Consider the following 52,518-nt stretch of genomic DNA (forward strand, 5'->3'; position numbering starts at 1 on the left):
GCCGCCGGACTCGGGGTGGCCTCCGTGGTGGCCGATGGCCCCAAGGCCGGCACCATTTTGGACGTGTGGTACCCCAACCCCGTGCTGGCCCAGGAGCCAGATACCTCCTTGGACGCTGACCTGCGCGGAGCTGCTGTTCCGGATGCCGAGCGCAATGTGACGGCCGAACTTGTGGAGCGCGTGATTGATCTTGATGCCGCTCCTGTGGATGCCGCAGATGCCTACCTGCGCCTGCACCTGCTCTCCCACCGACTGGTGCAGCCCAACACTTTGAACCTGGACGGCATTTTTGGCCTGTTGGCCAATGTGGCGTGGACCTCGCGCGGGCCGGTGCTGGCGGAAGAACTGCAGTTTGCGCTGCTGCGGATGCGCTCCACGGGCAATGTCACGGTGCTCTCCGTGGACAAGTTCCCGCGCATGGTGGATTACGTGGTGCCCACGGGTGTGCGCATTGGCAATGCGGATCGAATCCGTTTGGGTGCCCACCTGGCCGAAGGCACCACGGTCATGCACGAAGGCTTTGTGAACTTCAACGCGGGAACCTTGGGTACCGCCATGGTGGAGGGCCGAATTTCTGCCGGAGTGGTCATTGGCGATCACACGGATGTTGGCGGCGGTGCCTCCATCATGGGCACTCTCTCCGGCGGCGGTAAGCAGCGCATCCAGCTCGGTGAGCGCGTGCTGCTGGGCGCCAACGCTGGTGTGGGCATCTCACTGGGCGATGACTGCGTGGTGGAAGCCGGCCTGTACGTGACCGCGGGAACCCGGGTCAACGTGCTCAGCAACGGTGGAGAACCGCACGTGGTCAAGGCCGTGGACCTGTCAGGTGTGCCCAACCTGCTGTTCCGCCGCAACTCCTTGTCCGGTGCGGTGGAAGCTCTGCCCCGGGCCGGACACACCGTGGAGCTCAACGAGGCTCTGCACAAGAACTGAGCGGTTCGCCGTTGGCCACCGCCGGGATCGCGGAGGCCAGACCCACAACAGAAAGGCATTCCATGCGCATCTTGGTGACCGGTGGCTCCGGTTATATCGGCTCACACACCGTCCTGTCCTTGTTGGAGGCCGGGCACGACGTCGTTGTGCTGGACAATCTTGCCAACTCCTCCCGTGAGTCCTTGACCCGCGTGGAGGAGTTGGCGGGGCGGCCCATTGAAGGATTTGAGCAGGTGGACCTGCTGGATGTTCCCGAACTCAATCGGGTGTTCCAGACCTGGAAGCCGGAGGCCGTGATCCACTTTGCGGGGCTCAAAGCCGTGGGCGAATCAGCGGAAAAACCCCTGTGGTACTACTCCAACAACGTGGGCGGCACCCTGAATCTGCTGCATGCCATGGAGGAGAACGACTGCCGGACCATCGTGTTCTCCTCCTCCGCCACCGTCTACGGAGAGGTGGACACCATGCCGCTGACGGAGAAGGTGGAAAAGGACGCCACCAACCCCTACGGGCGCACCAAGGAGCAGATCGAGGACATTCTCACGGATCTTGCTGCAGCCGATTACCGCTGGAACGTGGCCCTGCTGCGCTACTTCAACCCGGTGGGTGCCCACGAATCGGGGCGCATTGGGGAGGACCCCACGGGCATTCCCAACAACCTGATGCCGTTTGTGGCCCAGGTTGCCGTGGGACGCCGGGAGAAGCTGCGGGTATTCGGTGGGGACTACCCCACTGCCGATGGCACGGGCGTGCGTGACTACATTCACGTGGTGGACCTTGCCGACGGTCACGTGCGCGCCGTGAATTGGCTGGCCGCCAACGGCGGATTGAAAATCTGGAACCTGGGTACGGGCCACGGTTACTCCGTGCTGGAGGTCCGGGATGCTTTCGAGAAGGCCTCCGGCGTGGAAATCCCCTACGAGGTGGTGGATCGCCGCCCCGGGGATGCTGCCACCACCTACGCGGATGCCTCCGCAGCCCTGGCGGACCTGGGCTGGTCTGCTGATCGTGACATGGACACAATGTGCCGCGACCACTGGAACTGGCAGAAGAACAACCCCAACGGTTACGCCGGCTGAGCCGTTCCCGACCCTGCGCCGATCAGTGAGTTGTGCCGCCCATCAGCTTTGATGAGCGGCACAACTCACTGATCAGCAGTCGGTACGACGACGCCGGGGGGCACCTTCCGTACGGAAGGTGCCCCCCGGCGTCGTCGTTACGAAAGTTGAGCCTCAGCGCTGCGGGTAGGGGCGCTCGCCTTCACCCACGTAGAGCTGACGCGGACGGCCGATCTTGGTCTCCGGGTCCTGAATCATCTCCCGCCACTGGGCAATCCAGCCCGGCAGGCGACCGATGGCGAACAGCACGGTGAACATGCGCTCCGGGAAGCCCATGGCCTTGTAGATCAGGCCCGTGTAGAAGTCCACGTTCGGGTAGAGCTTGCGCTCCACAAAGTAGTCATCGGCCAGAGCCTTCTCTTCCAGCTTCATGGCGATGTCCAGCATCTCGTTGTTGCCGCCCAGCTTCTCCAGGATGTCGTGAGCGTAGCCCTTGATGATCTGGGCGCGGGGGTCGTAGCTCTTGTAGACGCGGTGACCAAAGCCCATGAGCTTGACGCCGTCTTCCTTGTTCTTGACCTTCTCCATGAACGTGTCCGGGTCCATGCCCTCGTTCTGAATCTGGCCCAGCATCTTCAGCACAGCCTCATTGGCGCCACCGTGCAGCGGGCCGTACAGGGCATTGATGCCCGCGGAGACCGAGGCAAAGATGTTGGCTTCAGATGAGCCCACCAAACGCACGGTGGACGTGGAGCAGTTCTGCTCATGATCCGCGTGCAGCATGAGCAAGACGTCCAAAACCTTGGCCATGTCCGGGTCCACTTGATAGTTGGCGGCCGGAACGCCAAAGCACATGCGCAGGAAGTTCTCCGCATAATTCAACTCATTGTGGGGGTAAAGCATGGGTTCGCCCACGGACTTCTTGAAGGCGTAGGCAGCCAGGGTGGGCACCTTGGCCAGCAAGCGAATGGTGGAAATTTCAATCTGCTCGGGATCGTGAGGATCCAAGGAATCCGCGTAGAACGTGGACAGAGCCGAGACCGCGGAGGAAAGCACGGGCATGGGGTGCGCCGAGCGCGGGAATCCGTTGAAGAACATTTTGAGGTCTTCATGGACCATGGTGTGCGTGGTGATGCGGTGCTCAAAGTCCTGGTACTGCTCCGGGGTGGGCAGCTCGCCGTAGATCAGCAAGTAAGCCACTTCCACAAAGTTGGACTTCTCCGCCAGCTGCTCAATGGGGTAACCCCGATAGCGCAGGATGCCGTTGGCGCCGTCAATGTAGGTGATCGCCGAACGGGCATTGGCGGTGTTGACAAAGCCGGGGTCGTAGACCACGTTGCCGGTCTCTTTGAGCAGCGCACTGACGCCGTAGCCGTAGTTGCCTTCGGCTGCTTCCAGAACGGGCAGGTCCAGGCTGCCGTTCTCATAATTGAGCTGGACGTTTTTGGCGTCGGTTGCAGACTCGCTCATGGATGTCCTCCGCGGTGGTAGTCCGTGATCGTTGACCCGGTGGGTCTGGCGTAATGCCGGCGCGCCCGCGCGGTGAGGCGGGAGCCGGTGGTGCGAGAGATGGAGCGCACAACGGTGTGCATTCCACGTACGTGTCCCAAGACACAAAATCGCTCGACCCCCAATTTACTCCGTGGGGACCGCAACGTGCCAATTTCCATGCTCCCGTCACGAGTGCTAGAGCCTGTGCGCACCCGGACAGTCAGGCAGCAAGAGCTTGCCAGTGCGCTCAGGCGCCTTGGAGCCGTTCGACGGCGGCGTGGATACGTTCATCCGTGCCCGTCAGCGAAACTCGGACATGGCCGGCACCGGCGTCACCGTAGAAAACACCCGGACCCACCACAATCCCCAGCTGCGCAAAACGTCCCACGGTCTGCCAGGTATCGGCTCCGTCAGAGGGCTTGGCCCACAAATAGAGGCCAGCCTCCGAATGCTCCACCTCCAAGCCAAAGGCCTCAATCGCCGGGAGCAACTGTTCGCGGCGAGCACGATAGAGGGCTTTCTGGGCAACCACGTGGGCGTCGTCGTTGAGGGCGGCCTGCATGGCCGCTTGCACCGGTGCGGGGACAATCATTCCTGCGTGTTTACGCGAGTTGACCAGGTCCTTCATCAGCGCGGCATCCCCGGCCACGAAGGCTGCCCGGTAGCCTGCCAGGTTCGACTGCTTGGACAGGGAGTATGCGCTCAACAGGAGGGAAAAATCTCCCCCGCTGACTGCTGGGTCCAACACGGAGGGGACCGGTGTGCCACCGTTTTCCACGTCCCAGTCGCCCCAGCCCAGTTCCGCGTAGCACTCATCGGAGGCCACCACGGCACCCAGGGCGCGGGCTTGATCCACCAGTTTCTTCAACGACTCGGTGGAACGCACAATGCCCGTGGGATTGCCCGGGGAGTTCACCCACACCAGGCGGACTCGGGCACGAACGTCGTCGTCCAGCTCATCCAAATCATCCGCGGCAACGTGGTCGGCACCGGCAATCTGGGCACCGATGTCGTAGGTGGGATAGGCAACGGTGGGGCGAACCACCACGTCTCCGGCGCGCAGCCCCAGCAGCAACGGCAGCCATGCCACCAGCTCCTTGGAGCCCACCGTGGGCATCACCTGCTCGGGGTCAAGCCCAGGTACGCCGCGGCGTCGTTCAAACCACCGCACAATGGCTTCCCGCAGAGCTGCCGTGCCGTGCGTGGTGGGGTAACCCGGGGCATCGGCGGCAGCCGCCAGAGCGTCCTGGACCACCAGGGGCGTGGGGTCCACCGGGGTGCCGATGGACAGGTCCACCACACCGCCCGGGTGCTGCTGGGCCGTGGCGCGATAAGGCGCCATGGCCTCCCACGGGTATTCGGGTAGGGACAGGCCGAAAGCGCGCGCCGAATCCGTCACCAATCAGTCCTGGTTCTGCGGGGGCAGAGCGGCGATTCCCGGGTGGTCCTTGCCGGTGTTGCCGAGCTTGGCGGCGCCACCGGGAGAGCCCAGATCATCAAAGAACTCGACGTTGAACTTGTAGTACTCCGCCCATTCCTCCGGGGTGTCATCCTCGTAGTAAATGGCCTCCACCGGGCAGACGGGTTCGCAAGCGCCGCAATCCACGCACTCATCCGGGTGGATGTAGAGCGAACGTTCACCCTCGTAAATGCAATCGACGGGGCACTCTTCCACACACGCCTTGTCCTTGACATCAACACAAGGCTGGGCGATCACGTAGGTCATGAAACTCAGCGATCCTCTCTCACGGTCGGTTCCGAACCATCCTACGGCGTCGTGCCATTGGCCCAAGACGGAATGTCATCTAGGAAACATGCGGCTACGGTGATTGCGTGAACACGCCCCGATCCGCCGTCGCTCTCCTCCGTTCCCTGCCACTTGGAACTCGGGTCACCGTGCGCTGGGCGCTTCCTTCCGGTGATGCCTCCGGCAAGCGCTTCACGGACTCCATCGGCACCATTCTTGGCCCTGACCCAACCCTGGACCCCGACGACGACGCCCGCCATGACTCCCGTCAACCCTCTGCCCATGCGGTGGAGGGCACTGCTCATTCGGGTGACATGAATACAGACGGCACAGCCGTGGCTGATGCCGGGGATGTTCTGGTGCTGGAAACCCGCCGCGGGCGCGTGGAAATCCCCTGGTCCGCCATCCACCTGGCCAAGCCGGTTCCCCCACCGCCACCACGCCGAGCCCCGCGCGCATCCACCGAGTAGCTGGCGGGCAGCCAACTGGATAGCCACCCTGCCGCTCTTGCCTGCCATGAGTGCGTATTTTTGCGGCTCCTGATTGACTCAGCAGCCGCAAGAATGCGCACTCGCGGATGGTGCCCCCTCAATCATGAGGACAGCATGAGCAAAGTGGTGCCGATCAGTCGCTGATCAGTCGCTGCTCATTGAGTGAGTAGCCCTGTACCAGGTACTCCTTGAGGCACTGCGTGGCCCAGATACGAAACTGGGTGGCCACTTTGCTCTTGACTCTGTACCCCACCGAGATGATGAAGTCGAGGTTGTAGTGGAGCACCTGCCGTTTGACTTGTCTGCCACCCTCCTGACGAACTTGTAAGAATTCCTTACTAGTTGCCGTTGGATCGAGTTCGCGCTCGTCAAAGATGTTTCGGGCGTGCATGGTCACGTTCTCGCGGGTGGTTTGAAACAGCTCCGCGATCTGCTTCTGCGTCAGCCAGACAGTCTGATCCTCCAGCTTGACCTCGACCCCCGCTGAACCGTCATCCCGTTGGTACAGGAGAACTTGCCCCCGCGCTTCTTCCTGCATCATGTCCCGCCTAGTCCCGCCATCAAAAGATCATCAAGTCATTTGAGGCTAGACCAACGTTGCGCGTCTGCATATGGCAAGCGGCCGAGTGCGCAATTCTGAGTCTCCTGGGGCAATCAGGAGACTCAGAATTGCGCATTCGGCGGGGAAGATGCAGGGAAGGCATCCTGGGAGCGGTGGCGCCGATCAGCTCAGTTGGAGGCAGGCGCTCGGCAGTCAGGCGGTGGTGAACGTGCGGCGGCGCTTGCGCCACCAGCGGCCCACAATCACTACGGAGAGCAACGTGGCCAGCAAGATGCCGCCGAACCAGGCAAGACCCACCCGTCCGATAGCTGAATCAAAGCCCAGCACAATCAGCGGAGAGTCCGGCCGCACAAAGGCCAGCGCAAACGCCACCGCGTAGGCCACCACCCCGGGCACGGCGGCAGCCCAGATACGTCGGGTGGTGGAGCCGGCCCACACAGACGCACTCACCACCAGGACCAAGGCCAACACCACACCCCAGGGCAATGCCACACCAGCCATCCGCAAGATATTGCCGTGCACGCCGGTACCCAAAAGTCCCGCCAGCAGCCCAACAACCACGCCAACAGTCATGCTGACCGGCACAGATGCCTGATCCAGCGGGTCCCTCCCCGTGCGAGCGCCAGCCCCACGGGGCGGCATTCCCTGACTGTGTGGCATTCCTTCACCGTTTACGACGCCGGACGTCGGGGTGGTCTGGTGACCAGCCTGGTGAGCGCCGCGTACCACATCACCCCCAACACCAGCATTGCCCCAGTAATCCATGACCGCCGGAAGCTCCAAACCCGCCACCAACCGAAAGGTCTCCACCCCACTGATTTTCTGCGGCACCCCGTTGGAGAAGGCAAAACTCAACTGGTTGGCATCCGATGGCAAAGTGACCTGCGTGGCGTGGGCCTCCAGTGCCGCGCGCTTGGCGCCAAGATCGGCCGGCGTGGCTTGGACAACCGCTTGTGGGCGCTGATCTTGGGCCGAGAAATCGCCTTCGATCGCCCAGACCATCGGCACGTTCCAGCCCTGGCCGCCAGCACCCGGGCTGGACGCCAGTTCCACCGCCTGCATGGTTGCCTGCGCTGTACGGATGTGATCGGGGTGGCCGTAGCCGCCGTCGTCGTCGTAGGTGATGACCGCCAGCGGACGAATGGTGCGGATGGCTGCGGCAATGTGGGCGGCAGCCTCCTCAACGGGTGCAGCCGTCAGAGCGGCCGGGGAAACGTCCGCCGCACTCACGGCACGGCCGTCCGTACCCCATGACATCCCCGAGTCCAAGTAACGATCACGCCCGTTGAAAAACCCCACGGAAGCATCAAACGCGGGCTGCTGACCGGCAAAAAACTGCCCCGCAACCCCCAAAGCGGCACACGCGGCGTGCAACTCCCCCACGCGGTAGTTGCCCAGCGCCGTGCCGTCATCCGTGCACCCGGGCTGCCCCACCTCCAGGTGGCGCTGTTCAGTAGGGATGACCTCCCCGCGCTCGCCACGGGTCATGGTCAGCAGCGTCACCTCAGCCCCGGCGCGCGCCAGGTGAGCCATGGAAGCACCGGTGACCACGGTTTCGTCGTCGGGGTGAGCGTGCACGTAAAGCACCCGCGCCCCCACCGGAGAGGCACCGGCAGGCAGTACGGAACGCAGCGCATGCGGCAACACCGCCGCACCCTGTTCGGGGTACGACGGCGTTGCTTCAGTCCCGCGCTCAGGCTCAGGCACGTGCCCGCTGACGGGCCGCCCGCACACGCTCATTGACGTCCAGAATGACCTTGCGGATGCGGATGGCCTCCGGGGTGACCTCCACGCATTCGTCCTCGCGGGCGAACTCCAAGGACTCCTCCAGGGTGAGGATCTTGGGCGGGGTCAGGTTCTCAAAGTTGTCCGCAGTGGAGGAGCGCATGTTGGTGAGCTTCTTCTCCTTGGTGATGTTCACGTCCATGTCATCGGCACGGGCGTTCTCACCCACGATCATGCCTTCGTAAACCTCTTGGGTGGGCTTCACAAAGATGGTGCCGCGTTCCTGGAGGTTGATCATGGCAAACGGGGTAGCCACACCGGCACGGTCTGCCACCAGGGAGCCGTTGGTGCGGTACTCGATCTCTCCGGCCCAGGGCTCGTAGCCGTCTGAGTAGGAGGATGCGATGCCTGCGCCGCGGGTTTCGGTCAGGAACCGGGTACGGAAACCGATCAGACCGCGGGAGGGGACCTTGAACTCCATGCGCACCCAGCCGGTGCCGTGGTTGGTCATGCCCTCCATGCGGCCCTTGCGGGCTGCCATGAGCTGCGTGATGGCACCCAGGAACTCCTCCGGGGTGTCAATGGTCATGTGCTCCATGGGCTCATGGACCTTGCCATCCACGTCCTTGGTCACCACCTGGGGCTTACCAGCGGTGATCTCAAAGCCTTCGCGGCGCATCTGCTCCACCAGGATGGCCAGCGCCAACTCACCACGGCCCTGGACCTCCCAGGCATCCGGGCGCTGGGTGGGCAGCACCCGCAGGGAGACGTTGCCGATCAGTTCCTTGTCCAGGCGGTCCTTGACCTGACGGGCCGTGACCTTGGCGCCCTTGACCCGACCGGCCAGCGGGGAGGTGTTGATGCCGATGGTCATGGAGATTGCGGGATCATCCACGTGGATCAGGGGCAGCGGGGCCGGGTTCTCCGGATCGGTCAGGGTCTCACCAATGGTGATGTCCTCAATACCGGCAACAGCCACGATCTCACCGGGGCCTGCCGACTCAGCCGGCTCGCGCTCCAAGCCCTTGGTGGCCAGCAGCTCGGAGATGCGCACGTTCTTCAATTCACCGTTGGAACGCGCCCAGGCCACGGTCTGGCCCTTCTTCAAGGTGCCGTTGAAGATGCGCAGCAGAGCCAGACGGCCCAGGAACGGGGAGGCGTCCAGGTTGGTCACGTGGGCCTGGAGCACGCCTTCGTCGTCGTAGGACGGGGCCGGGATGTGCTCAATGATGGTCTTGAACAGCGGCTCCAGGTCCGGGTTCTCCGGCAGGTTGCCGTCACCCGGGTTCTCCGTGGAGGCGCGCCCGGCCTTGCCGGAGGCGTAGACCACGGGGACGTCCAGAACGGCGTCCAGGTCCAGGTCCGGGTTGTCCTCGGCAATGTCCGATGCCAGGCCCAGCAGCAGGTCCATGGACTCGCCCACCACCGCTTCAGAGCGGGCATCCGGGCGGTCGATCTTGTTGACCACCAGGATCACGGGCAGCTTGGCTTCCAAAGCCTTGCGCAGCACAAAACGGGTTTGCGGCAGTGGGCCTTCAGAGGCATCCACCAGCAGCACCACGCCATCCACCATGGACAGACCGCGCTCCACCTCACCGCCAAAATCGGCGTGGCCTGGGGTGTCGATCACGTTGATGGTGATCTTCTCCCCGTTGGCGGAGGGGCCGTCATAGAACACCGTGGTGTTCTTGGCCAGGATGGTGATGCCCTTTTCCTTCTCCAGATCCCCGGAGTCCATGACGCGTTCTTCGACTTCCCCGTGGTCGGAGAAGGCGTGGGTCTGCTGAAGCATGGCATCCACAATGGTGGTCTTGCCGTGGTCCACATGGGCCACGATCGCCACGTTGCGGAGGTCGGATCGCTGGACAGTGCTCATACGCGTATGGGGTCTCTCTGTGCGAGATCAAGGAGTGCGAGATCAAAAACGGGGTTGGCCGGACAGCCTGCGGAAGTCTACCCGCACATGACCCCTACGGACCGGGAATGTGAGAGGGAGTACGGTGGGTCACAGCGGCCGCCCGGCCACTTCCCGTCCGATCCAGGTGCGCATGCTCTCCGATCTCTCCACCACAGCCCTGCTCCTGGCAGCCGCCTCCATCCTGGTGGGCTCCACCCTGCAGCGACTCTCCGGAACGGGTGTGGGGCTGGTGGTCACCCCGGTGTTGTCACTGTTGCTGGGACCGCTCACCGGTGTACTGATGACCAATGCGACGACGACCGTCTCCGGTTTCACCATCATGCTGTCCGTTCGCAAGCGGGTGCAGTGGCGAAAGGCGGCGATCATCATTGCCCTGGCCTTACCCGGTGCGGTGGTGGGGGCATTCCTGGTGCTCCTGATCCCGCCCGCTTGGTTGCAGATCATCATTGGTTCCCTGGTGCTGCTGGCCCTGATCCTGACGGTCAGCACCCCGCGCCTGCCGCGCAGTGGAGATCGTGTCACGCTGCCGTTGGCCGGTTTTGTTGGCGGCATCTTGAACACCACGGCCGGGGTGGCCGCTCCCGCCATGGTCATTGCTGCGCGGCTGACCCGGTGGGACCAGCGGGCCTTTGGGGCCACCCTGCAACCGATCTTCATGGCCATGGGCCTGTTTTCCGTGCTGACCAAGACCGTCATGGGTGCCAGCGTGATCCAGTTGCCGCCGTGGTGGGTGTTGCCGGTCGTCGTCGCCCTGGTTTTGGGTGGGGTTGGGTTGGGGACCATGTTGGAAGCGCATGTTTCCCCGGTGAAAGCGCGCACACTGGCGCTGATCATTGCCGGCGCCGGTGGTGTGGCCGCCGTGGTCAAGGGCGTGACTTCTCTGCTGTGAGGTGCTGACCACCCGCAATCACCATGCCGGCCGTATGCAACGTCATACCCCGGGATGACTCCGCGACCTGCCCAAATGGGCCTGTCGATTGATGCCCCAGGCCCCTTGAAGGAGCAAGCTTAGGGGTATGTCGCACCCACACCCTGCCCCAGCCTCCGCAAACACCAACCAGCCACCCGTCTCTGTGCCGTGGTCACATCAGAATCCCTCCGGCCAAGCCCCGCTCAACCCGAACCAGGGCAGCATGGCCGATGCCGCAGTGGTGGCCCAACATGTCTCCCGCACTTACGGCTCCGGTGACCTGTCCGTCACCGCGCTGCGGGATGTTTCCCTCAGCATTCAACGCGGTACCTTCACCGCCGTGGTGGGGCCATCCGGCTCCGGCAAGTCCACGCTGGTGCATTGCCTGGCTGGACTGGACTCCCCGGATCAGCGCCCGGAGACGGTCATCCAGGTGGGTGGCCAGGACATCACCCGGATGAACGACCGCACCTTGACCGAGTTCCGGCGCGAGCACGTGGGGTTCGTGTTTCAAGCCTTCAACCTGGTGCCGGTGCTCACTGCCCAACAGAACATTGAGCTGCCCCTGACCTTGGCCGGAAAAAAGTTGGATTCCCAGCGGTTGGGTGTGGTGGCGGAAGCCTTGGGGATCACCGACCGCTTGGATCACCGCCCGGATGAACTCTCCGGTGGTCAGCAGCAGCGCGTGGCCATTGCCCGTGCCCTGATCTGCGATCCAGACGTGATCATTGCTGATGAACCCACCGGCGCACTGGACACGGAAACCACCGCGCAGGTTTTGAGCCTCCTGGCGGATTCCGTGCACCAGCAGGGCCATACCGTGGTGGTGGTCACTCATGATTCCCGCGTGGCAGATTATGCCGACCGCATCATTCGGGTGCAGGACGGCCGCATTGTCTCTGACGAACTCCGCAGCCAGGCCACGGACAGCACCCCCTCTACGACGACGACCCTCACCTCCGGTTCCGAACCCTCACAAGCCGTGGCGCAGTCACCCGGTGAGTCAGCGCCGGCTCGACAGGATCAGCAACCACATACTCCCGGGCAGGGCAACCGACTGGGGACCGCCCAGCCGTCCATCGCTTCCCTGGCGGATGAAATCCGGCAGCGCGGCGGTGAGCTCTGATGCGCCGCATTGTGCTGAATCGCCTGCGCTTGCAGTGGGCCCGTTACGTTTTGATCGGCCTGTGTGTTGCGGTCTCCGCGGCATTTGCCACCGCCTCTATGATGCTGAACTCCACCCTCAATGCCTCTCTGGTGGGCACCCTGGCCGAAGGCACCAAGAATGCCGATCTGGTGATCGCACCGCAGACCGACCCGGCAGCTTTTGACAACGGACAGGACTACCTGACGATCCCGGATGCGCAATCCCTGACCGATGTGGACGGAGTTGCCAGCGTGTGGGCGCCTCCCTACACGACCGTTGAGGTTCCAGGCCAACCTCAGCGCGAGTCCATGCTGGGGTTGGCCACTGCGCCATCGGACGCCCAAGTCTTTCCGTGGGACTTGACTGCGGGTGAGTTCCCCCGGGAAGACGGCCAAATACTGCTCAGCTCCGCGCGTGCCGATGCCATGGGTGTTGAACTGGGAGACACCTTCACGGTGCAGCCTGTCGATTACTACCAAGAGCTGCCCACGCCCACGGATGCCGCCGGGAACATGGCTGAGGATTTGGAGAGTGACCTGGGACAGCCCATCCAGCTGGACCCCGCTGAACTGACGGTGACAGGCATTGCCGATGTCCCGGAAATGAGTTCCTACATCCAAGGCTGGATCACCGAATCACAGTTCACCCAGTTCTTTCCCCTCCCCCAAGACCAGCTGGGTGTGGGTTCAGAAACCCAAATTCGGCTCAGTGATGGTGCCGACTTGGAGACCGTTCGCGCCGAACTAACAGACCGGATGAGTGAGCTCAACGTTGCGGCGGAGGTTCTGACACCCCAGGAACAGTCGGACCGGATGATGGAGCAGATCTCCGGGGAATCCAACGTGATGCTTGCCTTCCTGATGGCATTTGCCTTACTGGCTGCCATAGTGGCGTTCCTGGTGATCACCACCACCTTTGGGGTCCTCACGGCACAACGTGCACGGGAGCTGGCTCTCCTGCGATGCCTGGGAGCCACGGGGACCCAACTGCGCCGCTCCGTCCTGCTGGAGGCCCTGGTGATCGGACTGGTTTCCTCCGCACTGGGTATTGCCGCCATCATCGGTGTGGGCTTTGCGCTGGGCACAATCCTTCCCCAGTGGGTGATTGTGGCCGTGACAGTTCGGGACATTGTGGTGGGCTTGGCCTTGGGTGTTGTGGTCACCCTGCTGGCGTCCTTTGGTCCGGCACGCAGAGCCATGCAGGCGTCGCCTCTGGACGGCATGCGTGGGTCGCGCGCCAGCGACCGCCTGCCCAAGGTGCGTACCGCTGTGGGTGTTCTCCTACTACTGGGCGGTGCCGGAGTCTTGACCTGGGCGGCCATTGAACAAGACCGCCCGGTGGAAGGCATTGTGTCTGGCGCAGCCACGGGACTGGGTCTGGTTCTGACCTCCCGCCTTTGGATGCCACCATTGGTGCGTTTGTTGGGCAACCTCCTGCCCGGCCGAACCCCCTCCACCCTGGCTGCCGCCAATGCGGCCCGGCATCCGGCCAGAACCACCACCACCGCCACCGCCCTGCTGATCGGTATAACCCTGGTGGCCACGGTGCTGACCGGGCACGCCGTGGCCCAACGCTCCATCTTGACTCACCTGGATGAGCGCAATCCCGTTGATGTCACCATCGCGCACACCGTGGACGATCAAACCCTGGAGACCATTGCCCTGACTCCCAACGTGGAAAACGTGGAGACGGGCGACAATCAAACCCGCGTGAATCTGAGGCAGGGCATCGGAAGCCGGGATGCGGCGTCGTCGGTCTCTGCCATTGCAAATGCCACGGACACGGATCAGTGGGAAATCGGCAGTGTGGCCATGGAGAAAGCCATGTATGTGGACATCCTGAACATCATGCTGGGGGTGGCGCTGGGGCTGCTGGGCGCATCCGTCCTGGTCTCTGTGTTGGGCATTGCCTCCACCATGTCCCTGTCCGTGCTGGAGCGCACCAGAGAGAACTCCCTGTTGCGCGCGCTGGGGCTGTCCCGAAGGCAGCTGGGCGCCACTATTCGGCGGGAGGCTCTGCTGATCGCGGCTGCGGCCTGCCTGGCCGGTGTGGCTGCCGGTTGGCTCATGGGTACCGCGGTGGTGCGGGCCATGGTCACGGATTCCATTCCAGTGCTGCTGACGGTGCCCTGGGTGGGGTTCATTGCGGTGGTGATCGGCGGGTGGCTCACGGCCATGGTGGCCGCAGCGCTTCCCACTCGCCGCGCCACACGGGTCTCTCCCGTGGAGGGACTGGCCGCCGTTGAGTGAGTCATGAAGCCGCATGTCACCGCGGCGGGGTGGGTGGAGGCTCACCCGGTGGCCACCAATGCGCTGGTGGTCACCGCGCTCGGCCTGCTGAGTTCGGCCATGATGGCCGGGCTGGGCGCAGCGGGAGTTCTGGGTGCTGTCCTGCTCGCGGCTCCGGTGTACTTGCGCATCCACCGTCCGGCCCTGGCCGCCGTGTTGGTGGCAGCTGCGGCGGTGGTGGCCACCGCGGTCCTGCAGACCTGGCCGGTTGCCACAGGTCTGTGGGCCGTGCCCATGGTGGTGCACCGTGTGGCCGCCAGACGCACCCGCGGTGCGCGCCTGGCGATCCTGGGGCTGGCTCTGTTCACCGCACTGTTCACCACCCTCATCAGTCCCCGCTGGTCCGCACCGTTGTTCGGCCCCGGAGGATTTGGCTATGGCAGCTTGGATTGGTGGGCTGCGTTGTTGCTGCTGACCCCGTTGATGTGGCTGACCATTGTCACCGCTTACCTGTTCGGGGACCTCAAACGCGTCAAATGGGAGCGGCAAGTGGCGCAGCAGCAGCGCGCCCAGGCTTTGTCCGACCGTGCGGAGGCGCTGGCCTCCTGGGCTCATCGCCTGGAAGTCGAACGTGACCAGGAGGTTCGCTTGGCCGCTCAGGATGAACGCACCCGCATTGCCCGGGAAATGCACGACGTTGTGGCCCATTCCCTCTCCGTGGTCATCACCCAGGCCGACGGCGCCCGGTACGCCGCCGCCACCGATCCACATGCCGCCACGGACACTTTGGCCAGAATCTCCACCACTGCCCGCGATTCCCTCACGGAGATGCGGCGTTTGCTGGGCATCCTGCGCACGGATGAAGGTCAGCTAACGGCTCCCGTCCCCGGTCTGGAGAACCTTCCTGAGCTGGTGGCTGGTGTGCGGCAGGCTGGTTTGCCGGTGGAGTTCATCAGGCCCGCAACTTCCGACGGCGCCCTGGCCGCCTTACCACCCGGCGCCTCCCTGGCGATCTATCGTCTGGTGCAGGAAGCCCTGACCAACACCCTGAAACATGCCCCGGAGGCCACGGCCGCCGTGGTGCAGCTGCGCTCCGGACCGGACTGGGTGGAAGCTGAGATCATCAATGACGGTCTCTTGGCCGATCCGGCTCCCTCAGCCCCAGCGCCACTGCCGTCATCCGGGCAAGGATTGCAGGGTCTTGCCGAACGCTTGGGTGTTTACGGCGGTCAGGTGCAAGCTGGGCCCATGGCCTCCAACCCAGACCGGTGGGTTCTGCGCGGTTGGCTGAGAACCCACCAGCCGCCAACAGCCACGTCCGCCCCAGAAAACACAACCAGGTGAACCATGCAGAGCACAGCTCATCCCATCCGTGTCCTGCTGGTGGACGACCAACCGCTGGTGCGCGGCGGGTTCTCCATGCTCATTGGCTCCCAACCTGATCTGGTGGTGGTGGGTGAAGCCGGCGACGGCACCCAGGCAGTGGAAGCGGTCCGGGACTTGGGTGCGGCGGGGGACGGACCCGACGTCGTGCTGATGGACATTCGGATGCCGCACCTGGACGGGCTGGCGGCAACACGGGAAATCCTGACGGTGAACCCAGCGGTGACCGTGGTGCTGCTGACCACCTTTGACCTGGATGAATACGCCCTGGATGGGATTCGGGCTGGAGCCAGTGGGTTCCTGCTGAAGGACGCCATGCCGGAGGAACTGCTTTCTGCCATCCGTACCTGCCACCGCGGGGATGCGGTGATCGCGCCGTCTACCACGCATCGTTTGATGCAGCGCTTCATTGATCCGCCGCGTCCGGAAACTCAACCGGACCCACGGCTGCAGGCGCTGACACCCCGCGAACATGAGGTTTTTGTGCTGGTGGGGCGGGGCCTCTCCAATGCCGAGATCATGGACCGGCTGGTGCTCTCCGAACCCACCGTCAAAACGCATGTGTCCCGAATCCTGGCCAAGCTGCAAGCACGCGACCGGGTCCAGCTGGTAGTCCTGGCCCACGAATCCGGCCTCCTCTAATACAACTGCCGAGCGTCCGAGTTTGGTCGTTTCCAGGGCTTGGAAACGACCAAACTCGGACGCTCGGCAGGGGGTGGGAGGGGGAGGGGGGAGGGGTCAGACCTCCAAGAGGTCCTTGCCTGGGATGGCATCCAGCAGACGGCGGGTGTAGTCCTGCTGGGGATTCTCGAACACCTGGTCCACGGACCCCACCTCCACCAGCTTGCCGGATTCCATCACGCAGACGTCGTGCGCGATTTCACGCACCACGGCAAGGTCATGCGTGATGAACAGGTAGGTCAGGCCTAAGTCCTCCTGCAACTGACCCAGCAGTTTGAGCACCTGGTCCTGCACCAGCACGTCCAGAGCCGAAACTGCCTCATCACAGACCACGATTTCCGGGTCCAGGGCCAGCGCCCGGGCAATGGCCACACGCTGGCGTTGGCCACCGGAGAGTTCGTTGGGGTACCGATCCCCCAACTGACGCGGCAGCGCCACCCGCTCCAGGAGGTCATAGACCTTTTCCTTACGGGATTTGGCATCGCCCACCTTGTGCACCCGCAGCGGCTCTTCCACGGAACGGAACACGCTGCGCATGGGGTCCAGGGAACCGTACGGGTTCTGGAAGATCGGCTGCACACGACGTCGGAAACTGAACCACTCTTTGTTGGAGAACGTGGAAATGTCCTTGCCATCCACATGAATGCTTCCGGAAGTGATGTCCTCCAAACCCAACAGCATCTTGGCGATGGTGGACTTACCGGACCCGGATTCACCCACAATTGCGGTGGTATGGCCCTTGCGGATGTTGAAACTGACCTCATCAACCGCCCGGAACTGGGTGGACCGGCCCCAAGACCCTCGAATCTTGTACTCCTTGACCAGATCCTTGATCTGCACAATCTCTTGGGCCGCGTCCCCCTCGTCTTCCGCACCCAGGTCCTCCGGGGTCAGGGACGGCACCGCACGGACCAACTGCTGGGTGTAGGGGTGCTTGGGGTTGCGCAGCAAAGCCTGCGCAGGCCCGGATTCCACCACGCGGCCTTTTTGCATCACGACGACGCGGTCGGCCCGTTCCGCTGCCAACCCCAGATCGTGGGTGATCAGCAGAACGGACGTTCCCTTCTCCGTGGTGAGCTTGTCCAGGTGGTTGAGAATCTGGTTCTGAACGGTCACATCCAGCGCGGAGGTGGGTTCATCCGCAATCAGCAGGCGCGGGTTGCAAGCCAGCCCAATTGCAATCAGTGCGCGCTGGCGCATGCCGCCGGAGAACTCATGTGGGTACTGGTTCATGCGCCGTTCGGCATCACCCAGACCGGCATCTTTCAACGCCTGCACAACATCCTTGTCCGCGTGGGGTAACCCGTTGGCTTTCAGGGTTTCACGGACCTGGAAGCCGATTTTCCACACGGGGTTCAGGTTGGACATGGGGTCCTGGGGCACCATGCCGATCTCACTACCGCGCAGTGCAATCAGGCGCTTGCGGGACGGGTTGGTGATGTCCTCACCGTCAAAAAACACCTGGCCCTCTGAAATCCGGCCGTTCTCCGGCAACAGGCCCATGGCGGCCAACGCAGAGGTGGACTTACCGGAGCCGGACTCCCCCACAATCGCCACCGTTTCACCGGGCATGACCGTGATGTTTGTTTCCTTCACGGCCTCCACATCGCCGGTGGTGGTTTTGAAGGTGATGCCCACGTTGCGTAGTTCCAGCAGTGGCGCAGCACCTGTTGCACTCACGGCCATGGTCTGGGCTGTCTGAGCCGCACGATCAGTACGACGACGGCCGCTTGGCTGGGTTGACTCCGTTGACGTGCTCATCGGGTCCGTCCCTTCGGGTCCAGGGCGTCGCGCAGGGCGTCACCCAACATCATGAAGCTCAAGACCGTGATCGAGAGCATGAGCGAGGGCCAAAATAGTGCGCCCGGGTTGGTGCGCAACTGCGGACGTGCTGCGGAAATGTCGTGCCCCCAGGAGAGGATGGATGGAGGTAGTCCAATGCCCAAGAAGGACAGCGTGGCCTCAACCACAATGAAAATGCCCAAAGAAATGGTGGCCACCACAATGATGGGACCTGCCGCATTCGGTAGGACATGCTTGAACAGAATGCCCATCTTGCTCATGCCCAGTGAGCGTGCGGCAGTAATGAACTCCGCTGTGCGGACCTCCATCACGGCACCGCGGGTGATACGCGCCATCTGGGGCCATCCAAAAATGGTCAGCACAATCGCCAGGGTCACAATGCCTGCGTTCTGCCGCATGATCGGAACTGCCATCAAGACAATGGCACCCAGGATCAACGGAATGGCAAAGAAGATGTCCATCACACGCGAAATGATGGAATCCACCCAGCCGCCGAAGAAACCGGCGATGCTTCCCAGCAGAATACCGACGACCAACACGCCCAAGATGGTGCCGAAGCCCACCAGCAGGGAGGCAGGGGCGCCGTGGACCACACGAGCCAAGATGTCGCACCCTTGGTTGGTGAATCCCAAGGGGTGCCCCGCCTGGGGTGCTCCGTTTGCATTGGACAACATGCACTGGCTGTCTGGGGAGGCAGAGGTGAACACCGTGGGGAATAGGGCCACGAACAGCACAAAGAGCATCAGTAACGCGGAAATGATGAATATCGGGTTTTTGCGCAGGGACTTCCAGGCATCTCGCCACAAGCTACTGGGTTTGTCCGAAAGTTGCGTCTCGATCCCAGCACGGCCCTCGTCATCCAGAACGGGAGCCACAAAGTGCTCGGCAGTGGGGACCTCGCGGCCGGCTGGTTGCATGACCGGCCCGCGTGCAGCTGTTTCCGGTGTTGAGTTCTGATCAGGCATAACGAATCCTCGGGTCCAGAACCGCATACAGCAGGTCCACCAGCAGGTTGGCCACAACAAATACGATCACAATCAATGTCACCAGGGAGACCACCATGGCACCGTCACCAATGTTGATCGAGCGGTAGAGCTGGTTCCCTATGCCGTTGATGTTGAAGATGCTCTCGGTCACGATTGCACCACCCATGAGAGCGCCAAGATCTGCACCCACATAGGTCACCACGGGGATCATGGAGTTACGGAGCACATGGCCGTTGCGAACCCGCCCTGGCGTCAGGCCCTTAGCAGTAGCTGTTCGGACGTGGTCTGCGGTTTTGGTTTCTGCCACGGAATTTCTGGTCAGACGCACCACGTAAGCCAGAGAAATCGAACCGAGGACCATCCCTGGCAGCAACAGGTCTTGCAACGGGGCACCTGTGCCTACAGTAGGGCTGGCCCATCCCAGTTTGATGCCGACCACAAACTGAGCCACAAAGCCCAGGACGAACACGGGAATGGAGATGACCAGAAGGGAGAGGAAAAGCAGGCTGGAATCAATCCAGGTACCTTTCTTCAACCCCGCGATCAAACCCAAGGTCACGCCAACCACGGACTCGAAAACAATGGCAATCAGTGCCAGCTTGACTGTGTTGGGAAAGGTCTCCGCAATCACAGAAAGGATGGGGCGGCCCGAGAAATTGTTACCCAGATCAAGCGTGAATACACCCTTGAGATACAGCAAGAACTGGATCAGGAACGGCTGATCCAGATTGTACTGAGCTTCCAGAGCCGCTTTGGTGGCCGGGGTACACCCACGGTCACCACACAGAGCCGCCGTAGGGTCGCCGGAAGTGGCAAACATGAGGAAGTAAACGATGAAGATGGCCCCGAAGAAGACGGGGATCATCTGCAGGAGGCGCCGGACCAAGTACCAAGCCATGTCAGAACACACCCCCCGATACGACGGGGTGCGTAAGCACCAGAGATTGGGTGGACATGGTGAAAACTCCTGGGAAAAGCGGGGCACCCGGTGAAGATGGCCGACGCGCCACGATCAAAACAAGGGACAAGGGTGGGCACCACGGTCCGCGGCGCCCACCCTATGCAAAACACTCAGGCAGAAGTTACCTGGGCGTAGTTGATTTCACCGTTCCACATGATGCCAACGTCAGTCACGTTGGAGCTCCAGCCCCAAGTGCGTGCCGGATAGTACAGCGGAATGGACGGCAGTTCTTCCAACAAGATTTCATCGGCTTCAATGAACTTCTCGTTGGCGGCGTCGATGTCATCTGCCTGACGCCCCTCAGACAGCAAGGTGTCGAACTCCTGATTGTCGAACTTGGTGTCGTTGGAGGACCCGTTGCTGGCAAAGTTGGAACCCAAGAAGTTGGACATGGAGGGGTAGTCAGCCATCCAGCCTGAGCGAATGGCAGAGGTCAGATCGCCCGCGTTGGCTTCGGTGCGCAGTTCCTTGAAGGTTGCGTAGGACTTGCCCTGGGCTTCGATGTCCAAAGTGTTCTTGATCATGTTGCACACGGCATCCACCCATTCCTGGTGTCCACCATCGGCGTTGTACGCGAGCTCGAACGGACCACCGGGGTAGGCTTCCATGTCCTCGGCCTGTTGCCACAGTTCCTTGGCTTTTTCGGGGTCGTACTGGACGAACTCCTCGTTGGTGAAGCTGTCCGGGAACCCTTCAACAGCCGGTGAGGTGAGGTCCTTGGCCGGCACGCCCTGCTTGATGACCTGATCAATCAGTTCCTGGCGGTTGATGGACATGGAGATCGCCTGACGGCGCAGCTTGCCTGCTTCACCGGACCAGCCATCCAGGTAGTACGGGATGGCAAACGAGTAGTTACCGGCGTAGTCCTGCTGTTCCGTACGGCCAGAGAGATCATCTTCGCGTACATCCATGCTGGACGGAGGGATCTGATCCAAGATATCCAGGTTGTCGGAAATCAGGTCGGAGTACGCACCCTCCGCTGACTGGTAGAGCTTGAAGGTCAAGGCATCCACCTGGGCCGGCTGAGAACCGTCGTAGTCCTCGTTCTTGACCAGACGGATTTCCTCGTTGTGGGACCATGCACCTTCGCCATCCATCTTGAAGGGGCCCCAACCCACGGGGTTCTCTCCGAACGCTTCCATGTCATCAAAGGCAGAGGCCGGTAGCGGCGAATATGCGGCGTAGCCCAGGCGGATCGGGAAGGTGACATCGCCGTCGGCAAGCTCCACGGTGAAGGTGGTGTCATCCACCACGGTCAGACCTTCCATCTGGTCCTCTTCCGAGCCCTCGGCAGACACGGCGTCGTAGCCCAGCACGGGCTCAAAGAAGTAGGAACCGGTGTGGGCATTCTTTGCTGCCGCGCCGTAGTTCCAGGCATCCACAAAGCTCTGAGCGGTGATGTCCTCACCGTTGGTGAACTTCTTGCCTTCCTTGATCTTGATGGTCCAGGTCTTGTTGTCATCGGATTCGATGGACTCGGCAAGTTCGTTGACGGGTTCAGAGTTGTCGTCGTAGGAAATCAAGCCCATGAAGACCAAGCTCACAATGCGTCCGCCACCCTGCTCAGAGGTTGCGGTGGGGATCAGCGGATTCTCTGGCTCAACACTGAAGGCCGTCACGGGTGAACCGTCTCCGCCGCTTCCACCTCCCCCGTTACCGCAGGCGGACAGGACAACGGCAGCTGCACCGGACAGGGCGGCAGCGCCGAGCAGGCGACGTCGGGAAAGCAGAGGGTTCATGGTGACCTCCAAGTTGAGGAGAGAGAAGCGCCAACAGGTGTGATGTAGGCCATACTTCAAGTAACGGAGCTTAGATTAACAGCTAACCAACAGTGTGGGACCACAAGTCCCACCTAAATTGTGACTGCCGTCCGTTACGAACAGGTAACCTGGGCTCTGACCTGTGCATATATAACTTGCCAAGCGGGGCGCCAACGGCGAGTTCCCCACCTGAGCTTTCAGCGTCCGCACCCTCTGGGGCGGAGACCGCGCCCGGTCATTGCCCCGCTCCTACTCACCTGACCAGCACTGACATCATGCCCCCACCAATGTGGTCACGCCCAGGTGAGCCAGCAGTCCAAAGCCCAGGCCCCACAGGACAATGGAGATGGTTTGCCACAAGATCACGGCGTTCTTGGAGGCGCCGAAGGACACCATCAAGGATGACGTGATCTGGCTGGGCAACACCCACTGCCCCAGCAGAGACACCCCAGGCACACCAAAACGGTCAAACATGCCTTTGATCTTTTGCTTCCGGGGTGAGAGCTCGGGCTGCTCGCCCTTGATCCGCTGCCGGGCGCTGTGTGCCACCAGCACAAAGATCAACATGGAGGCAAAGTTGCCCACAATCGCTGCGGGAATCGCAATGAACAGCGGCAATCCAGCCACCACCCCTATGGCTGCCCCCAGGTAAGACTCCACAAAGGGGATGGCGCTGATCAGCATGATCCCCAACCACTGCAAGGCATCAGGTAGGGACTGGGTGAAGTTCTGCAAGGACTCGTACATGGTTCTCTCCATTACTGCTGGGTTCATGGCGCAGGGAAGCGCCAACAAGCGGCTGAGGCCCGTGCGGCAAACAAACCAACCGACTGCCTCAAATCTCCCAAATCTGCAGTTCACACGGCAGTGCTGGCGCGTCACGTGATTCCCGGAGATTGTGCACGGTGACACCGTGACAAAAGTCATCGGTCTACGGTGGGAAGCATGTCACCCCGCACACAACGCGTCCTCGCAGACCGGGTGCCCACCACGGGCGTTGGAGTCCAGGAAGCCTGGCTCTACACCTGGTGCGGGTTGGTGCTGTACGCCCTGATGCTTTACGGACTCAGTGGCACAGTTCTGGTGGCTCGCGCGGCCCCACCCGATGTGTGGCTTTGGCTCCTCCTGGCAACCGGTTCTGCCGCTTTTGTGGGTTTCACCCTGTTCTGCCGAGTCCTGTACCACGGTCTGTGGGCGGCCACGCTGAAGCTCAGTGACCTGGCCATGCTGCTTCTCCCCGCTGCAGCCGCCTCCATTGTGAGTTTGGTCCACCCGGATCGCTTTTTGCTGGGCCAAGTTCCACTCTTCATTGCCGCCAGCACCCTGGCTTTTGCGGTGCCCCGCAGCATGTGCTTGCCGGTCCTGGCCACGGCTGCAGCGTGGGTTGTAGGGGCGGTGACAGCAGGGCAGCTTCTGCAGCCAGCGGCCACTCAGCAGATGTGGGCGGACCTGGCTCCCAATCTGGCTCCCACTTTGTTCATGGCAGCCCTGACGCCCCTGATGGTCCTGATCAGTGTGTGGTGGTGGAGTGTGGTGTTCCGCCTGGACGCTGCGCGCCAGACGGAATCTGATCTTGCCGTCACCCGCGAGCGCCTGCGGTTTGCCTCCGATCTCCATGACATTCAAGGCCACCACTTGCAGGTGATTGCACTGAAAGCGGAATTGGCGGAACGGCTCCTGGACCGGGATCTGCGTGGCGCCCGGCAGCAGTTACAGGAGACTCGCCAAGAGGCCCAGACAGCTCTGGAGCAGACCCGGGCCTTGGTCCAGGGGCTTCGCCAGGTTTCCTTGGAGGAGGAACTTGCCAATGCCGCGGATGTTCTGAGCAGCGCGGGGATTGTGACCACCCATGAGGCGGGGGGGGGGTGCGCCGTCGTCGTCCGCAGTCCGGCACACGCTGGGGCTGGTCACCCGGGAGGCCACCACAGCCACTTACACTGTGGGGCGCGGTTCCGGCGGGGATTGGCGGTTGACTGTCACCAACGACGGCGCCGCACCTCCCCCGTCTACCGCCCTCCCCAGTGGTGGTACAGGGGTGCAGACCACCGGCACGGGATTGCAAGGGCTACGGGAACGAGTGGGTGCGCTGGGCGGCCACCTGTCCGTTGAACACTCCGGCGACCAGTTCAGCCTGACGGTGACCATTCCCCACGATCCCGCCGTGGACAGCACCCATCACGACTCCGTAGGAGCCCACTGAGATGATCACGCTCATTGTTGCTGATGATGAACATTTGATCCGCGGCGCCCTGGTGGCCCTCCTGAATTTGGAGGAAGACATCCAGGTGGTGGCGGATACGGACACCTCCACGGAGGCCATTGCCCTGGCTCAGAAACATCAACCAGATGTGTGTTTGCTGGATTTGGAGATGCCGCCCACAGACGGACTGGATGCCTCCGAGCAGATCCTGCGTACCGTTGCCACCAAAACCGTGATCGTCACCCGGCACGCGCGCCCCGGTGTGCTGCGCCGGGCTCTGGCTTCCAAAGTCTCCGGCTTTGTGCCCAAATCAACACCGGCTCAGGAATTGGCGGATGTGATTCGTCAGGTGGCGGCCGGCAAACGCTACGTGGACCCGGAGATTGCCGCGGCTGCCCTGTCTGCAGAACGGTGCCCACTGACGGAGCGCGAGTTGGACGTACTGCGGGAATCCCGCGCCACCACACAGATCACAGACATTGCACACCGGCTGCACTTGGCCCCGGGGACCGTACGCAATTACCTGTCCACCGCCATGACCAAACTGGACGCCCGGACGCGGCATGAAGCTGCGGAAACCGCGTGGCAACAGGGCTGGATCTAGCTACCGGCCACGCTCAGTCGCCTATAGGTCAACCGGGTCACCAAGCTGGTAGCTCCGGTGCTTCCACGCCCTCCGGTAGGTACACATTCTCAGCATCCCCGCGGGCCAACCACGCCAAGATGCCCTCCCGGTCGCCTTCCACCCGCAGGGCACCGTCCCCCACGGTCCACTCATCGCGCTCATCAGTCACAATGTGCATACCGGGAGCATTCTTGACCTGCATGGTGCGCACGGCAGCCTCCAGGGCATCCCGCACGGAATCAGGGTCAGCTTCCTCAATCTCCCACTGGGTGTCCAAGTCAGCGTGATGCAGCACAATTTCCGTGACCATCACGCCGGGTAGTTGATGCGGGGCAAAACGCTTGCGCCCCAAGGCCAATTCTTCCACCGCCGGTTCGGCCAACAGTCGCGGTGCATTCTCCAAGAAGAACTGAATGGCTGCACGCGCTTCAGCTTTGAGTTCAGCCGGAGACAGGGCAGCGGTCTCAGCAATGAGCTGCGCACGTTCCTCCGCGGAGTCGTAGGGCGCTTGCTGGTTTCCCGTTTCAGCCCAGTCGATCAGACGCACCAAACGCCGGGACACCACCGCCACGTGGGCCACCACATCGGCTCTGCTCCAGCCGTCGCACAGGGAGGGGTGAGTGAATTCATGGTCGTGAAAAGACTCCACGGTGGAGAGGTACTGCTCAGTTTCGCGCTCCAGACGGGAGAGATCGGAGCGGAGACGTGCGGGGCTGTGCTGACTCATGTCACCCACCCTAACCACCGATTGTGACGCTCAACACCCGTTAGAACCCACTGTTTTATACCCCTTTTTAATGAATGGCTTGCTCTGTCTGTGCCGATGACCGCCGGGCACTCTCCGGGTTGGCACCCCGAGTGCTGCTAAAACCCCTCAAAAGCGACGGCAAGGCCAACCCTCCCGTAGGCTTCCTGACATGAACGAGCATGATCCGGAGGTTGCCGCCCCCTACGCTGCGCAGCCAGAGACCAACCCGGCCGACCGCACCGCAGCTGCGGACTCCCATGGCACGCCTGCGCCATCCGATCCGGTGACCTACCTGGTGGTGGACGGGGAGAACATTGACGCCACGCTGGGCATGTCCTTGCTGGAGCGCAAACCGCGTCCGGATGAGCGCCCGCGATGGGAACGGGTCATGCAGGGTGCCCGCAGGCTGTGGGACCAGCGCACCAAGGGCTTGTTCTTCCTCAACGGCTCCAATGGGCACTTGCCGTTCAGCTTTGTGGCCGCTCTGCGTGGTTTTGACTACCAGGTGGTCCCGCTCTCCGGCCCGGCACGGGTCAAGGTGGTGGATGTAGGTATCCAACGCACCCTGGATGCCATCCTGGAACAGGGCCACGGTGACGTGGTGTTGGCCACCCATGACATTGACTTTGTGGACCAGTTGCGAGCTCTGCTTGCTGACGGTCGCAAGGTTTCCGTGTTGTGCTTCCGCGAGCTGCTCTCCGCAGGTCTTCATGATCTGGAGGAGGAGGGCTTGGAGATCGTGGATCTGGAAGACGATTTTGAGGCTTTCAACGCCCCACTGCCGCGTCTGCGGATCATCGACCTGGACGCCTTCGACCCCGTTCGTTACCTGTAGTTCCGGCGCCGCGTACGTGGTGGATGGGGTTTTGGACAGTGCACTGCTGAGCGAATTCAGCGGCACCATGGGCGTGGCCTTCACGCTGACTCTGCTGGCTGGATTGGCCACCGGAGTAGGCGGCTTGATCGCGCTGATCGCCAGCCGCTCGAACGCAAAATTTCTGGCGGTGAGCCTGGGCTTTTCGGCCGGCGTGATGCTCTATGTCTCTTTCTTGGAGATCATGCCCAAAGCACTGGAGTTCCTGGCCACAGATCTGGGCCAACGCCCCGGCGCGTGGGCCATGGTGGCCGGATTTTTTGGCGGGATCGCCCTGATAGCCGTGATCGACCGGCTGGTGTCCGCATCAGCGAATCCCCACGAATTCACCTACGACGCCGCGGACATCCACCCGGAAACCAGGCAAGCCGTCCAGACGCAGCCAGGTGCCACCACCACGACCAGCACCAGCACCGCCGAACGTGCCCTGCTGCGCATGGGACTGATGACCGCTCTGGCCATTGCCATCCACAATTTCCCCGAAGGTTTTGCCACCTTCATGACCGCCCTGGCCGACCCCACGCTGGCCGTTCCCATTGCCATCGCAATCGCGCTGCACAACATCCCGGAAGGCATTGCCGTGGCAGTGCCCGTGTATCAAGCCACCGGTTCCCGCACGAAAGCCGCGGGGTTGGCTTTCCTCTCCGGACTGGCAGAACCGGTCGGCGCGCTCCTGGGATTCGCCATCCTGGCCCCATTCCTCACGGGCACCCTGTTCGGCGTCGTTTTTGCCGCGGTGGCCGGGATCATGGTCTTCATTTCTCTGGACAAACTCCTGCCCACCGCAGAGAAATACGGCGGCCATCACCTCTGCATTTACGGTCTGGTGGCTGGAATGCTGGTCATGGCCCTCAGCCTGGTGCTCATGCTCTGACCCGCCACCAACTGCTCTGCCCCTCCACCGACCCTGACCTCCCAGGGTTTACCTGAGCAATGAACACCGGCCTGAGCCAACCACGCCGAGCGGCGTCGTCGTCAGCGGTATTGCTGCACCGAATCCCCGCGGGCCACACCGCGCTGCGGTTCAAACATGCCCAGGATCAGGCTCACCACGGAAATGACCAGCGAGCCCAGAACTGCGGCTGGCCAAAAACCATCCACGTGCCAAGCGCCACCAAACCAACCCATGATGGCCGATGCCACCAGCAGCATGATCGCGTTGATCACGATCAGGAACAGCCCAAAACTGAGGATCACCAGACACCCGGTGAGGAACGTGAAAATGGGTTTGACCACGGCGTTGAGCGCCCCCAGAACTGCCGCCACCGCCACAATGGCCAACACTTGGGCCCCCACGCTGCTGTCCGTGATGTAAATCCCAGGTACCAACCAGGTTGCAGCGGCAACCGCAAGTGCATTGACCAACCAACGCCAGATCACGTGAACCTCCAGAACACACGAGTGAATCAATTGATGACCACTGTGCCCCACAAACCTTTGGACAGGGCGCGTCAACCCTGATGATCCGCTGACGGTGGACGGTCACACGGGTCCGCTGAACGTGGCCACGGGAGCGGAATCGGGTAAGTTTGAGGCTGATCGCATCCTGTATTCCGCGCGGCATTTGATCTGGCCGGCGCAGGACGCATGACGTCGCACACAAGGGAGTACCGACTCATATGCCCAAGATCATCTGGACCAAGACTGACGAAGCCCCGTTGATGGCCACCTACTCTTTCAAGCCGATTGTGGAGGCTTTTGCCACCGCGGCCGGTGTTGAGGTGGAGACCCGGGACATTTCGTTGGCTGGTCGCATCATCGCCCAGTTCCCGGAGCGTCTGTCCGAAGATCAGCGCATTGGGGACGCCCTGACCGAGTTGGGCGAACTGGCCAAAACTCCTGAAGCCAACATTGTGAAGCTGCCGAACATCTCCGCATCGGTGCCGCAGCTCAAAGCAGCGGTCAAAGAGCTCCAGTCTCAGGGTTATGACCTCCCGGACTACCCGGAGGACCCCCAGACCGATGAGGAACGGGATACCCGTGCTCGTTATGACAAGGTCAAGGGTTCGGCCGTCAACCCGGTGCTGCGTGAAGGCAACTCAGACCGTCGTGCCCCCAAGGCTGTGAAGAACTACGCCAAGAAGAACCCGCACCGGATGGGTGCTTGGAGCGCGGATTCCAAGACCAATGTGGCCACCATGGGGGTGGATGATTTCCGCGCCAATGAGGCTTCTGTGGTCATCCCCGCTGATGACACCGTGCAGATCCGCCTGCGGGACACCTCCGGCAACACCACGGTGCTCAAAGATTCCTTCCCCGTTCTGGCCGGTGAGGTTCTGGATGCCACCTTCATGTCCGCACGTGCCCTGGACGCCTTCCTTGCAGAGCAGGTGGCCCGGGCCAAGGAAGAAGGTGTGCTGTTCTCCGTGCATCTGAAGGCCACCATGATGAAGGTCTCCGACCCCATCATCTTTGGTCACGTGGTCAAGGCTTTCTTCCCGGAGGTCTTTGAGCAGCACGGGGTTCAACTGGCTGCCGCCGGGCTCTCCCCCAACGATGGCCTGGGGGCCATTCTTTCCGGACTGGACGCCCTGGATGACGACGACGCCGCTGCCGTGCGTGCCGGGATTGAAAAGGGTCTTGCAGAAGGCCCCGCGCTTGCCTACGTGAACTCCCACAAGGGGATCACCAACCTGCACGTGCCCTCCGATGTGATCGTGGATGCTTCCATGCCCGCCATGATCCGCACCTCCGGTCACATGTGGTCCAAGGACGACACCGAGGAAGACACCCTGGCCGTGCTGCCGGATTCCTCCTACGCCGGCGTGTACCAGGCTGTGATCGAGGACTGCCGCGCCAACGGTGCCTACGATCCCACCACCATGGGCACCGTGCCCAACGTGGGGCTCATGGCTCAGAAGGCCGAGGAGTACGGCTCTCACGACAAAACCTTTGAGATCCCCGCAAACGGTGTGGTTGAAGTGGTCAACAGCGCTGGTGACGTGCTGCTGTCCCACACCGTGGAGGCCGGGGACATCTGGCGCGCCTGCCAGACCAAGGATGCACCCATCAAGGACTGGGTCCAGCTGGCCGTGCGCCGTTCCCGTGAATCCGGGATGCCCGCCGTGTTCTGGTTGGATGAGTCCCGCGCCCACGACCGCAACCTGATCGAGAAGGTCAACACCTACCTTGCTGATGAGGACACGGAGGGCCTGGACATTCGCATCCTCTCCCCCGTGGAGGCCACCAAGTTCTCCATCGAGCGCATCCGCCGCGGTGAAGACACCATTTCCGTCACGGGCAACGTGTTGCGTGACTACCTCACGGACCTGTTCCCCATCCTGGAACTGGGCACTTCCGCCAAGATGCTCTCGATCGTGCCGCTGATGAACGGCGGTGGCCTGTTCGAGACCGGCGCCGGCGGCTCCGCACCCAAGCACGTCCAGCAGTTGGTGGAGGAAAACCACCTGCGCTGGGACTCTCTGGGTGAGTTCTTGGCCCTGGCAGCCTCCTTTGAGCATCTGGCCTCTCGGTATGACAACCCCCGCGCCCAGGTGCTGGCGGATGCCTTGGATGCCGCCACCGGCCGCTTCCTGGACGAAAACAAGTCCCCGTCCCGCAAGGCCGGGGAGATCGACAACCGGGGCTCCCACTTCTACCTTGCCCTCTACTGGGCCCAGGAGTTGGCGCAGCAGACTGAGGACGCCGAACTGGCTGCCGCCTTCAAGGACGTGGCCGCTGCCCTGAGCGACAACGAGCAGGTCATTGCGGAAGAACTGCTGGCCGTGCAGGGCACTCCCGCTCAGATCGGCGGGTACTACCAGCCCGTGGACGAGAAGGCCTTTGCCGTCATGCGCCCCTCCGCCACGTTCAACGCCGTGATCGACGGCATGAAGGGCTGAGCACCTAGCTGCGGGTGAGCTTGTCACCACGACGCCCCGGGTTCCCGTACTTTCTCGGGAACCCGGGGCGTCGTCGTCGTACCGGGTGTTGCGCCGGGTGCGCCGGTTTACTCAGGCGTGCGCCTGGGAGTCAGCGCGATCTTCGGCATCCTGCCCGCGTTCCATGGGGACGGAGATCTGCCAGTTGATGCCGTAGCGATCCGCGCACCAGCCAAACTTGGGGCTGAACGGATACTCCCCCAGTTCCATGAGAACCTGACCACCTTCCGTCAGCGTGGACCACGCGTGGTCCACCTCCTCCTCCGTGTCGCATTCCACGGTGTAGGAGTGCGCGGGGCTGAAGCCGAACTGATGGGCATGGGCGCTGTCCATGACCCGCACAGGTACACCGGCAATCACGGCCTCGGCCTGCATCACGGTGCCGGGGGTCTCCTCCCCCGCGCCCTCTTCCCAGCGGTTGATCCAGCCCAGGCTGGAATTGGGGAATGCCGAAATCCACAGCTCCAAAGCGGCCTCAGCGTGACCGTGCTGGTCATTGGCAAACATCAAAGTGGGGGTCATGCTGGCGCTCATGGTGCTCCTTGGTGAGGCATCGCGGTCGGTATCGGGTTGTGGGGTCGGCTCTGGGCTGTGCTGTGTCCTGAGTCGGGACACAGCGTAACGGGCCATTGACCGGCCACCGTCAATTGCTGTGCTGCGTGTGGTGGACAGGTGGTGGACCGGGACTGGGGTGGGGCCGCTGCTGTGCGGGTACGGCCACCCACAGGCAACGTGGCTCCACGCGGACGTGAACTTCCGTGGTGAGCCCCAGGAAATCGCCGTCAACTTGCAGCGCCACCGGACAAGGTGTGCGCAGCACTGCTGAATCCACGGTGCGGTAGGTCAAGGCTCGCGCATCTTTTGCCTTGCCACGCAGCCCGTGGAAGGCAACCCCTGCCCAGTCAGTGAGTCTGGCCGGGGTGCTCAGCAGCATTTCCAGATGACCATTTTGTGGATCTGCTTCTGGGAACACGGAGATTCCGGCTGGAATCCGGGAGGTGTTGCCCCACAGAACAGACCAGGCGGTCACGTGCCGGCTCGCTGCCCCGTCCACACTGAGGGTGTAGTCCTGCGCAGTGGCCGCCAGGTGACGTGCCCCGGTACGCAGGTAAGCCATCCACCCGAGCTTGCCTTTGGTGGCCTCGGAGGTTTCGGCCACCGCAGTGGCATGGTGGCCCACCCCTGCGGCCGCCAAGAAAGACTGACTCTGCCACGTGGTCTGTTGCCGAGCATCCTTGGATACCGCGGTATTGACCCTTGGCCGCTGCACCCTCCCCGCAGCGGTGCCCTGCGCCCCCGGTTCTGCGGTGGGGTGGATGCGCCAGGTCAGTTCCGGGACATCATGAAGTTGTGGGGCCTCATGCAACGCACGGTGCACGGCACGTTGCACCCAGGTGCGTCCCGTCACCCGCGTGGCAGCTAACCCCAGATTCAAGGCAAAGAGGTTGGCTGTTCCGGTGGGGATGATTCCAAGTACGGCCTGGGTGGATTTCAGCCCTGCGGCTACCTGACGTACCGTGCCGTCACCGCCCACCACCACCACACGCTGCGCACCCCGTTCCACGGCCCACTGAGCCTGCGCGCGCCCCGGTTCCGCCACCGTGGTGTGCACGATCTCAGGCTCCGGCCATCCCGCCGCGCGGCACTGTTGAATCAACGTTTCCCGCACCGCAGTGGCATGACGGCGAGCGGGATTGATGATCCCCACAACACCGGTCACGGTGGGCCGACCGCTCAGCGCAGGGTGCGCTTGATCGACTCCCGTTCTTTCTCCAGCTTGTGCAGACGGCGGGTGACCACAATCAATCGGATGGAACCCACCATGGCCATGATCAAACCACCGGCCACGGCGGCCAGCAGCATGGCCACCCCCAGTGGCAAGTTGAACTCCCAGGCCATGTAGGAAATCAAGACGTCGTTCATGTTCTGCAGGACGAACACCAACAGGAGTACCAGCAGTACCAAACCAATGATCAGAGCCACCCAGGTGGCGCCTGTGGCTCCTCCCCTGGCACGTCCGTCCAATGCTGGATCAAGCTCGGGCTGCGGCTGTGCGGCACGGTTGTCCTGCGCCACCGGCCGCTCGGCCTCCGGGCTGGTATTGCGCCGACGGTTCTCAGCAGGCCGCGTCTCCTGGGGGGTCTGCGGCGATTGCGAAGCCGGGGCATTCTGCACGGGCTGTTGACCGGCCGCTGGATTCTGCTGGCCGGATGGCTCTTGCCACGGGGTTTGGCCCGGCGTGTTGCCGGCGGGGTGCTGGGACATCGCTGCCTCCAAAGGGTCAAGGATGGGGACGGTTCATCAGTATTCTTCAGGTTACATTCCAGCTGGTCATAATCCAGCGCGGTCCAATGCCTCCACAGCCATGCGACGCCCCACGGCAATGACTTCTTGGGCACGGTCAAAATCAAAAGTGGCACAGACATCCGAGGGTACGGAGACCAAAACATCTGGGGGTTGGACAGCAAGACGGGGCAGTTCAATGGCCGTCTGCATGACCTCCAAGGCGGAAACCATCATGTCCACGGTTGACAGGTCCTTGGGCAGAGCCTCAAAGGCGCTGGACCACTCCGGTCCAGGTTTGCCGGAATGCCGCCCGCCCAGCCACCGGCTCTCCGCGTGGTCCTCCGCACCATCCTGTTTGCGTGTGCGCAGAAAAGCTGCTGACTCCCGCCACGGTTGGGCCACGCGCTCTCGCCACCGACCTGCCAATCCGGCAGACATGGACGCAGACGACGGCGACGCACCGGAGCCGCCTTGCGACCCCCGACCACCGGATGGAGATGGCGCCGCCACACCGTCAGGCAGCGTGAGCAGATCCTCCGTTGGCGGATCAATCTGCTCATCTTGACTGGTGGGGCCCTGCTCCGTGTGCAATCCGGTGTCCACGCTCTGTTGACCCAAACCAGGTCTGTTACGGCCGAACAGGGACACCGCCACGGTGGCCTCCGAGATGAAATGGGAGGAGGCATCCACCGGCAACGGATTCAGAATCCCACCATCCGCCAGCAGACGCCCCCGGTACACCACGGGAGTGATGGCCGTGGGAATGGCAATGGAAGCCCGGACCGCGGTCAGCAGCGGACCGTCATGGAACCAGACCTCACGGCGATTGGTCAGATCCGTGGCCACGGCCGTGTAGGGAATGGGAAGCTCCTCAATACGGATGTCCCCGATCAAGGAATGCAGCTTGTCCATGAGCCGGTCGGATTTGAACAACCCCGGACCTGACACGGACAGGTCCGCGTACCGGAAAACCTCGCTACGCTTCAGCGGTTCCACAAACGCCCTGAAATCCTCCAGCGCGCCGGCTGCATACATGCCGCCCACCAGCGCCCCCATGGAACACCCTGCAATGGAGACAATCTGATGTCCACGGTGCAGGAGTTCATCAATCACACCAATGTGGGCATAACCGCGTGCGCCACCTGATCCCAGCACCAAAGCAATTTCCACGGTGACTCCTTCCCACGGTTGACCAATCACTGTCCACAGCTGGCTCATGACTGTTCGCCAGAGCTGTTGTCCACCGGTGATTTCACCCCGGGCTCCGGCAGGGGCCCGGGCAACGTGCACCTCCGATGGCTTTCAGTCTGGCACCCCTGACTGACAGCGCAACTGCTCAGGATGGCAGTCGGCCGTTCCCCCGTGCGTTCCGGATGCGGCGTCCGGGGTGCTTTCCGGTTGTTCTCCGGGTGCTCTCCGGGCACCGATTCGGAAGTGGCGCTGTGATGTCGGAGCCCTCCTTTAGGCTCGGTTTCACCGGACGGGCCAGCTCTGCGGAGCCCATGCCCGGTCCAGGTTCAGTGGTTCACATCAGGAGGTTCCCGTGGTTCGTTTCATCCACACCAGTGACTGGCAGTTGGGCATGACCCGTCACTACCTGGATGCTGATGCCCAACCGCGGTTCACGGCAGACCGCATCCGGACCGTGCGCCGAATCCTGGAACTGGCTCATCAACGCCACTGTGACTTCGTGGTGGTGGCCGGAGACGTGTTTGAACACCCCAACCTGGGGCGGCAGGACATTGGGAGAGCCATGGAAGCCATGGGGTCTCAAGCAGTTCCCGTTTTCCTGCTACCTGGTAATCACGATCCCTTGGGAACCGGGTCCATGTGGAGCTCTCCGCTGGTCCAAGAACTGTTACCGGCCAACGTGACCGTCCTGGATCGTGTGGGCACATGGCCCGTTGCCTCAGATGTTGAGCTGGTGGCGGCTCCCTGGTCCTCCAAACGCCCGGACTCTGACCCGGTGGCCGGCTCGCTGGCCGGGATTCCGGCAGACGGGACCGTGCGCATTGTGGTGGGTCACGGGATGTTGGAGGAGCTGGAACCGGACAAGACCTCACCCGTCATGGTGCGCCGCGCGCCCCTGGAGGCTGCACTTGCGGCAGGGCAGATTCACTACGTGGCCTTGGGAGATCGCCATATTCGCTGGCCAGAAGATAGCCACGGTGCCATTCACTACTCAGGAACCCACGAAAGCACGGACTTCCGGGAACCGGGCCGGGGACAGGTGCTGGAGGTTGAGTTGGAGCCGGGCCACGCGCCGTCCATCACGTCGCTTCCCGTGGGCAGTTGGCAACACGTGGTGATCGAGCGGCAGCTGAACACCGCTGCGGACTTACAGGAACTTGCTGATGCCATGGATGCCTTGGACCCCAAGGAGAACATCATCCTCAAAACAGCGTTCACGGGATCGTTGACCGTCTCTGAACATGCCCATTTGGATGAGATCCTGGAACAGCGGCATGAGCTTTTTGCCTCCGTGCAGCAGTGGGAGCGGCACACAGAGTTGGCTGTGGTTCCTGACAACGCCGAACTCGCCCAGGCCCAATGGGGTGGCTACGTTCAGCAAACCTTGGAGGAGCTGATGGCACGTAGCCAGAATGATGGTGACCCTGCCGCCCAAGATGCTCTGCGCCTCTTGATTCGTTTTGCCGGGGGCGTGCGCGCATGAGACTGCACAGCATTGAACTGACCAACTTCAAAGGCGTGGAAAACCGTCGCGTCGACTTTGCCGAACACGGTGTGACCGTGTTGGTGGGCCAGAACGAAACTGGCAAGTCATCCGTGATTGAAGCGCTGGATCTGTTGTTGGATCAATTGCCCACCGCCAAGAACAAACACACCAAAGCCGCTCGCCCCCAGGGCCGGGATGTGGGAGTGGCTGTTGAAGCCGAACTGACGCTGGACAACCAACGTCTGCGGTACGGGAAACGGTGGTGGTTGCAGCCCGGGGCCGAACTCGAATACCTCTCCGGCCCCAAAAAGGGCCACAAAACCACAGGTCGGGAGGCTCACGACGCCGTACGGCAGCTCATGGAGCGTAGTGATCTGACTCTGTGGCATGCCCTGCGTGTGCTGCAATCGGGGCACCGCGCCCAAGATTTCAAAGGCTCTGCCAGTCTGCGGCGGGCTTTGGAAGCCGGGTCGGAAACCACTGAACAGGACGATTCGTCGTCGTTGACGGTCTTGCAGGCCGCGCAGGCGGAACGGGCAAAATACTTCACGGAACAGGGCCGGGAAAAGTCCGACACCGCAGCCCTCCGGCGTCGTTTTGACCAAGCGGTGCAGCGGGTTGACAGTGCCCAGGCTGAATTGGATCGGATCACTCAATCCGTTGCCGCCTTTGACCGGGCTGCTGCGGACACCCAGGCTGCCCGTGAAACAGACAAGCGCGCTCGGGAGGATCTGGCTCATGCTGAAACTGCCGCGGCCGAGGTGGAGCAGCTGCGGAACCAACGCACGCACGCGGAGCAAGAACTGGAGCAGGTGCAACTGCGCACCGAGCATTCACGTGCGGAGTGGACGGCTCGCCAGGTACTGGTTCAAGAGGTCCAAGCTGCCAGGGAACTGCTGACGGAGTTGGAAGCGTCCCTGGCAGAACAGTCCGGAGCTGCCGCACAAGCAGATGAACTCGCGGCGCAGGCGCGGCGTCGGCTGGGACGGGACAGAGACTCCGAGCTCGCGGCGCGCAGACGTGAAAAAGCGGCTCGCGCTGCTGAGCGGCAAGCCTCTGATGCTCATCGGCTGGCGGAATTGGAAACGGTGGCGCGCCAGTTGGACGAGCTCAGGGCGGAAGCCGCAACTCTGTCCACCTATCAAGTCAGTGGCATCACCACCGACCAAGTGGAGGCTCTGGATCGAGCACAACGGGCAGTGGAGTTGGCGCAAACTCAGCTGGATGCAGGATCAGCACAGGTGACGCTCACGGCATTGCATGCCGAAACCACGGTCACCGTGGAGGGCATCCCCACCACCCTGGACCCGCAACACCCCGTGCAACGGGCCGTCACAGAGCCCTTGCTGGTGGAACTTCCGGACCACTTGCAGATCTTGGTGGAGCCAGAGGACGGCCTTCATGACCGGCGTGCCACAGTTGAAGCTGCCCAGGACGCCATGGATGCTCTTCTGGCTGCGGCCGGTGTGGATTCGCGGGAGACTGCCCACCGCCATCACCAGGAGGATCGCCAGCACGCTGACACATTGGCTTCCTGGGAGCAACGTCGAGCCCTGGTGCTGCGGGGACAAGAGGAAAGTGCCCTGCGCTCAGAGATCGCGTCGTTGCGGGGACGCACCACGGCCCGTGCCACTCACGGCCCTCATGAAACGGGCCAGAACGGAGCAGACACAGGGGCAGCCACAGCTGGCCACACGGACGTGGAATCCAGCACCGGAACGGCTGCTCTCCAACCTGTCTCCGCATCCGATCTGGCAGCTACAACGGATGAACAGGAAGTCTCCTTGCTGCCGCTGCCGGAGGGGGCGGACCCTGAAGCATTGCGTGTGGCGGTCGCCAGCGCTGAAGCGGACTGGGCAGATGCGCAGGATGCCGTGACCCGCAGTGAGCAGGTCTTTGCGGATGCGGAGAAATCTGCCCAGCAAGCGCAGTTGGTCCTGGCCCAAGCCAGGACACACCGGGATTCAACACAGCACCGCCAGAAGGAACTGACGCAACGGTTGACTCAGGCACGGCAGGACAAGCCAGATGGTGAGTTGGAGAAAACTCACCATGCCCAGCTACAACATCTGGATCAACTGCGTGCCCACCGTGATCGGCTGGAGGCACAGTGGAGCGCCGGAGACGCAGACGGCGTCCTGCTGCAAGCTCGGGGGCACAGGCAGCGTGTGGCCACCGCCAAGGACACCCTGGAGGCAGCACGTGCCACCCAATCCCGCGCAGAGGGCGCCTTGGAAGGCTTGAACCGGGATGCCATGCAGCGCGAATTTGACAGCGCCCTGACCCAACGGGACGCCTTGGACCGGGAACTCACCAGTTACTTGCGCCGTGCTGCCGCCGCCAAACTTCTGGCCGACACCCTGGAACACTTCCAGGCGGAGGCGCACCGGAAATACAACGCACCGTTCCGGCACCAACTGGAACAGTTGGGTCGCACTGTTTTTGGTCCCACCTTCCAGGTGGAATTGGCCGATGATCTCACCATCACGCGCCGGAGTCTCCACGGAACGTGGTTGGACGTGACAGCTCTTTCCACGGGCGCCCAGGAACAGCTGGATGTGCTCATTCGCCTTGCCGTGGCCACGCTGGTAGACGCCAACGACGGCGTCCCCGTGGTCCTGGATGACACACTGGGCCACTCGGATCCTGGTCGGCTCATCAGCATGGCAGCTGCCCTTCAAGCCGCCGGCTCCGTTGCTCAGGTGATTCTCCTGACCGCCACACCTGATCGTTTTGCCGCACTACAGGCGGCCAAAACCATCAGGATTCAGGACGATCAGTAACCTCCGCGGAGCCATCAACGGGTTCCCCTGGGTCTTCGGCGGTCTGCGGAAGCCCCTGTTCAGGGGCGGTGACCGCTACTTTGCGCCGTGTACCGCTGATCCACCGGGCCAATCGACCCTGCGCAGCACGGGCGGCATTGGCTTGGTGGGATGGCAGTCCATCCTCCGGTGTTGCCGCAATCAGTGCGTTGACAAAGCGGGCCTGCGGGTTGGGATCAATCAGCAGTGCCTTGACCAACAGCGTTGCGGGCAGCGCCAACAGGGCCCCCAACGGCCCCAGCACGGCAGCCCACAGCAACACTGAGATGAAGGAAACTGTGGGGGTCACACCAACGGCGTCGCCGGTGAACTTGGGTTGAATGAAGGACTGCATGACCACGTTGATGACGCTGAATCCAATCACCACAAGCAGTGCGTCCGTCCACCCTCCATCCAGCAGGGCCATCAAAGCCGGTGGCACCATACCGATGATGAACCCGATATTCGGAATGTAATTGGACACAAAAGCCAGCACCGCCCATACACCGGCCAGTGGAACACCCAGGATCACCAGGTAACCCAAATCCATCAGAGCCACAATCAGACCAAAAATTGTGGTGACCACCCAGTACCGGCGCACGCCGGCCGCAAAGTTCAGCAGGGCACGTGCGGTGGCTGGTTTCTGCCGGATGATCACCCGCATCCGGCGGGTGATGGTCATGGAATCCATGGTGAGGAAGAACAGGACCGTGACTATCACAGCCATCATGGCCGCAACGCCGCTGATGTTGGAGGCAACACCTACCAACCAATCCGTGGAGAAACTCACAATGTTGCTCACATTATTTTGCAGATTGGCGGCAACACCCTCAGTGGTGACACCGAACTGACCTAGCCAATTCAGCAGGTCGGTCCACATCACTTCAAACTGCCCTGAGTAGGAGGGCAGTTCGCGGATGAGAGCAAAGATGGCCCAGCCGATGGAGTAGAAGAAGGCCACCAGGGCCACCAAAACTGTCACCAGGGACACCGCTGCGGCTGCCCAGGTGGGCCAGTGGTGAACCCGTACCAGCCAGGCGTGCAGCGGATGGACAATGATCACCATGTTGATGGCAAAAAACACCGGGGCAACCAGCGCCGCATAATGCGTGATGCCCTGGAGCGCCAACAAGGCCGCGGCAACCCCCACCAGGATGATCACCAGGTGAAGGCCACCGCGGCCTGCCGGGTCCGCTGCCTCGTGAACGGTGGCAGCGGCGCCGGAATCGGTCTTGCGTGAGGAGGCCATGGGGCCAGTCTGTCAGGAGTTCAATGTTCCGATCTGATGTTCTGCCAGAGCGGCCTTGGCTTCGTCATTGTTACCGTGTTGACGGGCAAAGGCATCGGTGGCGTCAGTGCCGCACAGACCGGTGATGGCACTCTGCCCACCCGGATGCTGAGCAATCCAATCCGTGAGGTCATAGACATTGTTGTCCACTGCGGCCCAGCAGTCCGAGGAACTGGAGTGTTCTTCCACATCGGACATGGTGTAGCCCGCGGCTGTTGCTGAGGAAGCTGTTGCATCCGCCGTAGCTGGTTGGGATACGGCGGAGGCACTGGCGGCGTCGTCGGTGCTGCTGGAGGTGGCGGCGCCAACCGTGCCACCCCAAACCGCCTGGGCACCCGAATGGCCGGTGAGGACAGCCAGCACAATGACTGCCACGGACAGAGCCGCCGTGATGAAACCCAAGATGGCGGCCAATCCCCCGCCGGAACGTGAGGCTGAGGAGTCCGCGGTGGCGGCGCGCGCAGTGGAGCGGCGGGCCACTGTCCACCACACCACGGCCAGCACCAGGAAGATCACGGAGACCACCATCAAGCGATCCCCCCACTGCGCGTGGGATTGCGGCTCCCCCACGGTTTGCGCCAGCGCTTCACCGGATTCTTTGGAGATGTAGGTGGCCGCCACTCCGATGATCGCCCCGATCACCCCGAGCCCCAGGAAACGCCTGCGTACGGCCGGTACAAAGGCCGCCAGCAACAGCATCAGGGCGGACAGCGGCAAGAGCACCACTGCAATGTGAACTACCAGCGGGTGCAGCGGAAGATCCCCCACTGAGGAAAAGACCGATGATTCAAACGGCAACTGAATGTGCATGTCGCAATGCTAAAGGCCCGCAATGGTTGACATGACCATATTTCAGGACTTCCGGCGTTTCATCAGGTAATTCAGATCATTCAGCTGAGGCTTTCCTTACCGTCCGCACCCACACCCGGTACACGCTCCGTCCCTGCACCATCACTCTGCCCGCTCCGGGGAAGTTGGCCTCCACCCCTGGGGAGTTGGTCCACGTCCGTCCCTGCTGAGTTGACCCCGGTGCCGAGTGCAGCGCACCCTACATCCCATGGATCACCATGCAGCGGTACACCCGCTGGGGGAAGAGCACTGGGCTACCACGCGGGACGGGCGTCTCTTGTACTACATGAGCCGCGGACGCGGCCCCGTCACCGTGGTTTTTGAGTCCGGCATGGGTTTTTCCCGCAACATCTGGGGATTGGTGGCCCCCACCATTCGGGGGCAGGCCCGTGTGGTTGTCTATGATCGCGCGGGGTTGGGCCGCAGCCCGGACTCACCGCATCGGCGCACGCTCCATCAACTGGCAGATGACCTCAGCGATCTGCTGTCCGCGTTGGGGCAGGGGCCGTTTGTCCTGGTTGGACACAGTTGGGGTGGACCCATTGTGCGGACCCTGGCGGCTCGGAATCTCCACCACGTGGCCGGGCTGATCCTGGTGGATCAAAGTGATGAGCACTGGACCACGGACATTCGCCCGGACCCGGCATGGCAACGCACCATCTTCCATTGGATTTTGCCCGCCGTGGCAGCGGTGGGTTTGTACCGACTGGTGGGACCACGGCTCTCGCCGGGGCGCCATCAACCGCCTGCCGTGGCTCATGACCACGCTCGGGAAGACTTCACGCACCGTGCGGCGCGCACCCTGGTGGCGGAAGATCGCCCGTACACGCAGCAGATGCAACGGCTCCATGCGCGTTCGCCCCAGCTGGGCACCTATCCGGTGATCCTGATTTCCGGCACCAAGCCCGTGCGCCTTCCGCTCCTGGGGCGTTTGCGGCGGGAGCTGAACGCCGCCCACCGGCGATCAGCAGACAGCGCACCCAACGGGTACTTTGTGCCCGCTGCCAACTCCCACCATCAGGTGATGTTCACGGACCCGGAAGTCATCACCACCCAGGTTCACCACATCCTGGATCAGCTACCCGATCTGGATTAGTCCGCCACTCGAATCAGAATCTTGCCCGTGCCGCTGCCCTGCTGGTTGTAAGCGAAAGCCTGCGCCACCTCATCGAGCTCAAAAGTGCGATCAATGGCAACATCCAGCGCGCCGTCCTCCACCATGGACAGCAGTAATTCCAAGCGGGCACCATCCGGACGCACCCACACCCAGCTGCCGCCCGCTTGGACATAGGCAGGATCGGCAATGGAGGCCAGAGCTGCGCCGTCGCGGACAACGACCTGGCTCACGCTCAGGGTCTCTCCCGCAAAATCAGCCACGGCGTCAAAGCCATCGGGGTTGAGCTGCGTCAAGGTCGCTTGAAGCTCATCACCGTAGGCCACCGGGACAGCACCCAGTTCCCGTAACTTTTCGTGGTTTGCCCGTGATGCCGTTCCCACCACTTCAGCGCCGCGTGCCAGTGCCATTTGGGTGGCCAGGTACCCCACCCCGCCGGAGGCGGCGTGAATCAGCAACCGGTCCCCCGTACCAACTTCCAGGGTTTCCAACGTCCGCAGTGCGGTCAGGCCCGTGAGCGGCAAGGCGGCTGCGACGTCGTCGGACACCGAATCCGGGACATGGGCCACGTGATCGGCCCATACCGTCACGTACTCCGCAAAGGTGCCTGCCTGGTTGATTTGCTTGCGCGCGTAGGCGGCCACCCGGTCACCAGCGCTGAATTCGGGCACGTCCGGGCCCACAGCATCCACCACACCGGCCACGTCCCACCCCGGAATCACGGGAAAGTGACTGTCCATCAGGACATCCAAGCCCCCCGCCATCAGCTTCCAGTCCACGGGATTCACCGCTGCGCGGGTGACCCTGATCCGAACCTCACCCGGACCAACCTTGGGCTGGTCAATTTCAGCCAGATCAAGAACTTCATTGCTGCCGTACTGGTCATAAGTCATTGCACGCATGTGGGTACAACGGTCTGAGAGCCACGCAGATTCCGCGGGTGAGGCGCGGTGTGATCAGTCAGACTTCTTGACGCCGTTGACCACGGCCAGTTCATTCGGGGTTTCCGGCAGATCAAAGGTGTCCACCACGGTGCCGGTCTGCACGTTGACCACATGCAGTTTCTGCCGGGCAGGCTCCGTGACATAGGCGTAAGCGCCGCTGACCTGCACTGCTGGGCCGGGCTGTTGCCAGTTTTCGTTCTCCTCCCACGGTTCGGTGACCTCCACCCGCTCAGTGATCTCCCCGGTCTGGGGGTCAATGATGTTGAGTTGGCCGTCATAGGTGAGCACCACACCTTGCCCCTCGGCACCGCGAGCCAAGGAACGGAACCAGTACGGGGAACCCAAGTCCACCGTGGTCATCTGATCGCTCCTGGTGTCCAGCAACCCCACCCGCGTGGGCCGCTCCAATTCAGCATCCGCATCCACTTTGTAATCCGTGAGCACCACGGGCGACCCCGGAGCAGCAAACTGATTACCGGAACGCTGATAGCTCTGGGGCACCGCGACTTTGTGGAACTGGCCATCACGGAACACCACGGGCCCGTTCTCGCACCCAAAACTGACGACGTCGCCACCCTGGCCTCCGTGGTCAGCCCCGGTCACCACAGCTTCACCGTGCACCCCGGGGCAATCCGTGGTCTGTGCCGTCACGTTGCCCTGGGCATCCAGGGCTTGAATGGTGTGACGGGACTGTTCAGTGCCCTGCGTGACCAGCAGTCCACCGTCAGAAATCGGTATGGCCACACCGTGATGGCTGTCCTGCGTTGTGTACTCGGTCAAGTAATTCTTGCTCTCGGCATCGTTGGCCACGGACTCGGCATTTTCACCAAAGGCCGACGTCTCCACCACCTGAACTTGACCCGTTCCATCCGCGAACAGCGCCGTACGACCGTGGTGACTCACCACGTGACCCGCTTCCGATGCCTCAAATGCCGCCCCGGTCCATGCCGGATCCTGCTGGTAATAGTGGTCGTGATCGCCGTGCTCACGGGTGATCAGTCCGGAATCCAGAACCCTGAATTGGTCCCCACCGGTAACCATCAGGTGCCGCCCGTCGCCGGCATGGTTGAGCCGTAGGAAACCGGGGGTTTCCACGGCGCCCTGCACCTCACCCGTGTTGCCGTCCAGAGCCAGCACACCGCCGTCGTAGGTCACAAAAATGCGCGGGGTCAGGGCAGCAACTTCCTGGCGTGACTCTCCTGCCTGTGCAGAACCCTCCGCAGAGGCAGCTGATGTGTCGGTTGTGCCACGAGCATCAGGGGTGCTGCTACCAGCGCCGGTGCTGCAGGCAGTCATCATGAGGGCCGTTGCGGCCAGGACGGAGGTCAGTGTGACGGTACGGGTGCGGTTCATCATGACCACACCCTAATCGCTATTGCGAATGATTCTCAATTAGGGGTTAGAGCTTGTTCCTGCCCGGCCACCGCATTCGGCCCGTACAGCTGATGAGCGCGGCGCATGATCTCCAGGACTTCAAGCTGCTGGCGGCCAAATTGCTGCGGGAGTGAGTGCACCTCCACACCCGCAAATGAATCACTGCGGCGCATGGCTTCCCGGCGCGGCCCCAGCGCACGGCGCGCGGAGAGCTCAGCCTCCGGGGTCAGGGTGTAACACGCCAACAAAGTCGCAGAGGATGGGCGGAAAGCCCCGAACCACCGAATCCAGATTTCATCCACGTCCACCCAACGCACCGAATCTCCACGGGTACGCGGGCCCACGCGTCTGACCTCAGTGAAGAAGCCACCCTGAGTGATCACCAGGCGCTCCCGCGCTCGAACGCCGGAAACGGCGGTCACGCTGGCAGCCCCGGCGGCAAGCGCCACCACCAAGGCGGCCCAGAACCCCGGTTCACGGACGGCCGTCTGGAGACCTCCAGACATCACCACCACCGTGACGGCCACCATCAGCAGCAGTGCTGTGAGCAGCACCAGAACAATCAACATCCACACGTGGCGATGCCTGGCTGCGGAGAAGGAGACCTTGCCTCCCCGCTCCAATTGATCCAGCACAGCCACCACCATCCCCTCATCCAAGTTCGGCGCCAGTCTTCGCCGAGCTTTTGGCCCCACAGCCCATACCCCCACTCCCCCATGAGCGCGCCACAACGCGTCCTTTCGGAGTGGCAGAACTCCGAATTTCCATTACGGTAAAGGATGCGCTCACATAGATTGCAATATGTCGCTATGCGACACATTGCGGATCGTCCCACATTTCAGGGGTGACGCGGGATTTCCGCAATCACATCCTCTACGGGGAAACGCTGGACAAGGCAAAACAGGGGCGCCATGTTGTCTCAGGCGGGGACGGTCGGCGGAGCCTTGGTGGTGAAGGAAACCGTGATCCAGCTGTGTGGATCATGGCCGTCAAGGCGAGCGCGAACGTCGTCGCGGATTCGGTCCCAATCCTCCAGGGGGCGCGGCGCCATGCCCGGTTCGGCGTAAAACACAATGTCAATGGTTCGCGCGCGCCCCTGCCGCGAGGCATAGGCGCGGTAATGCGGCAAGCCTTCCTGCTGCGCCACGGCGGCTGCCACCTCTTGGGCTTGCTGCTGCAGATCTGCTGGGGTCACCAAAGCAATTTCAGCCACCGATTTCCGCAGGACCGTGAAGGGAACGGGCAGCAGCACCATCGCCACCACAGTCAGGACCGCCGGATCCACGTAGGGCATCAGCCATTCCGCCTGGGTGCCTTCCAGGAACATGCCAAGCACAAAGGCGATCAGCAATGCGCCGGTCACCCCACCGGCCATGAGCCACCCCTTGACGTCCATGGCCACCAAAGCTGACTGGATGCGCCTGTTGGCGCGGTGTTCCACCACACCGATGACCAGGGTGATCACCACGACGACGGCCGCGTAACCCACCGCCGGACCAAAATTGATCTCCCGGCCACCCGTCAAGAGTGACGAAATGGCCTGAAAGAGGGCATAGGCCGTCACCGAAATCATCATCAAGGCATTGACCGCCAACACCAGGGGCTCAAAATGCCAGAAACCCATGTTGAAACGGTCCTGTGTCCGGCGAGAAAGCGTGTTGCTGGCGGATTTGGCGATCAGTCCCGCCAACATGATGGACACCACAGACATGACAGCGTCCACCAGGGAGAACACTCCGTCAAACATGATGGCAAAGGACCCGGAAACCAGCCCGAATCCGATCCCCAAAGCGGACAGAACCAACACCGCCACCAGGGAAATCTTGAGGGCTTGTTGTTCGGTGCGCATGGTGGTTACTCCTGGAAGTGTTGGCGCGGAATGGGGCAGCCCATCACTGTAGCTGACCCCACCCAGACTGACCCCGCCCAGGGGGCCCACCTACGGTGCTTCAGACCCCCAGAACGCTGTCAATGTAGTCATTGCCGAAAATCTGCTGGGGGTCCAAGCGAGCGCGCAGCTCCACGGCATCTGTGAACCGCGGATAGAGCTCAGCCAGTTCCGACGCTGCAAGGCGGTGCACTTTGCCCCAGTGCGGACGGCCCCCAAAAACAGCGTGAACAGCCTCCACCGCCGCAAAGTACTGGCGGTGATCCGCGCTTCTGTGCTGATGAACCGCAATGTACCCCGTGGGACGTCCGTGGTTGGAGGCAAGCCAGGCCGTATCCGGGGCTGCGCAGCGCACTTCAACGGGAAACGTAACCGCCATCCCTTTCCGGCGCAGCACCGAGCGAATCTCTCCCAGCGCCGCCGGGACGTCTTCCAGCCGCAGAGCATATTCACATTCGGCAAATCGGACTCTACGGGGGCTGGCAAAAAGTTCATGGGAGGCCCTGGTTCTGGGTGGAGAATGCCACACAGAAGTGGCGATTTCATTCATGATCGGAACACTGCGCGGGACTCGGGCCCCAACACGACATGCCAGGTCAAAGACTGTGTTCCCCAGAATCTCGTCATTGACAAAAGCGGCCACACCGCGGTTTGACGTATGAGGCTGCCGCCCTGGGGCAAGCCGGTGAGAGGTTTTGGTCACCACTCGGTTGCTGTGGCCGAACCAGAAGAACTCAAAATGATCCACCTGCCGGCAGCGCTCTTCCCAGGTCTGCATAACATCAGCCAGCGGTTCAACCTTTTCCACCACGGAGAGGTCAAAGGCATCCACCAGTTGCAGCGTGACTTCTGTGATGATCCCGTAGGCACCCAGGCCCACACGCAGGGCATCCAGAAGTTCGGGGCTGCTTTCATCCACCACAAGTTCTTCCCCGGTTCCGGTGAGCAACCGCAGCCCCACCACTTGGGAAGCCAACCCGCCAAAAGCCAATCCCGTTCCATGGGTTCCTGTGGAGATGGCGCCGGAAACAGTTTGCCGGTCAATATCCCCCAGATTCTGCATGGCAAGCCCGGTGGGCGCCAATATCCGGGGCATTTCCCACAGGTGGGTGCCAGAACGCACCGTGATGCGTTTCTGTGCTTGATCCGTGGCGACCACCCCGGACCATGAACTGAGGTCCAATCGGATATCAGGGGCCACCGCTATGGAACTGAAACTGTGCCCGGCACCCACGGCTTTCAATCGCCGACCACTTTGCACAGCACAAGCAACCGTGGTGCGTAATTCCTCTTCCGTGCGAACAGCCACCACCTCTTCTGAGGTGCATTTCTCCAGGCCAGACCAGTTACGCCAGGAGACAGCGTGTTTTTTCACCTAAAATGCCTTTCCTTCTCCCCGGTAGGTGGGCACGGTGTTCATGATCTTTGCGCTGTGGATCAGATGCAGATCATTGACGTGCTCACACAATTCACCCGCCTTGGTGTGGCGCATCCACACCCTCGTGCCGATACCGGGCTGATGCCCGCGAACGGCCAACGGGGTCTGAACTTCACCGGCACCCTCGGCCGCCAACAACTTCAGCCCGGGTGGCCAAACCGGCACCGGAAGCCGGTCAGAGCCACTGGCTCCGGAGGCCACCCAGCCACCGCCATAGACAGTGACCAGCCCGGGTGCGGGATGGCGGACGACGTCCACCGCGAACAAAGCCGCCGCACGCGGTCTGAAGCTGCGGTAATGATCAAAAAGATGCGGTCCGAACAGTCCCGAGCCCGCAGCCACTTCTGTGACCGCACCCTCTCTGGCTGTGGTGTCCAGTGATCCCGTTCCACCGCCGTTGACGAATTCCAGCGGCGGTTGCCCCATGCGAGCCAGCACCTCCCGCACGGCGTGGACCGCCTGAGCACGTCGCCTGGCAAGTTCAGCGACCGAAAAGCGCTTCATCACCCGTACCGCCGGGCTGGAATCTGTCACGCCGGCAATTTGTGCTTCATAGCCCATCAACCCCACCACCCGGTAGCGCTGACCGGCGTTGATGCGCTGCACCACATGATCTGTCAGGGCCACTGCCTGGTGGGGAGTGTGGATGGGTGAACGCCGCGCCCCCAGGTGCAGCTTTCCTGCGCGCAGGGAGCAGTCAAGATCCACACACAGTTTCAGGGCGTGGGAACGCTGTGGCGCAGCGCGCTCCAGGAACTCCAGTTGGTCCGGATGATCCACCATCAGCGTGATGCGTTCGGCAAGTTGGCGCTCCCCCGCCAAGGTGCGCACGGCTTCCCGCTGTGTGGTGGGGTAAGCCACCACGACGTCGTCGCTGACCCCGGAGTGCACCAAGTGGATGGCTTCAGGCAGGGAGTAGGCCAAGATGCCGTTGAAGCCGGGGCGTGCCAGGACATGGCGCAGGATGGCGGTGCAGCGCACGGACTTGCTGGCCACCCTGATGGGGAGGCCCCGTGCGCGTTGTACCAGATCATCCGCGTTGGCATTCAAGGCATCCAGGTCAACGACGGCAAACGGGGCCTCCAGGCCCCCACCGTGTGACACATGCTCATCCACAGCCTGATTGAGGCCAGCAAAAAATACTGAGTGTGCGGCCTGTGAGGATCTGCGCACCACACTCTCCCGGATCAGTCCACCGTCATGTCCGATGGGTGACGGTATTCACATGAGGTGAACACCTGAGACCAACCTAGCGCCCAGCAACCTTTGGTGGAGCCTCACTCCGGGGATGACTCACACGTGTCAACTTCTTCCAGCTGTAACCATTGCGCCAAAGCACGTAATTGATGCTCCAGGGCCACCTGCGCTTGCAGCGGAGCATGCGGTTCCCACGTGCACCGTTGGACCCGCAATACACCAGCGGCCCGGTCAGCTTTGAGATCAACCCGGGCCACCAGGGAATCACCGTAGAGAAAGGGAAGAACGTAATAGCCGTGAATGCGCTTCTGAGCCGGCGTGTAGATCTCCAGGCGGTATTTCATGCCAAACAAGGATTCCGTGCGTTCGCGCTGCCAAATCAGGGAATCAAAAGGGCTCAACAAGGCTTCCACATGGGCACTTCTCGGTTTCCGCGCGGTTGAGTGCAAGTACACCGGCCCTTTCCACCCGTCCACCTGCACCGTCTCCAACTCTCCCTGCTCCACCAAGTAGGCCAGCGCTTGGGCAGATTCGGCCGCTCCCAGACGAAAATAGTCCCGTAGACATTTGGCGGTGCCGATCCCGTGGGCGTGTGCCGCCACGCGCATCAATTCCACATGAGCCTGGGCGCTGTCCGGCGCTGAGTCCACAGACAGGATCTTGTCTGCCACCACGTAGCGGCGTTCAAATTGCGCCGTCCGGCCAGTACTTGTGATCTCCCCGGCCCAGAACAGATACTCCAACGCGGTTTTGACCGCGCTCCAATTCCAGCCCCAATGGTCACGGCGCTGAGGAAGGTCAAGATCCAACGCCACATCCAGCCCCTTGGCCGTGATGGGGCCTCTCACTCGTACCTCTTGGAGGACTGCGGCCACCAGGTCGGGACGCTCGCGCTGCATCCTGCGCATGCCGCCCCACGCCTCATCTCTGGCCCGTTCCATGCGGAAGTTCAACAGCGGCCAGGTACTGGGTTGAATCAAGCTGGCTTCATGCGCCCAGTACTCGACCAACCGGTGTGGGCTGCGGTCCCGCATGGCATCCAGGCGGGACGTGTCATAGCCACCCAGCCTGGAGAAGAACGGCAGGTAGTGACTGCGTGTCAGGACATTGACCGAGTCAATCTGCACCACTTTGACCCGCTGCATGACACGATTCAGGTGCCGGGTGGTCACCGCACCGGGGTCAGGCCGCGGGTCCAGAAAACCCTGAGCGGCCAGGGCAATACGGCGGGCTGCGGCCGCAGAGAGCTTGGGCCCACCCGTTTCCATGGTTCTCACCCTGCCACGGTAAAGCATGCAGGGGGCCAGGGGACGCATGCGCCCCTCGCCCCCTGCTGCGGCCTACCGGCCCCATGCTTCTGGTTGAACTCCGCCAGACGTTGGGAGCCTCAGTCAGGCTGAACTGACCCTGGTGTCAGGAGACTTTTCCGGTCAGCCCGTGCGGGTCAATCACGAACTTCTTGGCCACCCCTGAATCGAACTCCGCGTAACCCTGCGGGGCCTGGTCCAATCCAATCGGTGTGGCATTGACCGCTTGGGCAATGTTCACCTTGTCATGAAGAATCGCCTCCATGAGCTGCCGGTGATAGCGCATGACGGGGCATTGTCCGGTGGTGAAGGACAGCGATTTGGCCCAGCCCAAACCAAGCCGCAGGGACAGCGAACCCTCCTTGGCGGCGTCGTCAACACCTCCCGGGTCACCGGTGACATAGAGCCCTGGAATTCCCAGCGCACCTCCGGCTTTTGTGATGTCCATCAGGGAGTTCAGCACTGTGGCTGGTGCTTCCGATGCACCCGCTCCATGCCCGCGGGCTTCAAAACCGACCGCATCCACACCGCAATCCACTTCCTCGTGCCCCAAAATCCTTGCGATGCCTTGACGAGGGTCTTCCTGAGACACATCGACCGTTTCGCATCCGAAAGCCGCTGCCGCTTCCAAGCGTTCGTCAACCATGTCCGCCACGATCACCACAGAAGCACCCAACAGTTGCGCCCCGACTGCAGCGGCCAGGCCAACGGGTCCGGCGCCCGCAATGTAAACGCTGGAACCAGGGCCCACACCTGCTGAGACCGCCCCGTGGTAACCGGTGGGGAAGATGTCAGACAGCATGGTGAGATCCAAGATCTTCTCCATGGCCTGGTCCCTGTCAGGGAATTTCAGAAGGTTCCAGTCCGCGTAAGGAACCAATACGTACTCAGCCTGGCCACCAACCCATCCACCCATGTCAACATAGCCGTAGGCGCTGCCGGGGCGGTCCGGATTGACGTTGAGGCAAATTTCCGTTCGCCCTTTTTTGCAATTGACGCAGCGGCCACAGGAAATGTTGAACGGAACGGAACAGAGGTCACCTTCTTTGATGAACTCGACCCCCGGCCCCGTCTCCACCACCTCCCCCGTGATTTCGTGCCCAAGAATCAGACCGTCCGGGGCTGTTGTTCGCCCCCGCACCATGTGCTGGTCCGAACCACAGATGTTGGTGGTGACCACTTTCAAGATGGCCGCGTGCGGCAGCTGGCGCCCCACATTGGCTGGATTGACCCCCGGCCCGTCCTTCAACTCAAAGGTGGGGTAGTCAATGTCCACCACCTCCACAATCCCTGGACCCTTGTACGCAACAGCACGGTTGTTCGACATCATGACCTCCTTGTCATGGTGGTGTCCGAGCAGCGAAATCCGGGGACCGGAACCCGCCGTACCCACAACCTCATGTTCTATGGCATGGATCACATTGGTCAAGAGATCCCCTGAAGCCCGAAGGGGTGAGGGGGCGCATGCGTCCCCTCACCCCTTCACCAGGCGAGATCTGCAGATCTCCGTCAGGCTTGCCCCCGTGGCCTGCGACTCAGTAGGAGCCGAAGTTCTGAGTGGCGTACACGTATCCGTTGGAGGACTCAGCCAGGCTGAAGCCAATGGCATTGAGGTCCGGATTCATGATGTTGGCGTAGTGGCCCGGGCTGTTCATCCAGAAGTTGTAGAAGTACTGCGCGGTCTCCTGCACTGACTTGCCGGAGGTGACGTCATAGGCCACGTTCTCAGCCATGTTGGTGGAACCAGTGGCCTGGGTCTGCTCAATGAACGTGGGGCTGTGGCTGGCCGAGTTGCTGGCGGCCATCTGCTGAGACCATCCGGCGGCAATGGCGGTCAGATCGGCATTGGTGCTCAGCGGAGCCAGTCCGGCTTCTGCGCGAGCTTGATTCATCATGCCCAGCATCTCCTGCGCCACCTGATCTGAGAACGACGACGTCGCAGCATCCGAGGTGGTCGTGGTGGTGGACTGCGTGGTGACCTGGGTTCCACCATCCGTGGTGGCGGAATCTGTGGCGGGCGCCGTCGTGACCTGCGCTGAGGGTTCAGCCGCCTGGCCAACGTCCTGGCTGTTGACCTGCGGTGCGGCCACGGACTGGAAGCTGATGTTCTGAGCCTGGGCTTCCTGACGCTCCGGTTGCGCTGCGGCGGAGAAGCTGGAGGGCGAAACCTGCTCAGCGCCCCTGAAGCAATCGGCGGCTGATGCCGGCGCTGCGGCGGCGCCGGCCAGAGCCAAAACGGCGGCGGTGGTGACCAGGGTCTTCTTCATGGCGAATCCTTCGCGGTGGACGGTGGCCGCCTGGGGCGACCAGACTCAGCGCGGTGCTGAGATGCCGATGAACGTACGGAGCCCAACGGCGTCTCAGCAACCCAAATCTGGTCGCCAGCGTTATTAAAACGTGATGTTTTCGTTATCTGAATGTTATCTGGGAACTAGCCCAGAGGCCCTCTTCCGCGTCAGCGCGGGCATCGCAGGGCAACCGCCACATCCGATCCAACCCTTCCTGGGAAAACCCTCAGAATTGTTGATGCGTCATCAAAAATCCACGGCTTCCGGATGCTTTCTAATCATCCCCTCCACGGAGCATGGACAAAACCTGAAGGGGTACAGCCTGCCCCACGCACCATGAATCGGGTGTGGGAATCAGGTGTGGCAATCGAGTGCAGCAACGCGGTCGGCAAAGTTATCCACAGGTTGAACATGACCCGTGCATCGGGTGCGGGTAGGGCGCAGCATGAATACATGAGCTTTGAAGACCTACCCCAGAACTGGTCCACACTCCCTCTGAACACCCCCGGATTGGGGGCTGATGTGGTGGACCTGATTGTCAGCATCAGCGACCGACATCAGAACACCATGCTGGTGGAGCTGTGCGATTCCCACGGTGTTGGTCATCCAGCGCCCATCAAGATCGGTGGCATGCACTGGAGTTGTTCTGATGCCGAGCGAACTGAAGTTGCCACCTCCATTGCCCAGCTGGTGGAACATGGTCCGGAGGATGTGGGGGCCATGCTGGTCGCAGTCTCCTCCCCGCACACCTTGCCTGCCACGGTGACGCAGGCTTGGCATGAGTCCATGACCGCCGCACTCCAGAAGGCCAACTGCCGTCTTCTGGGCTTCTATTCGGCCACTCCCCAAGACGTCCGGGAGGTCACGGGGTAGCGCCACTGCGCAGAGAGGTGGGGGGGGGGGCCGCCGCGGGGGCCAGCGCAGCCCCCGCCCGCGCCGGTGGGGGTGGAGGACT

At 62.3% G+C, this 52,518-nt stretch carries 44 protein-coding genes and 1 pseudogene (1 of these 45 cut by a window edge); 17 read left to right on the top strand and 28 right to left on the bottom strand.

The window, feature by feature from the left end:
• Window positions 1-933 carry the 3' portion of a 2,3,4,5-tetrahydropyridine-2,6-dicarboxylate N-succinyltransferase gene (dapD, locus tag Q4G32_RS00250; RefSeq protein WP_303348384.1) on the top strand. Its footprint begins 33 nt before the window's first position, so the window shows 933 of its 966 coding nt (coding positions 34-966); the start codon falls outside the window, past its left edge; it ends in the stop codon at window positions 931-933.
• Window positions 934-995: 62 nt separating this feature from the next.
• Window positions 996-2,012, top strand: a complete 1,017-nt coding sequence (gene galE, locus Q4G32_RS00255; RefSeq protein WP_303348385.1) for a UDP-glucose 4-epimerase GalE — start codon at window positions 996-998, stop codon at window positions 2,010-2,012.
• 153 nt (window positions 2,013-2,165) lie between these two features.
• On the opposite strand, the gene Q4G32_RS00260 is transcribed toward galE, so the two are convergent.
• From Q4G32_RS00260 to fdxA, 3 genes are all read right to left on the bottom strand, one after another.
• Window positions 2,166-3,461, bottom strand: coding sequence for a citrate synthase (locus tag Q4G32_RS00260; protein ID WP_303348386.1), 1,296 nt, complete (start codon window positions 3,459-3,461; stop codon window positions 2,166-2,168).
• Window positions 3,462-3,729: 268 nt separating this feature from the next.
• Window positions 3,730-4,881 (bottom strand): succinyldiaminopimelate transaminase, encoded by a 1,152-nt coding sequence (dapC, locus tag Q4G32_RS00265; RefSeq protein WP_303348387.1) that lies wholly within the window; start codon window positions 4,879-4,881, stop codon window positions 3,730-3,732.
• Window positions 4,882-4,884: 3 nt separating this feature from the next.
• The gene (gene fdxA, locus Q4G32_RS00270; RefSeq protein ID WP_303348388.1) at window positions 4,885-5,208 is read right to left on the bottom strand and encodes a ferredoxin; all 324 of its coding nucleotides are present in this window, start codon (window positions 5,206-5,208) and stop codon (window positions 4,885-4,887) included.
• Between the two features lie 107 nt (window positions 5,209-5,315).
• On the opposite strand from fdxA, the gene Q4G32_RS00275 reads away from it, so the two are divergent.
• On the top strand, window positions 5,316-5,699 hold the full coding sequence (locus Q4G32_RS00275; RefSeq protein ID WP_303348389.1) for a putative acetyltransferase: 384 nt from the start codon (window positions 5,316-5,318) through the stop codon (window positions 5,697-5,699).
• A 154-nt stretch (window positions 5,700-5,853) separates the two neighbouring features.
• On the opposite strand, the gene Q4G32_RS00280 is transcribed toward Q4G32_RS00275, so the two are convergent.
• The 3 genes from Q4G32_RS00280 to typA form a co-directional block, all read right to left on the bottom strand.
• Window positions 5,854-6,261, bottom strand: coding sequence for a virulence RhuM family protein (locus Q4G32_RS00280; RefSeq protein ID WP_303348390.1), 408 nt, complete (start codon window positions 6,259-6,261; stop codon window positions 5,854-5,856).
• 213 nt (window positions 6,262-6,474) lie between these two features.
• Window positions 6,475-7,989, bottom strand: a complete 1,515-nt coding sequence (locus tag Q4G32_RS00285) for a PIG-L family deacetylase (protein WP_303348391.1) — start codon at window positions 7,987-7,989, stop codon at window positions 6,475-6,477.
• Window positions 7,982-9,883, bottom strand: a complete 1,902-nt coding sequence (gene typA, locus Q4G32_RS00290) for a translational GTPase TypA (protein ID WP_303348392.1) — start codon at window positions 9,881-9,883, stop codon at window positions 7,982-7,984. The genes Q4G32_RS00285 and typA overlap by 8 nt, the downstream gene beginning before the upstream one ends.
• 172 nt (window positions 9,884-10,055) lie before the next feature.
• Between typA and Q4G32_RS00295 the strand changes: the two genes are divergently transcribed.
• From Q4G32_RS00295 to Q4G32_RS00315, 5 genes and pseudogenes are all read left to right on the top strand, one after another.
• Entirely contained in the window at window positions 10,056-10,814 is a 759-nt protein-coding gene (locus tag Q4G32_RS00295; RefSeq protein WP_303348393.1) for a sulfite exporter TauE/SafE family protein, read from the top strand.
• A 244-nt stretch (window positions 10,815-11,058) separates the two neighbouring features.
• Window positions 11,059-11,751 (top strand): annotated as a pseudogene (locus tag Q4G32_RS00300) (ABC transporter ATP-binding protein); the annotation flags it as partial.
• Between the two features lie 209 nt (window positions 11,752-11,960).
• Window positions 11,961-14,231 (top strand): ABC transporter permease, encoded by a 2,271-nt coding sequence (locus Q4G32_RS00305; RefSeq protein ID WP_303348395.1) that lies wholly within the window; start codon window positions 11,961-11,963, stop codon window positions 14,229-14,231.
• A 3-nt stretch (window positions 14,232-14,234) separates the two neighbouring features.
• The gene (locus Q4G32_RS00310) at window positions 14,235-15,554 is read left to right on the top strand and encodes a sensor histidine kinase (protein ID WP_303348396.1); all 1,320 of its coding nucleotides are present in this window, start codon (window positions 14,235-14,237) and stop codon (window positions 15,552-15,554) included.
• Between the two features lie 3 nt (window positions 15,555-15,557).
• Window positions 15,558-16,235 (top strand): response regulator, encoded by a 678-nt coding sequence (locus Q4G32_RS00315; protein WP_303348397.1) that lies wholly within the window; start codon window positions 15,558-15,560, stop codon window positions 16,233-16,235.
• 96 nt (window positions 16,236-16,331) lie between these two features.
• Here the strand turns inward: Q4G32_RS00315 and Q4G32_RS00320 are convergent, their stop codons facing one another.
• The 5 genes from Q4G32_RS00320 to Q4G32_RS00340 all read right to left on the bottom strand — a co-directional run bounded on the left by Q4G32_RS00320 (window position 16,332) and on the right by Q4G32_RS00340 (window position 22,531).
• Window positions 16,332-17,960 (bottom strand): dipeptide ABC transporter ATP-binding protein, encoded by a 1,629-nt coding sequence (locus Q4G32_RS00320; protein WP_303348931.1) that lies wholly within the window; start codon window positions 17,958-17,960, stop codon window positions 16,332-16,334.
• A 71-nt stretch (window positions 17,961-18,031) separates the two neighbouring features.
• Window positions 18,032-19,042: an ABC transporter permease gene (locus Q4G32_RS00325; RefSeq protein ID WP_303348398.1), complete on the bottom strand. Its 1,011-nt coding sequence runs from the start codon at window positions 19,040-19,042 to the stop codon at window positions 18,032-18,034.
• The gene (locus Q4G32_RS00330) at window positions 19,035-19,961 is read right to left on the bottom strand and encodes an ABC transporter permease (RefSeq protein ID WP_303348399.1); all 927 of its coding nucleotides are present in this window, start codon (window positions 19,959-19,961) and stop codon (window positions 19,035-19,037) included. Before Q4G32_RS00330 ends, Q4G32_RS00325 begins: the two co-directional genes overlap by 8 nt.
• 173 nt (window positions 19,962-20,134) lie before the next feature.
• Window positions 20,135-21,763, bottom strand: coding sequence for a peptide ABC transporter substrate-binding protein (locus tag Q4G32_RS00335; RefSeq protein ID WP_303348400.1), 1,629 nt, complete (start codon window positions 21,761-21,763; stop codon window positions 20,135-20,137).
• Between the two features lie 294 nt (window positions 21,764-22,057).
• Complete coding sequence (locus Q4G32_RS00340) at window positions 22,058-22,531, bottom strand: hypothetical protein (RefSeq protein ID WP_303348401.1); 474 nt, start codon at window positions 22,529-22,531, stop codon at window positions 22,058-22,060.
• 198 nt (window positions 22,532-22,729) lie between these two features.
• Here Q4G32_RS00340 and Q4G32_RS00345 point away from each other — a divergent pair, with 198 nt between their 5' ends.
• Together Q4G32_RS00345 and Q4G32_RS00350 are read left to right on the top strand one after the other, a co-directional pair.
• Window positions 22,730-23,893: a sensor histidine kinase gene (locus Q4G32_RS00345; protein WP_303348402.1), complete on the top strand. Its 1,164-nt coding sequence runs from the start codon at window positions 22,730-22,732 to the stop codon at window positions 23,891-23,893.
• 92 nt (window positions 23,894-23,985) lie between these two features.
• Complete coding sequence (locus Q4G32_RS00350; protein ID WP_303348403.1) at window positions 23,986-24,588, top strand: response regulator transcription factor; 603 nt, start codon at window positions 23,986-23,988, stop codon at window positions 24,586-24,588.
• A gap of 37 nt (window positions 24,589-24,625) precedes the next feature.
• Here the strand turns inward: Q4G32_RS00350 and Q4G32_RS00355 are convergent, their stop codons facing one another.
• Window positions 24,626-25,336: a maleylpyruvate isomerase family mycothiol-dependent enzyme gene (locus Q4G32_RS00355; RefSeq protein WP_303348404.1), complete on the bottom strand. Its 711-nt coding sequence runs from the start codon at window positions 25,334-25,336 to the stop codon at window positions 24,626-24,628.
• A gap of 190 nt (window positions 25,337-25,526) precedes the next feature.
• Between Q4G32_RS00355 and Q4G32_RS00360 the strand changes: the two genes are divergently transcribed.
• Window positions 25,527-26,192 (top strand): NYN domain-containing protein, encoded by a 666-nt coding sequence (locus tag Q4G32_RS00360; protein WP_441327433.1) that lies wholly within the window; start codon window positions 25,527-25,529, stop codon window positions 26,190-26,192.
• 31 nt (window positions 26,193-26,223) lie between these two features.
• Window positions 26,224-27,105: a zinc transporter ZupT gene (gene zupT / locus Q4G32_RS00365; protein ID WP_368660341.1), complete on the top strand. Its 882-nt coding sequence runs from the start codon at window positions 26,224-26,226 to the stop codon at window positions 27,103-27,105.
• 101 nt (window positions 27,106-27,206) lie between these two features.
• On the opposite strand, the gene Q4G32_RS00370 is transcribed toward zupT, so the two are convergent.
• Window positions 27,207-27,611, bottom strand: coding sequence for a phage holin family protein (locus tag Q4G32_RS00370; RefSeq protein ID WP_303348405.1), 405 nt, complete (start codon window positions 27,609-27,611; stop codon window positions 27,207-27,209).
• Window positions 27,612-27,850: 239 nt separating this feature from the next.
• Between Q4G32_RS00370 and Q4G32_RS00375 the strand changes: the two genes are divergently transcribed.
• Window positions 27,851-30,073, top strand: coding sequence for an NADP-dependent isocitrate dehydrogenase (locus tag Q4G32_RS00375; protein WP_303348406.1), 2,223 nt, complete (start codon window positions 27,851-27,853; stop codon window positions 30,071-30,073).
• A 111-nt stretch (window positions 30,074-30,184) separates the two neighbouring features.
• Here Q4G32_RS00375 and Q4G32_RS00380 read toward each other — a convergent pair whose 3' ends face one another.
• The 4 genes from Q4G32_RS00380 to Q4G32_RS00395 form a co-directional block, all read right to left on the bottom strand.
• Window positions 30,185-30,646: a VOC family protein gene (locus tag Q4G32_RS00380; protein WP_303348407.1), complete on the bottom strand. Its 462-nt coding sequence runs from the start codon at window positions 30,644-30,646 to the stop codon at window positions 30,185-30,187.
• A gap of 109 nt (window positions 30,647-30,755) precedes the next feature.
• Window positions 30,756-31,832 (bottom strand): diacylglycerol/lipid kinase family protein, encoded by a 1,077-nt coding sequence (locus Q4G32_RS00385; RefSeq protein ID WP_303348408.1) that lies wholly within the window; start codon window positions 31,830-31,832, stop codon window positions 30,756-30,758.
• 14 nt (window positions 31,833-31,846) lie between these two features.
• Window positions 31,847-32,377, bottom strand: a complete 531-nt coding sequence (locus Q4G32_RS00390; protein WP_303348409.1) for a LapA family protein — start codon at window positions 32,375-32,377, stop codon at window positions 31,847-31,849.
• 66 nt (window positions 32,378-32,443) lie between these two features.
• Entirely contained in the window at window positions 32,444-33,568 is a 1,125-nt protein-coding gene (locus tag Q4G32_RS00395; protein WP_303348410.1) for a patatin-like phospholipase family protein, read from the bottom strand.
• A gap of 373 nt (window positions 33,569-33,941) precedes the next feature.
• Between Q4G32_RS00395 and Q4G32_RS00400 the strand changes: the two genes are divergently transcribed.
• Complete coding sequence (locus Q4G32_RS00400) at window positions 33,942-35,072, top strand: metallophosphoesterase family protein (protein WP_303348411.1); 1,131 nt, start codon at window positions 33,942-33,944, stop codon at window positions 35,070-35,072.
• Window positions 35,069-37,858 (top strand): AAA family ATPase, encoded by a 2,790-nt coding sequence (locus Q4G32_RS00405; RefSeq protein ID WP_303348412.1) that lies wholly within the window; start codon window positions 35,069-35,071, stop codon window positions 37,856-37,858. Before Q4G32_RS00400 ends, Q4G32_RS00405 begins: the two co-directional genes overlap by 4 nt.
• Here Q4G32_RS00405 and Q4G32_RS00410 read toward each other — a convergent pair.
• Both Q4G32_RS00410 and Q4G32_RS00415 read right to left on the bottom strand, forming a co-directional pair.
• Window positions 37,836-39,125 carry an AI-2E family transporter gene (locus tag Q4G32_RS00410; RefSeq protein WP_303348413.1) on the bottom strand — a complete coding sequence of 430 codons (1,290 nt, stop codon included), beginning with the start codon at window positions 39,123-39,125 and terminating at the stop codon, window positions 37,836-37,838. The two genes, Q4G32_RS00405 and Q4G32_RS00410, sit on opposite strands and share 23 nt — an antisense overlap.
• 12 nt (window positions 39,126-39,137) lie before the next feature.
• Window positions 39,138-39,974 carry a cytochrome b5-like heme/steroid binding domain-containing protein gene (locus Q4G32_RS00415; protein WP_303348414.1) on the bottom strand — a complete coding sequence of 279 codons (837 nt, stop codon included), beginning with the start codon at window positions 39,972-39,974 and terminating at the stop codon, window positions 39,138-39,140.
• 247 nt (window positions 39,975-40,221) lie between these two features.
• On the opposite strand from Q4G32_RS00415, the gene Q4G32_RS00420 reads away from it, so the two are divergent.
• Window positions 40,222-41,109, top strand: a complete 888-nt coding sequence (locus Q4G32_RS00420) for an alpha/beta fold hydrolase (protein WP_303348415.1) — start codon at window positions 40,222-40,224, stop codon at window positions 41,107-41,109.
• Here Q4G32_RS00420 and Q4G32_RS00425 read toward each other — a convergent pair.
• The 9 genes from Q4G32_RS00425 to Q4G32_RS00465 form a co-directional block, all read right to left on the bottom strand.
• Window positions 41,106-42,020, bottom strand: a complete 915-nt coding sequence (locus Q4G32_RS00425) for an NADP-dependent oxidoreductase (RefSeq protein ID WP_303348416.1) — start codon at window positions 42,018-42,020, stop codon at window positions 41,106-41,108. The genes Q4G32_RS00420 and Q4G32_RS00425 overlap by 4 nt on opposite strands.
• A 63-nt stretch (window positions 42,021-42,083) precedes the next feature.
• On the bottom strand, window positions 42,084-43,427 hold the full coding sequence (locus tag Q4G32_RS00430) for a hypothetical protein (protein ID WP_303348417.1): 1,344 nt from the start codon (window positions 43,425-43,427) through the stop codon (window positions 42,084-42,086).
• A gap of 32 nt (window positions 43,428-43,459) precedes the next feature.
• Window positions 43,460-44,104, bottom strand: coding sequence for a hypothetical protein (locus Q4G32_RS00435; RefSeq protein WP_303348418.1), 645 nt, complete (start codon window positions 44,102-44,104; stop codon window positions 43,460-43,462).
• 260 nt (window positions 44,105-44,364) lie between these two features.
• Window positions 44,365-45,294 (bottom strand): cation diffusion facilitator family transporter, encoded by a 930-nt coding sequence (locus Q4G32_RS00440; RefSeq protein ID WP_303348419.1) that lies wholly within the window; start codon window positions 45,292-45,294, stop codon window positions 44,365-44,367.
• 100 nt (window positions 45,295-45,394) lie between these two features.
• Window positions 45,395-46,708, bottom strand: coding sequence for a D-arabinono-1,4-lactone oxidase (locus tag Q4G32_RS00445; RefSeq protein ID WP_303348420.1), 1,314 nt, complete (start codon window positions 46,706-46,708; stop codon window positions 45,395-45,397).
• Window positions 46,709-47,887 (bottom strand): amino acid deaminase/aldolase, encoded by a 1,179-nt coding sequence (locus tag Q4G32_RS00450; protein ID WP_303348421.1) that lies wholly within the window; start codon window positions 47,885-47,887, stop codon window positions 46,709-46,711.
• A gap of 161 nt (window positions 47,888-48,048) precedes the next feature.
• Window positions 48,049-49,236: a winged helix-turn-helix domain-containing protein gene (locus Q4G32_RS00455; RefSeq protein WP_303348934.1), complete on the bottom strand. Its 1,188-nt coding sequence runs from the start codon at window positions 49,234-49,236 to the stop codon at window positions 48,049-48,051.
• Window positions 49,237-49,381: 145 nt separating this feature from the next.
• Window positions 49,382-50,602, bottom strand: coding sequence for a formaldehyde dehydrogenase, glutathione-independent (gene fdhA / locus Q4G32_RS00460; protein WP_303348935.1), 1,221 nt, complete (start codon window positions 50,600-50,602; stop codon window positions 49,382-49,384).
• A 208-nt stretch (window positions 50,603-50,810) separates the two neighbouring features.
• Window positions 50,811-51,542, bottom strand: coding sequence for a CAP domain-containing protein (locus Q4G32_RS00465; protein WP_303348422.1), 732 nt, complete (start codon window positions 51,540-51,542; stop codon window positions 50,811-50,813).
• A 432-nt stretch (window positions 51,543-51,974) separates the two neighbouring features.
• On the opposite strand from Q4G32_RS00465, the gene Q4G32_RS00470 reads away from it, so the two are divergent.
• The gene (locus Q4G32_RS00470) at window positions 51,975-52,436 is read left to right on the top strand and encodes a hypothetical protein (protein WP_303348423.1); all 462 of its coding nucleotides are present in this window, start codon (window positions 51,975-51,977) and stop codon (window positions 52,434-52,436) included.
• Window positions 52,437-52,518: the final 82 nt, after the last annotated feature.

The organism is Kocuria sp. (genome assembly GCF_030538595.1).
Lineage (GTDB): Bacteria > Actinomycetota > Actinomycetes > Actinomycetales > Micrococcaceae > Kocuria.

What these genes read in the sequence shown, in the direction of transcription:
- galE (WP_303348385.1), top strand. Translation starts at nt 996, where the DNA reads ATGCGCATCTTGGTGACCGGTGGCTCCGGTTATATCGGCTCACACACC.
- Q4G32_RS00260 (WP_303348386.1), bottom strand. Translation starts at nt 3,461, where the DNA reads ATGAGCGAGTCTGCAACCGACGCCAAAAACGTCCAGCTCAATTATGAG.
- fdxA (WP_303348388.1), bottom strand. Translation starts at nt 5,208, where the DNA reads ATGACCTACGTGATCGCCCAGCCTTGTGTTGATGTCAAGGACAAGGCG.
- Q4G32_RS00280 (WP_303348390.1), bottom strand. Translation starts at nt 6,261, where the DNA reads ATGATGCAGGAAGAAGCGCGGGGGCAAGTTCTCCTGTACCAACGGGAT.
- typA (WP_303348392.1), bottom strand. Translation starts at nt 9,883, where the DNA reads ATGAGCACTGTCCAGCGATCCGACCTCCGCAACGTGGCGATCGTGGCC.
- Q4G32_RS00295 (WP_303348393.1), top strand. Translation starts at nt 10,056, where the DNA reads ATGCTCTCCGATCTCTCCACCACAGCCCTGCTCCTGGCAGCCGCCTCC.
- Q4G32_RS00305 (WP_303348395.1), top strand. Translation starts at nt 11,961, where the DNA reads ATGCGCCGCATTGTGCTGAATCGCCTGCGCTTGCAGTGGGCCCGTTAC.
- Q4G32_RS00310 (WP_303348396.1), top strand. Translation starts at nt 14,235, where the DNA reads ATGAAGCCGCATGTCACCGCGGCGGGGTGGGTGGAGGCTCACCCGGTG.
- Q4G32_RS00315 (WP_303348397.1), top strand. Translation starts at nt 15,558, where the DNA reads ATGCAGAGCACAGCTCATCCCATCCGTGTCCTGCTGGTGGACGACCAA.
- Q4G32_RS00320 (WP_303348931.1), bottom strand. Translation starts at nt 17,960, where the DNA reads ATGGCCGTGAGTGCAACAGGTGCTGCGCCACTGCTGGAACTACGCAAC.
- Q4G32_RS00325 (WP_303348398.1), bottom strand. Translation starts at nt 19,042, where the DNA reads ATGCCTGATCAGAACTCAACACCGGAAACAGCTGCACGCGGGCCGGTC.
- Q4G32_RS00330 (WP_303348399.1), bottom strand. Translation starts at nt 19,961, where the DNA reads ATGGCTTGGTACTTGGTCCGGCGCCTCCTGCAGATGATCCCCGTCTTC.
- Q4G32_RS00335 (WP_303348400.1), bottom strand. Translation starts at nt 21,763, where the DNA reads ATGAACCCTCTGCTTTCCCGACGTCGCCTGCTCGGCGCTGCCGCCCTG.
- Q4G32_RS00340 (WP_303348401.1), bottom strand. Translation starts at nt 22,531, where the DNA reads ATGTACGAGTCCTTGCAGAACTTCACCCAGTCCCTACCTGATGCCTTG.
- Q4G32_RS00345 (WP_303348402.1), top strand. Translation starts at nt 22,730, where the DNA reads ATGTCACCCCGCACACAACGCGTCCTCGCAGACCGGGTGCCCACCACG.
- Q4G32_RS00350 (WP_303348403.1), top strand. Translation starts at nt 23,986, where the DNA reads ATGATCACGCTCATTGTTGCTGATGATGAACATTTGATCCGCGGCGCC.
- Q4G32_RS00355 (WP_303348404.1), bottom strand. Translation starts at nt 25,336, where the DNA reads ATGAGTCAGCACAGCCCCGCACGTCTCCGCTCCGATCTCTCCCGTCTG.
- Q4G32_RS00360 (WP_441327433.1), top strand. Translation starts at nt 25,527, where the DNA reads ATGAACGAGCATGATCCGGAGGTTGCCGCCCCCTACGCTGCGCAGCCA.
- Q4G32_RS00375 (WP_303348406.1), top strand. Translation starts at nt 27,851, where the DNA reads ATGCCCAAGATCATCTGGACCAAGACTGACGAAGCCCCGTTGATGGCC.
- Q4G32_RS00380 (WP_303348407.1), bottom strand. Translation starts at nt 30,646, where the DNA reads ATGAGCGCCAGCATGACCCCCACTTTGATGTTTGCCAATGACCAGCAC.
- Q4G32_RS00390 (WP_303348409.1), bottom strand. Translation starts at nt 32,377, where the DNA reads ATGTCCCAGCACCCCGCCGGCAACACGCCGGGCCAAACCCCGTGGCAA.
- Q4G32_RS00405 (WP_303348412.1), top strand. Translation starts at nt 35,069, where the DNA reads ATGAGACTGCACAGCATTGAACTGACCAACTTCAAAGGCGTGGAAAAC.
- Q4G32_RS00410 (WP_303348413.1), bottom strand. Translation starts at nt 39,125, where the DNA reads ATGGCCTCCTCACGCAAGACCGATTCCGGCGCCGCTGCCACCGTTCAC.
- Q4G32_RS00415 (WP_303348414.1), bottom strand. Translation starts at nt 39,974, where the DNA reads ATGCACATTCAGTTGCCGTTTGAATCATCGGTCTTTTCCTCAGTGGGG.
- Q4G32_RS00420 (WP_303348415.1), top strand. Translation starts at nt 40,222, where the DNA reads ATGGATCACCATGCAGCGGTACACCCGCTGGGGGAAGAGCACTGGGCT.
- Q4G32_RS00425 (WP_303348416.1), bottom strand. Translation starts at nt 42,020, where the DNA reads ATGACTTATGACCAGTACGGCAGCAATGAAGTTCTTGATCTGGCTGAA.
- Q4G32_RS00430 (WP_303348417.1), bottom strand. Translation starts at nt 43,427, where the DNA reads ATGATGAACCGCACCCGTACCGTCACACTGACCTCCGTCCTGGCCGCA.
- Q4G32_RS00440 (WP_303348419.1), bottom strand. Translation starts at nt 45,294, where the DNA reads ATGCGCACCGAACAACAAGCCCTCAAGATTTCCCTGGTGGCGGTGTTG.
- Q4G32_RS00455 (WP_303348934.1), bottom strand. Translation starts at nt 49,236, where the DNA reads ATGGAAACGGGTGGGCCCAAGCTCTCTGCGGCCGCAGCCCGCCGTATT.
- fdhA (WP_303348935.1), bottom strand. Translation starts at nt 50,602, where the DNA reads ATGTCGAACAACCGTGCTGTTGCGTACAAGGGTCCAGGGATTGTGGAG.
- Q4G32_RS00465 (WP_303348422.1), bottom strand. Translation starts at nt 51,542, where the DNA reads ATGAAGAAGACCCTGGTCACCACCGCCGCCGTTTTGGCTCTGGCCGGC.
- Q4G32_RS00470 (WP_303348423.1), top strand. Translation starts at nt 51,975, where the DNA reads ATGACCCGTGCATCGGGTGCGGGTAGGGCGCAGCATGAATACATGAGC.